Genomic DNA, 55,485 nt, shown 5'->3' with positions numbered 1-55,485 from the left:
CGGCACCCGTCTGGCCGAATGCGAAAAGGCCGCCGACGAACTGGCGGCGCTCGGCCTCTCCACCACGATCGCCGATGCCCGCTTCATGAAGCCGCTCGATCTCGACATGATCCTGAAACTGGCGCGCGAGCACGAAGTGCTGCTCACCATCGAGGAAGGTTCGATCGGCGGATTCGGCTCCCATGTGATGCAGACGCTATCGGACCACGGCATGCTCGATGGCGGCCTGCGGATGCGCTCGATGGTGCTGCCCGACGAGTTCATGGACCACGATTCGCCTGCTGCGATGTACGCCCGCGCTGGCCTCGACGCCAAGGGCATCGTCGCCAAGGTGTTCGAAGCGCTCGGCAAGGATTTCAAGGCTGAAACGGTCAAGCTGGCCTGAGGCCCGTTCAAGCGAATACGGACCTCATCCTGAGGAGCCGCGCGCTTGCGCGGCGTCTCGAAGGATGGGCAGCGAGCACCGGTTCCTCTCATCCTTCGAGACGCGCGCAAGAGCGCGCTGCTCCAGCGACAACGGCGAGGCCGTTGCGCGGGGATGAGGTCGGAGATACTGTTCTCATGAAAATCTACCTGGCAGGCCCTGATGTGTTCCTGCCAGACGCCCTCGAGATCGGCTGGCGCAAGGCCGAAATCTGCGCGCGGCACGGCCTGATCGGACTCTTTCCGCTCGATAACGTCATCGACCTCTCCGCCCGCGATGCCTCGCTCGACATCTTTGGGGGCAACGAGGCCATGATGATCGAGGCAGACGCCATCATCGCCAATCTCACGCCGTTTCGTGGGTCAAGCGCGGATGCCGGCACCGTCTACGAACTCGGCTACATGGCGGGACGCGGAAAACTTTGCCTGGGCTATTGCAACGATCCGACGCTCTATGCCGACCGCGTGCGCAAATTCACCACAGTAGAACGGCAGGGTGGCCGTCTGGCCGATGCTGATGGCCTGACCGTCGAGGATTTCGGATTGAGCGATAATCTGATGATGATTCATGCGCTCGACCTGCACGGCTGCACGCTGGTGACGCCGCGGCAGGCGCCCGCGGATCTCTGGCATGACCTGACCGCCTTCGAGACTTGCGTAGGCATGGCTGCCGGCCGGCTCGGCGCCACGCTGGCGCGGGCATCGAGTTGACCTTGGCCAAACAGAGCACGCCCCCTCCCCGCAAGCGCGCGGATATGCTGCTGGTCGAGCGCGGCCTGTTCGAAAGCCGGGCGCGGGCGCAGGCGGCGATCGAAGCCGGCCTCGTCACCGCCAACGACAAGCAGGTCCTGAAGCCATCCGAAGGCGTTGCGGCCGACGCGGTGATCCAGGCGCAACCCGCGCACCCCTATGTCTCGCGCGGCGGCGTCAAGCTGGCGGGCGCGCTGGAACTGTATCCGATTGAAGTCGAGGATCACGTCTGCCTCGACGTCGGCGCCTCGACCGGCGGCTTTACCGAAGTGTTGCTGGCGAACGGCGCCAGCCTGGTGTTTGCGATCGACGTCGGCCGCGAGCAATTGCATCCCTCGCTGCGCGGCCATCCCAAAATCGTCTCGATGGAAGAAACAGACATCAGGACATTCGAAGGCAAGCGCCTGCCGGCGCGGCCGGATGTGGTGGTGATCGACGTCAGCTTCATCTCGCTGAAAGCCGTATTGCCGGTGGCGCTGTCGCTGGCCGCGGCGCCGATGCATCTGCTGGCACTGATCAAACCGCAATTCGAGGCGGCGCGAAAACATTCCAAGCGCGGCATCATCCGCAACGCCATGGTGCACCAGGAGGTCTGCGACGACATCACCGCGTTTGCCGCTTCGCTCGGCTGTACCGACATCCAGGTGTTTCCTTCGTCGATCGCAGGCGGCGACGGCAACGTCGAGTTCTTCCTTGGCGCGCGCCGTGGTTGAGCATCTCACCATCGATCACGTCGGCCACCACGGCGACGGCGTCGCCCTTGCCGGCGGAATGGCGGTCTATGTGCCGTATGCGCTGCCGGGCGAGACCATCGAGGTGGCGCCGGTGCCGGGTCACCCCGACCGCCGCCGCCTGCTGCAGGTCGACACGGCAAGCCCGCAGCGGATCGCACCGTTCTGTCCGCATTTCGGCGTCTGCGGCGGGTGCGCGATCCAGCATTGGGAAAGCGAACATTATCGCGCCTGGAAGCGCGACATCGTGGTCGAGACGCTGGCGCGGGCGAAGATCGATTGCGACGTGGATGCGCTGGTCGATGCCCATGGCCTCGGCCGCCGCCGGATCACGCTGCATGCCAGGATGGGCACCCACGCGGTGCTCAAGGTCGGCTTCAGCGCGGCGGGTGCGCACGACATCATTCCGGTCGACCGCTGTCCGATCCTCGATCCCGGCCTGAGCGGCGCGCTGGATGCGGCCTGGGCCCTGGCCGAGCCATTGATCGTGATCGGAAAGCCGCTCGACATCCAGCTCACCACCACCGATGTCGGCCTCGACGTCGATGTGCGCGGCTCCGGCCCGCTGCCGTCGGCACTGATCGCAACGCTGTCGCGCTTGGCCGAGCAACATCGGCTGGCCCGGCTGACGCGGCATGGCGAGCTGGTGCTGATGCGAACGCCGCCGACCATCGCGATGGGCGCGGCACAGGTGACCTTGCCGCCGGGTTCATTCCTGCAGGCCACCGTCGCCGGCGAGGAGGCGCTGGCGGCGCTGGTGTCGGAACATTGCAGGCGCTCGAAACACATCGCCGACCTGTTCTGCGGCGTCGGACCCTTTGCCTTGAGACTGGCGGCGAAGTCGCGGGTGACGGCTTTCGACAGCGACGCCGGCGCGGTGACGGCGCTGCAGAAGGCGGCGACCTCGACATCCGGATTGAAGCCGGTCAAGGCCGAGGCGCGCGACCTGTTCCGGCGTCCGCTGGTGCCGCAGGAACTGCGCGACTACGACACCGTGGTATTCGATCCGCCACGGCAGGGCGCCGAGGCGCAAGCCAAACAACTCGCCGCCAGCAAGATATCCGTCTTGGTCGCCGTATCATGCAACGTCGCGACCTTCGCGCGCGACGCCCGAATTCTGATCCATGGCGGCTACAAGATCGAGGGCGTGACGCCGGTGGACCAGTTCCGCCACACGCCGCATGTCGAACTGGTGGCGCGGTTCAGGAAATAAGCAAATCTATTGTCTCAACCAATGAGACGTATCCTTCTACCTTCCCCACCGCTCCTGCCAGATCTTCTCGCCGACCAGGCAGTTCACGCGCGGCTCCCTGGTCGCCACCGTGACGATCGGGCGCTCGGGCGTGCGGCCGGCGATCTCGAGCACCAGCTTGGTGCGGATCGCTTCCTTGAATTTATCACGCTCCTTGATGGTCACCACGAAGGAGCCGGGGCCGCCGATCACGCAGTCCTCGTAGTAGAAATCGAGGTTGCCGATGTCCATGGTCGAATAGGACAGCTCCTTCACCATGATCGGCAGGCCGTTGATGATGACGCCCTTCTCCACCGCGGCATCGCGCGCGATCGTGACCGGCGAGCCGTTGTTGTTGGGGCCGTCGCCGGAAATATCGATCACGCGCCGGATCCCCCGGTGCGGATCCTCGTCGAGCAGCGCCATTGCGAAATTGATCGCCCCCGAGATCGAGGTGCGCGACGCGCGACGGATCGGCGTTTTCAGGATCTCGCTGGCGACCGCATCGGCGGTTTCCGGGCCGTCGATCACCCGCCAGGGAATGATGATCTTCTGGTCGCTCGATGCGGCCCATTCGAAATAGGTCACCGAAATCTTGCCGTTCGGGCCACTCTTCAGCGCCTGCAGAAATTCCTTGGAGACGATGGCCTGCGCGTAACCCTCGCGCTGAAGCGCGAGTTCGTCCATATCCATCGAATAGGAAACATCGACGGCGAGCACCAGTTCGACATCGACGGACGGGTGGGTCTCCCTGGCGGCCAGCTGAAGGCCAAGCTGGGTGGCGGGGTTCGGCGCCGCGACACCCGCGACGTCACCTCCGGCCATGGCGCCTGCGACAAGCACCGCCCCGATCGAGACACACCAGCGCATCAGCGGTCCTCCCGTCGTCTGATCGCGATGGTGACACGCAAACTGCGTCGCGAAAAGCAGGAACATGGATTGTCCCTACACTTTCAGGTTAGCCGCATGGCTGCCTTATTCTGCCCGTGACTTCCGGTCCGCACCGTCGCCGCGATACCCGATTTGAACGATTCCGGCGGTAACGCGACAGATGTAGCGCACAGCGATTGGGCAATACGATACAAGCGAACACGGCTTCGGCATGGTTACACCCCCGGCGATTTCCGCAAGCGACGGCCGGCCGTCCCGGACGCGCGCGATCGCGGCATGGATCGGTCTGTTCGCACTGATCTCGGCCGTGATTGCGATGCTGCTGACGTGGTCGCAGGAGCCGGAGGAACCCGCGGTCGTGGAAACAAGCCCGCCGCTGACGGCCGCCGAGGCGGGCGAGACCTGCCTGCGCCTTTCCGAAAATCCGCCGGAGTATCTCTCCAGCGAAGCGATGCGGCGGCGCCAGGAATTGCGGCGCGCCAGTTGCGACATGGCGTTCGCTGCGGAGCCTGATAACCTGCAGTTCAAGGTGGCGGCAGCGCGCGCCCTGCCGTATGCCCAAAGAGCGGAGAAGCTCGCTTTGCTCCGCGAGGCGGCCGCGCAGGGCAGCGCCGAGGCCAATTACGAGATTTATGAATCGCACAAATCCTGGGACCGCGGCGATCCCGACAAGGCGCCGATGGTGCCGCGCGCCGAAGCCGATCGCGCCTTGCGCAAGGCCGCCGAACTCGGTCACCCGTTTTCCACCCAGATGCTGGCGACCCTGCTCGACCGCGGCACCACCGTGAAGCGCGACCGCGTCGTCGCGCGGTACTGGGCGGAACGTGCGCTCGAAAACCCTGTCAAGGACTCGGACCGGGGAGGTCTGCAGGTTTTCATCGGGCGGCTGCTGACGGAATCGGACAAGCCGGAGGACCGCGCCCGCGGTCTGGAGATACTCGAGCGATATGGTCAGCCCGGCTACTACCAGTACGGTGCCAGGACCGCACTCGCGAAGGCGATCCGCAAACAGGATCCGGTGCGCGCGCGAAAACTGCTGGAGGAGGCCCGGCGTCCCGATCCCGGCGGCGCGACACCCGTGCTGGCGGAAATGCTGATCGCGGGTGAAGGCGGCCCGGCCGATCCGAAGCGCGCGCTGTCGCTGCTGAGGGCCCCGACGGACACCGTGGGGGTGAAGGGCGTGCTCGGGCAAGTCTATCTCGAAGGCAAACTGGTGCCGCGCGATGTCCAGGAAGCGGTGCGCCTGATCGACATGGCGAGCGTATGGAGCCTCGACGCACGCCTGCAGGTCTTGCAGTTGCTCGCGGCCCATCCGGAGGTGCAGGTCACCAGTCCCAAGGGGGTGCTCTACTACGCGCTCGAGGCCGTTGAACTCGACGAACCCGGGGCCATGACCGCGCTGATCGAGCTGAAACTGTCCGACAATGCCCAGTTCCAGGACCGCCCAGGAGCCTGTAAACTGATCGAGACGGCCGCGGGGCGCGGCGACCCATCGATGGCACCGTGGCTTTCGGAGTGCCGCGCCAACTGATCGAGCGCGGCCGGTTGAAGAGGTCCCGCAGGAATGATCGACGCCGTTACCAAGCCGAAGACAAAAGTCAAAACGAAGACCGAGCGGCCGCGGCTGCACAAGGTCATCCTGGTCAACGACGATTTTACGCCGCGCGAGTTCGTCGTCACGGTGCTGAAATCAGAGTTTCGCATGACCGAGGACCAGGCGCACAAGGTCATGATCACGGCGCACCGGCGCGGCGTCTGCGTGGTCGCGGTCTTCACCAGGGATGTCGCCGAGACCAAGGCGACGCGCGCCACCGACGCCGGCCGCGCCAAGGGCTACCCGCTGCTGTTCACCACCGAGCCGGAGGAGTAGCGAGCCTCATCCTGAGGAGCATCGCGAAGCGATGCGTCGCGATGGATGGATGCAAGCTCCGCACTCGCGGCCATCCTTCGAGACGCGCGCAAGGGCGCGCTCCTCAGGATGAGGTCGGAGCGCGGAGCCCGGCAGGCTCTCCAGTTTAGCCCGCCGGTGTCTCGTCCAGCAGGCCGAAGACCCGCTCGGCCTTCGAAAACCCCGCGATCGGAAACTCGCCGAGGTCGTCCCAGCCGCCGGCGCAGATCCCGGCGAACCCTTCCGACGCCACCACGGTGCGATTGAGCTTGCCCGCGATCTTTTCCAGCCTTGCCGCCAGATTGACGGCCGGGCCGATGCAGGTGAAATCCAGCCGGTTGCCGCCGCCGATATTGCCGTACAGAATTCGCCCGACATGCAGTGCGACGCCGAAGCGGAAACGCTCGACGGTCTCCCCGATAGGATAGTGCATTGCCTCGACGCTGGCGCGGGATTCGCGCGCGGCGTCCAGCGCGTGGCTGCAGACCTGCCTGACATCGCCGACATATTCGTCGATCGGAAACACCGCGAGCAGCCCGTCACCCATGAATTTCAGGACTTCGCCGCCATGGTCCCTGATCGCCGCCACCTGACAGTCGAAATAGCCGTTCAGGATATCGACCACGGTCTCGGCCGGCAGCCGGTCCGACAGCGCCGTGAAACCGCGCAGGTCCGACAGCCAGATCGCGGCGTCCATGGTGTCGGTATGGCCGCGCCTGATCTGGCCTTTCAGGATCCGCTCGCCGGCGCGGTTGCCGACATAGGTGTCGAGCAGCAGCGACGAGGTGCGGCGCCACTGGATGATCTCGATGACCCGCGCCAGCGCCGGCACCAGCGCGCGCAGCGCGGCCAGTTGCTGGTCGGTGAAGCCGCCGGGCTGTTTGGTGGTCCAGCTCGATGCGTGACTCAAGCCGTCGGTAAAATGCAGCGGCAGCGCGATGTAATCGGTGACACCCTCGGCGCGCAAATCATCGAAAATCGAAAAGCGGCTGTCCTGCAGGTCTTCCAGCCGGCCGCGGACCTCCTTGCCTTCCGTGAACACGATCATCAGCGGGCTGTTGGTGAATCCCGGCGATTCCAGAATATTGAAATCCACCGTGCCCATCTCGACCTCGGCGCCGGGCCGCCAGATGAAATTGCGGCCGTAGATATCGGGATGCAGCGTGCGAACGAAGACGCCGACCCGGTACAGCGGCAGGCCCGCAGCCACCAGCCGTTCGCAGGTCTCCGACATCAGCCGGGTCGGGCTGGTCGCCGAGCGCGCGCCGTCGATCAGCCAGTCGGTAATCTTCTGCAGTTCGGGTTGGTTCATGACCTCACCATGTGGGAGGAAGTTCGTCGGACGTCAAGCCGAGCCAGGCGTATCGGGCTGATGGCGCGAGCCGGCGTGACCCGGCGACGAAGGTGCGCTAGCCTGATTCCAACAAAACAAAAAGAGGAAGCGTCACAGTGTACGACACCATCATCGTCGGCGGCGGTTCGGCGGGCTCGGTCATGGCCCACCGGCTTTCGGCCAGAAGCGCCAACAAGGTCCTGCTCTGCGAAGCCGGCCAGGACACGCCGCCAGGCAACGAGCCGCCGGAAATCCGCGACAGCTATTCCGGGCAGGCCTATTTCGATCCGCGCTTCCACTGGACCGAGCTCAAGGTCACCACGCAAGTCGTCAGCCATAACAATCCCGAGGCGAACCGCCCGCCCTTGCGCAAATACGAGCAGGCGCGCGTGCTGGGCGGCGGCTCCTCGATCAACGGCCAGATGGCCAATCGCGGCGCGCCGACCGACTACGCCGAGTGGGAAGCCCGCGGCGCCGCGGGCTGGAACTGGAACGACGTGCTGCCCTACTTCAAGAAGGTCGAGCGCGATCTCGATTGCGACGGGCCGCTGCACGGCAAGGACGGCCGCATCCCGGTGCGCCGCATTCCAAGGGAGCACTGGACCAAACATAGCCAGGCGATGGGTGAGGCCTGCAGGCTCGCCGGCTACGCCTATCTGCCCGACCAGAACGGCGAATTCACCGAGGGCTACTTTCCGGTGACGCATTCCAACCAGGACGAACAGCGCGTCTCGGCCGCAATGGGCTATCTCGATCGCGAGACCCGCAAGCGCGCCAATTTGACGATCTCGACCAACACCGTGGTCAAGGAATTGCTGTTCGAGGGCACGCGCTGCGTCGGCGTCAAGGCGCTGGTCGATGGCCGCGAACAGGAGTTTCGCGGCCGCGAGATCATCCTCTCCTGCGGCGCGATCCATTCGCCGGCGCATCTGCTGCGCGCCGGCATCGGCCCGGTCGGACACCTCCGCGAAATGGGCATTCCCGTGCTGATGGGCCTCGCCGGTGTCGGCCAGGGGCTGATGGATCATCCCTCAATCGCGCTGTCGTCCTATGTCCGCCGCGGCGCGCGCATGAACGAACACACCCGCCGCCACATCCAGATGGGGCTGCGCTACTCCTCGGGCTTGGCCGGCACGCCCGCCGGCGACATGTTCGTCGCCGTGCTCAGCAAGTCGGCCTGGCATGCGGTCGGCGAGCAGATCGCCTCGCTGCTCACCTTCGTCAACAAGACCTATTCGGAGACCGGCCAGGTCAAACTCGCTTCGCGCAACCCGCAGGCGGAGCCGATCGTCGAGTTCAATCTGTTGTCCGACCGGCGCGACCTCGACCGCCTGATGAGCGGTTTTCGCAAGATGGCAGGCTTGCAGATGAGCGCGCCGCTCCAGGCGGTCACCGACAAGCCGTTCCCGGCCTCCTACACCGACCGCGTCCGCAAGATCGGCGTGGTCAACGCCAGGAACAAGGTCCTCACCTCTATCGCCGCGCTCCTGATGGACGGCCCGGCGGCGCTGCGCCACGCCATGATCGACAATTTCATCGTCGAGGGCTTCACCTTCGAGCAGGTTATGACCGACGACGAGGCGCTGGAAGCCTTCGTGCGCAAGGCGGCGATCGGCGTCTGGCACGCCTCCTGCTCGCTTCGGATGGGCCGCGCCGAAGATCCGATGGCGGTGGTGGACACACAGAGTCGCGTCAAGGGGATGCAGGGCCTGCGCGTCGTCGACGCCTCGATCTTTCCGGTGGTTCCCTGCGCGAATACCAATTTTCCGGTGCTGATGGCGGCGGAGAAGATCGCGGATGGGATGGTGTGAGGGATTGCGGGGCTACTTGGGCATCGCCCGGCTTCTGGACCGGAGCAGCCGCTGGCGGAGGATGCGGAAAGCAAAATATCGAAAACAACCCCATGCACAGATACGCAGTGCCGGTGGCAAGGACCTTTTTGAACGCGAAAACATTTGACACGTCGGGCAAATCACCGGCGAGGATTCCATCCTCGCGCATTCTAGAATTCGCACAAACCGTAGCTGTTTGAAGAAGGCTTAGACGCGACTGGATCCGGCAGTATGAGTAGAGCGTAACGATACCCACCTTCCGCAAATCACGCGCGCGAAGTCAGCGTTGCCTTGCGGGCACGATGCCATGCGGCGAAGGCCGCTATCACCTGATTGAAAAAACGCGGCGGCAGAAAACCGTAGTCATATCGATCGCTGCGTCCGATCTTCCTGAGATCATAGCCGGGCCAATCGAATTCGTTGCCCTCCGCAACGACAATCCAGGACCGCGCGTCATCCAGTCCGAGATGACGTTTGACCGCAGCCGGGATTTCCACGGCGCCGGCGGGATCGCCGGGAGGGGTATGCGTGATCGGCAGGACCACGACGATCGTCGTGTCATTCGCCGGGCGCCCAACCGCGAGCACGATCACGCTCGGGCGATCCTTGCGGCCTTCTTCCCGACCCGCTTCATGCTCGTGGTGCCACAGATAGGCGTAAGATATCACAAGGCCCGGTTCAGGTGTCGGGATCGGCATACGCCCGCTATTTCGGCTCAAGCAAAGCGTCGAGATGTGCGTGTCGCTCGTCCATGCGCGAAGCGCCGATTGCCTGCGCTCGCTCGTCCGACAATTCGGCCGTCGCGAAACTGCGGCGGTGCTGCTGGAAGCGGCGGAATTCCTCGAATTCGTCGGGACCGACAAAATAGCCGGTGATAGATCCGTGACTCGATACCGCCACCGCCTCGCGCTGGGCGAGCATCCGATAGCGGCCGAAATTGCGGGTAAACTCGGAAGCGGGGACGGGGTCAGCCATGTTGCGGTATCCCTAGCATGAAGCTTAATATAGGTAAATTACGCAAAATGCGCAAGTTGTGAGATTTAGCAATTTTTGGTTGGATATTGTCGCGGAATGCTTCGTGTGCGGCGGGGCCGGCCAAACGATTGATGCCGATCGGGCATCTTTGCGCATTCAGAAACTCCATCAGCCGGCCGACAGAAGCCGACACCGGCCGGCAACGCAGCAAGACGTTTCATTCGGTCATTGCGAGCGAAGCGAAGCAATCCAGCTTGCTGTGAAAACGAAAGAATCTGGATTGCTTCGCTTCGCTCGCAATGACGCAAGAATCCGACAACCCACTCGGCGTATCGGCGAAGTAAGCCAACGCCAATGCGCCCCACAGACTCGGCTACCCCACCTGCCCGCGGTGCCTGAGGAAATGATCCGCCAGCACGCAAGCCATCATGGCTTCGCCGACCGGCACCGCGCGGATGCCGACGCAGGGGTCGTGGCGGCCCTTGGTCATGATGTCGGTGTCGTGGCCGCTGCGGTCGACGGTCTGGCGCGGCGACAGGATCGACGAGGTCGGCTTCACGGCAAAACGCACCACCACCGGCTGACCGGTGGAGATGCCGCCGAGCACGCCGCCGGCGTGGTTCGAAAGAAAACGCGTGCCGTTGTTGCCGGTGCGCATCTCGTCGGCGTTTTCCTCGCCGGTGAGTTCGGCGGCGCCGAAACCGGCGCCGATCTCGACGCCCTTGACGGCGTTGATGCTCATCAGGGCTGCGGCCAGTTCAGCATCGAGCTTGGCATATATCGGCGCGCCGAGGCCGGCCGGCACGCCTTCGGCGACGATCTCGATCACCGCGCCGATCGACGAGCCGCTCTTGCGGATGCCGTCGAGATAGCCCTCGAAGAACGCGGCCTTGTCCTTGTCGGGGCAGTTGAACGGATTGCGCGCGATCTCGTCCCAGTCCCATTTGGCGCGGTCGATCTTGTGCGGACCCATCTGCACCAGCGCGCCGCGCACGGTGACGCCGGGCAGGATTTTTCGCGCGATGGCGCCGGCGGCGACGCGGGTCGCTGTTTCGCGCGCGGAAGAGCGGCCGCCGCCGCGGTAGTCGCGCAGGCCGTATTTCGCCTCATAGGTGAAGTCGGCATGGCCGGGGCGAAACTTGTCCTTGATCTCGGAATAGTCTTTCGAGCGCTGGTCGGTGTTCTCGATCAACAGCGCGATCGGAGTGCCCGTGGTGACCTGCATGCCGGTCTCCGGATGCGCCATCACGCCCGAGAGAATTTTGACCGCGTCTGGCTCCTGGCGCTGGGTGGTGAAGCGCGACTGGCCGGGCCGGCGGCGGTCGAGATCGAGCTGGATATCCTCGTTGGTGAGCGGCAGCAGCGGCGGGCAGCCATCGACCACGCAGCCGATCGCGATCCCGTGGCTCTCGCCGAAGGTCGTGACCCGGAACAGGTGGCCGAAGGTGTTGAAGGACATTTTGATATTTCCGCGGCTGTGCGGAATGTCGTAACGCGCGAGGTTCGAGGGGTCAAATGACGAGAATTAACCACGCCGGCGCGGCATCCACGGTCCGCCCCCTCTCCCGCGCTTGCGGGGGAGGGTTGGGGTGGGGCTGCCTCAGCGGTGGCACTCGTGGAGAGAGCCCCCACCCGCCTCGCGTTGCTCGGCACCCTCCCCCGCAAGCGGGAGAGGGAAAAGAAGGTCACCCATGCTTCGTCAGCTTGCCCTCGCTGAACACGTACACCACGCCCTGCCCGATCGGGATGTCCGAGGCCTCCAGTGGCGTGGCGATGCCGAGCGCTACCATCAGCGCCCGCATGGTGCCGCCATGGGCGACGGTGACGGTGTCGCCTTGCAGGGAATCGACCCATTCGCGCATCCGCAAGGTGACGCTGGCGTAGCTCTCGCCGGAGGGGGCGGCGACGCCCCATTTGTCCGCCAGGCGCGACGCAAAAGTGGCGGCGTCGTGCCGCTCCATCTCGGGCAGGGTCAGGCCCTCCCACTGGCCAAAGGCGATCTCGCGCAGCCGGTCGTCGAGGGCGTAATCGTGATGCGGCAGTTGCAAGGCGCCGCGCACCAGTTCCATCGTCATCCGGGCGCGGCCGAGCGGGCTGGCGACGTAGGGCAGCGCGGACGCCTCGTGACCATGGCGCGCGATCAGGTCCGCGAGGATGCCGCCCGCTGTCACGGCCTGGGTACGGCCGAGATCGTTCAGCGGAATATCCTGCGTACCCTGGAAGCGCCCGGCGGCATTCCACGCGGTTTCGCCATGGCGGATGTAGTAGATGACGGGCGCGGGCATGGTACGCTCGAACTAATCCTTCGCCAGCGAAATATCCGGCGCGTCCGGGCGCTTCATGCCGACGACGTGATAGCCGGCATCGACGTGATGCACTTCGCCGGTAACGCCGCGCGACATGTCCGAGAGCAGATAGAGCGCGCTGTCGCCGACTTCCTCGATCGAGACGGTGCGGCGCAGCGGCGAATTGTATTCGTTCCATTTCAGGATATAGCGGAAATCGCCGATGCCGGACGCCGCCAGCGTCTTGATCGGTCCCGCTGAAATCGCGTTGACGCGAATGTTCTTCTCGCCGAGGTCGGCGGCGAGATAGCGCACGCTGGCCTCCAGCGCCGCCTTGGCAACGCCCATCACGTTGTAATGCGGCATCCACTTCTCGGCGCCGTAATAGGTCAGCGTCAGGATCGAACCTCCATCGGTCAACAGCTTCTCGGCACGCTGTGTGATCGCGGTCAGCGAGTAGCAGCTGATCAGCATGGTCTTCGAGAAATTATCGGCGGTGGTTTCGAGATAGCGGCCCTCGAGCCCGTCCTTGTCGGAAAACGCGATGGCGTGCACGACGAAATCGATCTTGCCCCATTTCTCCGCGAGCACGGCGAACACCGCGTCGATGGTGGCGGGATCGGTGACGTCGCAATGCCCGAGCGTGATACCGTCGAGCTCTTTGGCCAGCGGTTCGACCCGCTTCTTCAGCGCGTCGCCCTGCCAGGTCAACGCGATCTCGGCGCCCGCCGCGCGGCAGGCCTTGGCGATGCCCCAGGCGATCGAGCGGTTGTTGGCGACGCCGAGGATCACTCCGCGCTTGCCCTGCATAATTTGCGACATTTAGGTTTCCAATCGACCTTTAGATCAGGTCTGGAGGTACACCAGCGCTTCCGGGCGGTACAGCCCAAATTCATCTCCGTTAAGGCTGTTGTCCCGCAACCTTGACGGCTGGAATAGTTCCGGCATTCGGGTGTTATGATGGGACAGGCGTTGGCGCGAGGTTGGGCGCCGCCGCGGCAACCCGAGATCTCTGTCAATGACCGCTTTCCGTCAGAGTGTCGAAGCCATGATCCCGGCGCTGCGCCGCTATGCGCGCGCGCTGGCGCGCGACGCCGACATCGCCGACGATCTGGTGCAGGACACGCTGGTGCGGGCGCTGCGTTCGGAACGGCTGTTTCTCGGCGGCGATATCAGGAGCTGGCTCTACACCATCCTGACCAACCTCAACAAGAACCGGCGGCGATCGCTGGCGCGGCGGCCGCAATTCATGCCGCTGCTGGATAACAATCCCGACGCCAGCGGCACCGAGGCCGAAGGCCGCGACATCGCCCGCGCGCTCGCCACCCTGGTCGAAGAGCAACGCTCGGTGCTGCTGCTGGTGATGCTGGAAGGGTTGAGCTACCGCGAGGTCGCCGACATTCAGGCCGTGCCGATCGGCACCGTGATGTCGCGCCTCGCCCGTGCCCGCGCCCATGTCAAAGCCGCCCTCGAGGGCGAGCGGCCGTCGCTGCGGCGGGTGAAGTGATGGCAAGCCCTATGCGTGAAATTCCAGGAGAGACTCCGAGGGAACTTCCGAGAGAAGCCGAGAACATTTCGACCGAGAAGAGACAACGACAATGACCGATCCAAAAATTCCCGTCACCGAAGACGAATTGCACGCCTATATCGACAATGAGCTGCCGCCGGAGCGGCGTGGCGATGTCGAGGCATGGCTCGCGGCGCATCCCGACGATGCCGAGCGGGTGCAATCCTGGCGCGCGATGGCGGAAGCGCTGCATGCGCGCTACGATTCCGTCGCCGACGAACCGGTGCCGAAGCGGCTGGAAATCGAACGGCTGGTGCGAGAGCCGCGCCGCTGGATGGTTGGCGCGATCGCCGCGACCCTGGTGGCGTTCATTGCCGGCGGCGGCGCCGGCTGGCTGGCGCATGGCGTGGCGGCTTCGCCGTCGGCGTTCCAGAGTTTTACGAGCGAGGCGCTGGTCGCGCACCGGCTTTACGTGGTCGAGGTTCGTCATCCGGTCGAGGTGCCCGGCAGCGAACGCGCGCATCTGCAGACATGGCTGACCAAACGCTGCGGCTGGGTGGTGTTCGCACCGGAGCTCGATGCCACCGGGTTGAAGCTTGTCGGCGGCAGGCTGCTGCCCGGTCCGAACGGACCCGCCTCGTTCCTGATGTATGAGAGCGCATCGGGCGAACGCTTTACGGTCTACGCCGCCAAGGCGGACGGCGAGGCGACGCAGATGCGTTATACGGCGCAGGACAAGGATGGCGCGCTGTTCTGGGCCGATCGCGGCGTGGCCTTCGTGGTCAGCGGCAGCAGCGACCGCGACCGCCTGACCCAGGTGGCGCGACTGGTCTACGACGCGACGGAAAAGAACGGCGGGTGACGGCGTGAGCCGTCATTGCGAGGAGCTCTTGCGACGAAGCAATCCATGTCGCAGTACGAAAAAAGAATGGATTGTTTCGCTTCGCTCGCAATAACGTTGTGAGTACGTCACCAGGCTCTTTGTCCCAATTCCGACACCGAAAATCTGGAATCAAGTCATCGGTGCGTCTCAAAATCGCACCGGGTGATCACGCGAAGGTGAGGTGCGTTCGATCCGCCGATCGACGCGAAGCGGCCTCGACTGGGGTTTTCGTACCGCGCTGGTCCCCCGGTCGAGGCCGCACCTTTTCGGTGTGGTTTATCAGTTACGTCAAATCGCTGCGCGGATTGTACTTGTGCCCGTCGCGCCACTTTTGCATCAACGCCTCGAGTTCGGAATCGTTCCCGTCCGGCAGCACGATGCGGGTGGTGACGAACAGGTCGCCGGTGCCGCCGCCCGGCTTCGGCAAGCCCTTGCCCTTCAGGCGAAAGGTGCGGCCGCTCGAGGTGTTTTTCGGAATCGACAGTTCGACCGCGCCGCCCAGCGTCGGCACCCGAACCTTGTCGCCGAGCACGGCCTCATACAGCGTGACCGGCAGGTCGACGCGCAGGTCGCTGCCGTCGACCCTGAAGAAGGCGTGCGGTGCGATTGCGACCGTGATCAGGAGATCGCCGGGCCGGTGGCCGGGCGCGCTCTCGCCCTGCCCCTTCAGCCGGATCTGCTGGCCGGCCATCACGCCGGCGGGAATCTTGACATTGAGCTCCTTGCCGCTCGGCAGCCGGACGCGCTTCTCGACGCCGTTCACGGCCTCTTCCAGCGACACCGTCATGGCGACGGACAGATCGAGATCGAGCCCGATGCCGCCGGTCTCGAACTCGAAGGCGCCACCGGGGCCGGGGCGCGCGCCACGGCCGGCACCGCCGAACATGCTGTTGAGGATATCCTCGAAGCCGCCGCCGCCGGGACCGCCGCCGCCGCGGAAGGTGTGGCTCTCGAAGCCGCCTGGTGAGGCGCCGCGGCTGCGCGGGTCGCCGCCGGGAAAGCCCTGAAAGCGCGGCTTGCCCTCGGCGTCGATTTCGCCGCGATCGAACTGCTTGCGCTTAGCCTCGTCGCCGAGGATCTCGTTGGCCGAATTCAGCTCGGAAAAACGCGCCTGCGATTTCGGATCGTTCTTGTTGGCGTCGGGGTGATGCTTCTTGGCGAGCTTGCGATAGGCGCTCTTGATCGCCGCAGCACTGGCGCCCCGCTGCACCCCCAAGACCTCATAGGGGTCGCGCATCCGTCACGTCTCCTCTAAGCAAAAGACCAGAGCCCGGTTCAGATACAATCAGAACCGAAAGGCTCCAGGGAAATCAGATCATAGCTTACGGGCCGCTGGCCCGTTTCAGGCTTCATCTGGGGTGCCCGTGGTATTTTTGCAACGGGGGTTAGCCCCGCCGCCACGGCTTTAGCGTATGAATTTCCCAACGGCCATGGCCGGCCTTGCAGGCGGCGCCCTGCAGCCAGCTCTCGGAGCGGCCGTTGACGTAGCTGGCCAGAAAATCCCGGCAGGTCCGGCCATCTTCGGACGAATAGGCCTGGGCCAGCGGCGTCACCGAACCGCGGGCGCCGGTCTCGGGGTTTTCCCAGGGCTGGCTGGAATCCTTGCTGCCCTTGGTCAGCACGTCGGAAGCGGCGGTGCGGGCAAAGGCCAGATCGGTCTCGGTGGGCACCGGCGGCTGCGCCGACCCGATCGATCCCGTTATTTCCTTGTCCTTGTCTTCCATTTTGGCAAAGGCCGCGTCGCCGCGGGAAAAGCTGCAGCCCCCGGAGCCGAGGCCGATCAGAATCAACGTCACCACCGCGCCCGCCGGCCTGATCGCCGGTAGGCCAATGCGTTCCCATGTCTTATATAGGGCGAGCCTACATGGGGACTGCAACGCGCTCTGGGACGCGGGCGGACGCAACTCGGAACTCCTGACATGAATGATACAACCTCCATCAAACACCCGACACCGTTAACATCAGGTGATTTCACCGCAGCCGAAGAACCGTTTGCGCTGTTCGGCGAATGGTTTGCCGAGGCGGTGAAGGCCGAGCCGAACGATCCCAACGCGATGGCGCTGGCGACCGTCGACGCCGACGGGCTGCCCGACGTGCGCATGGTGCTGATGAAGGGCTATGATGCCGACGGTTTTGTCTTCTACAGCCACATCGCCAGTCAAAAAGGCCGCGAACTCGCCACAAATCCTAAGGCGGCTTTACTGTTTCACTGGAAATCGCTGCGCCGGCAGGTCCGCATCCGCGGCAACGTGTCGCCGGTGACCGACGCCGAAGCGGACGCCTATTTCGCCACCCGCCCGAAGCAGGCGCAGATCGGCGCCTGGGCCTCGAAGCAGTCGCAGCCGCTGGAAAGCCGCTTTGCCTTCGAGCAGGCGATCGCCAAGGTGGCGGCGAAACACATCATCGGCGAGGTGCCGCGCCCGCCGGGCTGGAGCGGCTGGCGCATTGCGCCGGCGCGCTTCGAGTTCTGGCACGACCGCCCGTTCCGCCTGCACGACCGCATCGAATTCGCGCGCGCGACGCCGGACCAGCCATGGTCGAAGACACGGCTTTATCCGTAGAGTAAGCCGTCATGGCCGGGCTCGTCCCGGCCATCCACGTTTTTACTCGTTAACGACCAAGGGAAGACGTGGATGCCCGGGACGAGCCCGGGCATGACGAGAAACAAGAGAACCGTTCATGCCTAGTCCAACCAACCACGGCCCGCGGCGCACGATGCTTCTGACCGGAGCCAGCCGGGGCATCGGGCACGCCACGGTGATCCGCTTTTCCTCGGCGGGCTGGCGCGTGCTGACCTGTTCGCGGCATCCCTTTCCCGAGGAGTGCCCGTGGGGTGCCGGACCCGAGGACCACATCCAGGTCGACCTCGCCGACCATGACGACACCACGCGGGCGATCTCGGAAATCCGCCAGCGGCTGGAGGGTGGCGAGCTGCACGCGCTGGTCAACAACGCCGCGATTTCGCCGAAGGCCGAAGGCGGCGCGCGGCTGGGGTCGATCGATACCGACATCGAGACCTGGAGCCATGTATTCCGGGTCAACTTCTTCGCGCCGATCATGATGGCACGCGGGCTGATCGAGGAATTGAAGGCCGCCAGGGGCTCGGTGGTGAACGTCACCTCGATCGCGGGCTCGCGCGTGCATCCGTTCGCGGGGGCTGCCTACGCCACCTCGAAGGCGGCGCTGGCCTCCCTGACCCGCGAGATGGCGTCCGATTTCGGCCGCATCGGCGTCCGCGTCAATTCGATCGCGCCGGGCGAAATCGACACCTCGATCCTGTCGCCGGGCACCGAGAAGATCGTCGAGCAGCAGATCCCGCTGCGCCGGCTCGGCACGCCCGATGAAGTCGCAAAGATCATCTATGTGCTGTGCACGGAGACCAGCTCCTACGTGAACGGCGCCGAGATCCACATCAACGGCGGGCAGCACGTGTAGCTGAGACGAAGCGTCGTGCTTCACCTTCCCCTGGAGGGGGAGGGTCGGCTCACATTGAGCGGAGCGAAATGTGAGACGGGGTGGGGTGATCTCTCAACGCGGGCACTGTTCGAGGTGAGAGACCGTCACCCCACCCCGCCGAGCGTTACACGCGCGTCGACCCAAGAGCGAGCTTCGCTCGTCTCGACCCCTCCAGGGGAGGGTGAATACAACGCGGCCCGCTCAGGTCAATCCGCGCAGGATTTGAGCGGCCTGCCAGCGCAGGCTGTCGGCCTCGACGTTGAAGGTGCTGGAGCATTCTTCCTCGCGCTCGCCTTCCAGCAGCGCCGCGCCGCAATGCCGGCACATCCGCGCCGACATCGCCCGCGCCCTGCCCGCGGCGCTGCGGTCGGCTTGATAGCGCGCGAAATCGACGACGTTGCGGGGTGACGTTATGAGTTTCTCAACCATGGCTGTCCTCGCGGCTTGTGACAGCGTTATCGCAGAAAGCCGTCGCGCAAACGTTGTGCGCAACGCTCAAATTTTATCCGTAGAAATGTGGCGGGTTCCCTGGTTTTTCGCAGGTGTATGAAAGCCCCGCAGGACGGCTGTACCGTTTAACGCCTCAGTGACTACAGCCACTTCTTCCATCTGAAAAAGAAGTACGGCCCCGCCGCTGCCAGCAGCATCATCAGCAGCGCCATCGGATAGCCGTGGGTCCATTCCAGCTCCGGCATCATCTTGAAATTCATGCCGTAGATCGAGGCGATCAGGGTCGGCGGCATCAGCACCACGGCCATCACCGAGAACAGCTTGATGATGTTGTTCTGCTCGAGATTGACGACGCCGAGCATGGCGTCGAGCACGAAGGTGATCTTGTTGGAGAGGTAGCTGGCGTGGTCGGTCAGCGAGGTGACGTCGCGCTGCATGGTCTTCAGCTGCTCGCGCATGTCCTTGGACCATTTGACGCCTTCGGTGCCGGCGGCGACGAAGGTCACCACCCGGCCGATCGAGACCAGGCTTTCCCGCACCTTCGAGGTGATATCGCCCTTGCGTCCGATCGCGATCAGGATGTCGGAATAGCGCTTGGCCTGGCCGGTGCGCGCGGCTCCGGCGGGCTCGAAAATATCGTGGCTGATGGTGTCCATGTCGCCGCCGGCGCGCTCCAGAATGTCGGCATTGCGGTCGATCACCGCATCCAGCAGCTCCATCAGCACCATTTCACCGGTGATCCCCGGCGCGCAGCCGCGCGCCAGCTTGTTCTCCACCAGCAGGAACGGCTTGGGTTCGTCGTAGCGCACGGTCACCAGCCGGTGGCCGGCGAGGATGAAGGTCACCGCCGTGGTGCGCGGGTTCTCGGTGTCGGCGGCACACATCAGTGTCGCCGTCATGAAGCGGGCGCCGTTTTCGATATAGAGCCGACTGGAAATCTCGATTTCCTGCATGTCCTCCCGGGTCGGAACCGCGATCCCGGCCAGCCGCTCCACCGCCTTGTCCTCGCCCCCGGTCGGCTTGACGAGGTCGAGCCAGACCGCGCTCTCCGGCAGTTCGGCAAAATCGGCGTCGACGATCTTCTTCAGGTTGAATTCGGCAGGGACGTACACTGAGAGCATGGAGGACTCCGGGACCGAGCGCGCTGCTTTTTGTTCGGACGCGTTTCGAGGCGCAAACCGGTGCCCGCCCCCGGTCAAGCCCGAGGGCAGGCTTCGCTCGAAACGCTGTGGCTACCAACAGGACTTAGATCGATTCTGGCAAGCGCTTGATGACTGGCGCATTAACCCCCGATCCATATTTGCGGCGGCGGAATGGCAGCTCCGTGGCGACGATTCGGCGAGAGCGCTGCAACTGCCCAAAAATCAGCCCAAAACGGCAACAGCTGCGGTAAAAAGGTCACAGCCAACCTGCTGCGACGCGGGACGGGCATCTAAGCTCTGGAATTATTGGCGATTTCAACGATAATGCGATTAATGGAATCGTGGCGTTTCGGGCGCAGGGTTGGTGCGCGACCGCGAAGACTTTCGATTGGAACTGAACCATGTCGTCGCTGAAGGCAATGTTGGGAATGCTGGCCGCCGGCCTGATGCTGTCGGGCTGCATGCAGGCCACGACCTACCAGTCCGCCCCCGAGGCCACGCTCAAGCCGGCCGACAAGGCCCAGCTTGCCAAGGCGCGTTACGCCAAGGTGGCCGTGGCCGAACCGTTCCGCCGCGCCATCGTCGACTATCACCGCAAGGAAATGCCCGGCACCATCGTGGTCGATTCCGACAATCATTATCTCTATCTGGTGCAGGATGGCGGCAAGGCGATCCGCTACGGCGTCACCGTCGGCGAGGAAGCACTGGCGTTTTCCGGCATCGCGCGCATCGGCAACATGGCGGAATGGCCGAAATGGACGCCGACCGCCGACATCCACAAGCGCATCGAAGGCTTGCCCGCCTCGGTACCCGGCGGCGTCGACAATCCGCTCGGCGCTCGCGCGCTGTACCTTTACCAGGGCAACCGCGATACCCTGTTCCGGATCCACGGCACCAACCAGCCGGAATATATCGGCGCCTCGATTTCGTCAGGCTGCATCCGCATGACCAACGAGGACGTCATCGATCTCTACACCCGCGTCAAGCAGGGCACCGTCGTGGTCGTGCTCGACCCCAAGCAGGGCGACTCGCCGTACAATTCCAAGATGGCGCTGCAGGGCGGCGGCAACGCGATCATGCAATAGCCGGTCAGACCGGCTTCGCATCATCCGACAATCCAATCAAAAGCGCCGGTCTTGCCGGCGCTTTTTCGTTGGTTGCGCGGCGGCCGCTGCTTCCGGCTTCGCCGGTTTGGCCGCATCAAATTTACCCTGCCCCGACTTGCCTTGCCCGGACTTGGCCTGTTCGGATTTGGCCAGCTCGGACTTATCTTGCTCGGACTTATCTTGCTCTGACTTGCCTTGCTCTGACTTGCCTTGCTCAGATTTGCCTTGCTCAGATTTGCCTTGCTCGGCCGTGGCGGCGACTTCGCGCGGCGGGGCCTCCTCCGGCCGCTCGGCCGGCAGCAACGGGGCGATTTGCGGCAGCGGATCCCACACGTTCCACTGGCAGATCTTGTAGTTGTTTCGCCGCTCCACCAGATCGAGATGGATGTGGTCCTCGTGATACCAGTCCGAGCCCGGCCCCAGCACCGTCGGAAACCGCGCACACATCGAATGCAGCACGCTCTCGCGGGTCTCGCGCGGCACCGCGCGGTCGGTGAACGAGATCGAGCGGCCGTTGGCGAGCTTGATGCCGCGAATATCGAGCGCGTTGGCGCGGCCGTGCTCGGACAGCCTGGCGCCGACCACGCGGTTACGGCCGCGGCACTCGAAGGAATTGAAATTGTCGAGGTCGCTGATGGCGCTGCCGAGGCTCAAAGCCAGCGGCGCCATGTCGGTGCGGATCCAGTCGGCGATTGCGGTGGCCATGGCGCAGCGCAGGACGGCCGCCGGCTTCACCGAAACCCGTCGCTTGTCCGGCAGCACCACAGCCTCCAGCCGCACCAGGTCCTCGCCGCCGCAGCCGCCGGCGCCCTTGATGTCGGGGATGCTGGGGGCGATCGCGACCGCTTCCGTCAGCGTCAGCCGGCAGGCCGAGGGCGGCGGTGGCGCGGGAGGCGCCTGCTCGGCTGCCTTGTCGGTGCCGGCGGGGGCCGGCTTTTCCGGCTCGGGTCTGTCGGATTCCGCCCGATTGGGTTCTGGCCTGGACTCAGGCCTGGACCCGGGCCTGGACACGGCATTGGACTCAGCTTTGGGCGCCTCGGCCGGGCGCGGCTTCGGCAGCGGCACCGCCAGCACCGCCCGGTGCGGCTTCTTCGGCCGGCTCTCCCCGAACAAGTCGCTCCAGGGTCCCGGGGGCCATGCCCCCGCTTTCGCCGCTGCGGCGGGCCTTGATTGGGCGCAAAGACTCAGCAGGGCCACGGCGGTAACCATTGCCGCCGCGGTGCGGCGAAAGCCCCCACAAGCCCATTTCCGGCTTGCTTTCTCCGCGCTAAAGTTCATGGCAATTCCGAATAAGAGCGGCAGACGACAACACATTCTGGAGGAACGACCGTATGCTTGGATTGATGCAAGACTGGCCTTTGCTTTGTCACCGGATTATCGAGCACGCCGCGGAAGTCCATGGCACCCAGGAGGTCGTAACGCGATCGGTCGAAGGCCCCATCCACCGCACCAATTACCGGCAAATTCGCGACCGCGCGCTGAAAGTATCGCAGCGGCTCGACCGCGACGGCATCAAGCTCGGCGACCGCGTCGCCACCATCGCCTGGAACACCTGGCGCCATCTCGAAGCCTGGTACGGCATCATGGGCATCGGCGCGATCTGCCATACCGTCAATCCGAGACTGTTCCCCGAGCAGATCGCCTGGATCATCAATCATGCCGAAGACCGCGTGGTGATGACCGACCTCACCTTTATTCCGATTCTGGAGAAGATCGCCGACAAGCTTCCCACCGTGGAACGCTACATCGTCTTCACCGACAAGGCGCATATGCCGCAGACGACGCTGAAGAACGCGGTCGCCTATGAAGACTGGATCGCGGAAGTCGACGGCAATTTCAAGTGGAAGACCTTCGACGAAAACACCGCCGCCGCAATGTGCTACACCTCCGGCACCACGGGCGATCCCAAAGGCGTGTTGTATTCGCATCGCTCCAACGTGTTGCACGCGCTGATGGCCAACAACGGCGATTCGCTCGGCGCCAACGCTGCGGATACAATGCTGCCGGTAGTTCCATTGTTCCATGCCAACAGCTGGGGCATCGCCTTCTCGGCGCCCTCGATGGGCACCAAGCTGGTATTTCCCGGCGCCAAACTCGACGGCGCCTCGGTTTATGAGCTGCTCGACACCGAGAAAGTAACGCATACTGCCGGCGTGCCGACGGTATGGCTGATGCTGCTCAACCACATGGCCGCCAACAAACTGACACTGCCGCATCTGCGCATGGTGGTGTGCGGCGGCTCGGCGATGCCGCGCTCGATGATCCAGTCGTTCCTCGATCTGGGCGTCGCGGTTCGCCACGCCTGGGGCATGACCGAGATGAGCCCGATCGGCACGCTGGCCGCGCTGAAGCCGCCGTTCGCCGAACTGAAAGGCGAGGCCCGGCTCGATATCCTGCAGACCCAGGGCTATCCGCCGTTCGGCGTGCAGATGAAGATCACCGACGACGCCGGCAAGGACCTGCCGTGGGACGGCAAGACCTTCGGGCGCCTGAAAGTCAGCGGGCCCGCGGTGTCAAAGGCCTATTTCCGCCTCGATGCCGAGATCCTCGACGAGGACGGTTATTTCGACACCGGCGACGTCGCCACCATCGACGCCCACGGCTACATGCGGATCACCGACCGCTCCAAGGACGTGATCAAGTCCGGCGGCGAGTGGATTTCGTCGATCGACCTGGAAAACCTAGCGGTCGGGCATCCCGCGGTGGCGGAAGCCGCCGTGATCGGCGTCTATCACCCGAAATGGGACGAGCGTCCGCTCCTGATCATCCAGCTCAAGCAGGGCCAGAGCGCGACGCGCGAGGACATCCTGAAGTTCATGGACGGCAAGATTGCAAAGTGGTGGATGCCTGACGACGTCGCCTTCGTCGACGGCATTCCGCACACCGCAACCGGCAAGATCCTGAAAACCGCGCTGCGCGACCAGTTCAAGGCCTACAGTTTTCCAAACGCCGCAGCGTAAAGATCTTCACCTCTCCCCGCCCCGAACACCTGCGCGGGGAGAGGTGATTGGCTCATCTCGCAATATGCGCGTGATGCTTTCCCGAAGCCGGCGCGAGCCTTGCCCGGACGGCCGACCCCATCTCGCGCACCATGCGAACGGCTTCTCTGGCCGAGGCAGCAATGGCCGCCGCGCGTTCGCGGTGCGCCAGCTTTGCGTAAGCGGCGATATCGAAGCTGCCGTCCGGATGGCGCAAGCCGCCCTTAATGTCCTGCGCCCGCGGCGCGTGGCCGTTCGGATTTACCTGCCGGTTCATAGCGATTCTCCTTCATTGCGAAGGGAAACTATATTATGTACTTTCAACGCTATAATTAGCAATAATACACATTCATACGTGAATTGAATTCATGAGTGTCAACGCCGCCTCCGCCGAAATGAACGCGTTTGTGCGCGTGATCGAGCGCGGCAGCTTTGCCGCCGCGGCTGAAGATCTCGGGATCACGCCTTCCGCGCTGTCCAAGCTGGTGACCCGCATCGAGGACCGGCTGGGCGTCAGTCTGCTGACGCGGACGACGCGCCGGCTGGCTCTCACCGCTGAAGGCGAAGTTTTTGTCGCCCGGAGCCGGGACATCCTCGCATCCATCGAGGCTGCGGAGGCCGAGGTCACCGCGGCAAGCCGGCTGCCCCGCGGTCACCTCAGGGTCAGCGTCGGAACCGCCATCGCCAAACTCATCCTCTGTCCGGCCCTTCCGGTTTTTCTCAGCCGTTATCCCGACATCACCGTCGAACTGCATGTTTCCGACCACCAGGTCGATCTGGTTGCCGAACAGGTGGATGTCGCTATCCGCTCCGGCGCGCTCGGTGACTCCACCCTCGTGGCGCGCAAGATCACCGAAGCGAAACGTCTTATCTGCGCCAGTCCGCTCTACCTGCAGAAACACGGATCGCCGCGCGTGCCCGCCGATCTGCTGCAGCACAATTGCCTGACGCTGCCGGGACCCAGCTGGTCGCAATGGCCCTTCCACACCCATGAAGGCATCAACCGGCTCGCCGTATCCGGCTCATTCACCAGCGACAATGCCGACCTGCTGCTCGACATGGCGGTGGCCGGGCTCGGCATCGCGCGCCTGGCGGATTTCATGGTGGCACGCCCTTTGCGGGAGGGCACGCTGGTTCCGCTGCTGCTGGAAACCAGCATGCCGGAGTCGTTTGCGGTCCATACACTGACCGTCCCGGGCCGCCACCGCGCACCGCGCATCAAGGCCTTTGTCGACTTCGTGGCCGCGCAGTTCGACCATGCGCCATGACGAGGTTTTCACGGCTGTTTCGACTGTTTTTCGGGGACGGAACGCTTCCCACCCGGCCCAAAAATGCGCTAGGTCACCAGCGCGGGCGATCTGCCCGAACCAGGAACCGGCGCCCAAATCCATGATGGAAACTTAAGGATGGCCCGCAGGTTTTCCGCTCCCTATCAGTCGGAGCCCGTGTCCAGCCTCGCCACATGGGCGCGCAATCTCGCGGTGTTTTCGGTGGTCGCGGTGGTGGTTTCGATTGCCATCGTCCGCTTCGGGTTCCTCGAAGTCAAACCGGCGCTGGCGACGTTTTTCGGGGCGCTGGCCTGCGCGGTGCTTTCCATCCTGACGGGATTGGCCGCCTTCGTCGCGATCTGGCAGAACGGATCGCGCGGCATGGGCCGCATCCTGCTGGCGTTCATGATCAGCGCGGTCGTGCTGGCCTATCCCGCCTATCTCGGCCTGCAATACCGCAAGCTGCCGAAGATCCACGACATCACCACCGACCCGATCGATCCGCCGCGCTTCGAGGCGCTGGCACGCTTGCGCAGCGGCGACGGCGCCAACCCCGCGGTCTATGCCGGGCTCTATTCCGCCGAACAGCAGCGGCTGGCCTATCCCGATGTCGAAACCGTCGAACTCGAGGTCCCGGCGCTTCGGGCCTATGAGGTGACGCTCGCGTTGGTCAACAAGCGCAAATGGCGCGTGGTCGACGAGCGCCCGCCGCAGCCGCGCCGGGACGGCCGCATCGAGGCGATCGCGCAAACGCCGATCATGGGATTTCGCGAAGACGTCTCGATTCGCATCAAGCCGGACAGCGAAGGCTCGCGCGTCGATATCCGCTCCTCGTCGCGCTATTTCGAAAGCGACCTCGGCAGTAACGCCGCGCGCGTGACCAAACTGATCGAGGACATCAACACGGCCGCCGACCAGGCCAAGCCGGCGGTGAAAAAGCCGCAGGCGCCGGCCAAGGCGCAGGCGAAGACGGTGAAGAAGGAACGCTGACGTCGTTAACCGTCATTCCGGGGCATCGCGCAGCGATGAACCCGGAATCTCGTGCAACGATCTCGGGATTCCGGGTTCGTGCTTCGCACGCCCCGGAATGACAGCTACACCAACCTGTAATTTCCGCCGATCACGGGATCGCCATCGGTCGCGACCACGCCGCGGCCGGCCAGATCTTCCAGATGCGCCAGCACGGAATAGCCGGCGGCATTGGTCAGTCGCGGATCGATGCCGATATAGACCGCGCGCACGATGGTCGGGATATCCGCCTCGCCCTTGGCGAGCCGATGCAGGATCGAGGCTTCGCGCGCGTGGCGGTGCCTGGTCAGGAAACGCACATAGCGCTGGGCATCCGGGATTTCCGGGCCGTGACCGGAAAAATACAAATCCTCGTCGCGCGCCGCCAGGGTTTCCAGCGACGCCATGTAGTCGACCATCGATCCGTCCGGCGGCGCCACGATCGAGGTCGACCAGCCCATCACGTGATCGCCGACGAAATTGATCTTTCGCTCTCGCCAGGCAAACGCCAGATGATTGGCGGTGTGGCCCGGGGTCGCCACCGCTTCCAGCGCCCAGCCGGCGCCCTCGACGACGTCGCCGTGCTTTACTTCGATATCCGGCTTGAAGTCGCGGTCGGCGCCGGATTCCGGATTGTGCTTCTCGCTTTCGTGGCGCGGCCGCGAGGCGCGGTGCGGACCCTCGGCATAGACGGTGGCGCCGGTGGCGGCCTTGATCCTGGTGGTGTTGGGCGAGTGGTCGCGGTGGGTGTGGGTGACCAGGATATGCGTCACGGTCTCATTGCGCACCGCGTCGAGCAGCGCCGCCGCATGAGCTTCATCGTCCGGACCGGGGTCGATGATCGCGACCTTGCCGGTGCCCACGATGTAACTCACCGTGCCGGTAAAGGTGAACGGGCTCGGATTATTGCAGAGCACGCGCCTCACGCCGGGGCGGACTTCCTCGACCACCCCGGGTTTCAGGGGAAAGTCGCGGTTGAACGGGATGTCGTCGTTGTCGGCCATGGGGAGTGCCTGAGTGGTGCGCCGTGCTTCCCACCGAACCCTCATGCTGAGGAGGCCCGCAGGGCCGTCTCGAAGCATCGGGCAAGATCTGTCGCGCGGCCATCCTTCGAGACGCCCGCGAAGGCGCGGGCTCCTCAGGATGAGGTCCGAGTACTTACGAAAACGCCTGAATGCCGGTAATGGCGCGGCCCAAAATCAACGCGTGGACGTCGTGGGTGCCTTCATAGGTGTTGACGGTTTCCAGGTTCTGCGCGTGGCGCATCACGTGATACTCGATCTGGATGCCGTTGCCGCCGTGCATGTCACGGGCCATGCGCGCGATGTCGAGCGCCTTGCCGCAATTGTTGCGCTTGACGATCGAGATCATCTCCGGCGCCATCTTGCCTTCGTCCATCAACCGTCCCACCCGCAACGAGGCCTGCAGGCCGAGCGCGATGTCGGTCTGCATGTCTGCGAGCTTCTTCTGCACCAGCTGCGTCGCCGCCAGCGGGCGGTTGAACTGCTTGCGGTCGAGCGTGTATTGCCGCGCGCGCGCCATGCAGTCTTCCGCGGCGCCCATCGCGCCCCAGGAAATGCCGTAGCGGGCGCGATTGAGACAGCCGAACGGCCCTTTCAGGCCGGAGACGTTGGGCAGCAGGGCGCTCTCGGGAACTTCCACGCCTTCCATCACGATCTCGCCGGTCACCGAGGCGCGCAGGCTGAGCTTGCCGCCGATCTTCGGAGCCGACAGCCCCTTCATGCCCTTCTCGAGAATGAAGCCGCGGATCTGGTTGTTGTGTTCGGCCGACTTGGCCCACACCACGAACACGTCGGCGATCGGGGCGTTGGAAATCCACATCTTGGTACCGGTGAGCCGGTAGCCGTCCGAGGTCTTCTCGGCGCGGGTCTTCATGCCGCCGGGATCGGAGCCGGCATCCGGCTCGGTCAGGCCGAAGCAGCCGACCCACTCGCCGGTGGCGAGCTTGGGCAGGTATTTCTTGCGCTGGTTCTCGTCGCCATAGGCGTAGATCGGGTGCATCACCAGCGACGATTGCACCGAATTCATCGAGCGGTAGCCGGAGTCGACCCGCTCGATCTCGCGCGCCACCAGGCCGTAGGCGACGTAGCTCGCATTGGCGCAGCCATATTCCTCCGGCAGGGTAATGCCGATCAGGCCGAGCTCGCCCATCTCGTTGAAGATCTCGCGGTCGGTCTTCTCTTCGAGATAGGCCTTGGTGACGCGCGGCAACAGCTTGTCCTGCGCATAGGCGCGCGCGGTGTCGCGGATCATGCGCTCGTCTTCGGTGAGCTGCTCGTCGAGCATGAACGGATCGTCCCACTGGAACTCGACCGAAGCCGGCTTGTCCTTGGTCTGAGGGCGCACGCTCATGAGAATTCCTTTCGGTCCTTACGCATTTGGCGGACAAAATAGAGCGCTATGAGGCCAAGCGCAATTGGATTGGGTATCTACGTTGCGTCATTCCGGGGCACGCACAACCGATCCCGGAATCACAACCTTAGCCTTCAAGCTGCTCGTTGGAGAGAATCTCGATGCCGAAACCGGACAGTCCCTTGTAGTCGTGCACCGACGACGTCAGATGACGGATCGAGGTGACGCCGAGATCGCGCAGGATCTGCGCGCCGACGCCGACCTCGCGCCATTGCTTGTTGCGGTCGGCCTCGGCGGATTTGTCCTCCGGCAAGGGTGCTACCGGAACGCCGGCCGCGCCGTCGCGCAGGTAGATCAGCACGCCGCTGCCGTTCTTTTTGAAGTGCTCCAGCACCGCCTGCATGCGCTTGGGGCCCGTAAAAATGTCCTTGACGATATTGGGCTTGTGAAAGCGCGTCAGCACGTTCCTGCCGTCGCCGATGCCGTTGTAGACGAACGCGACATGCGCGATGGAATCGAACGGCGAGCGATAGGCGTAGCCCTGCAGCAGGCCGATCGGGCTTTCGGTGGTGAAGGTCGAGACCCGCTCGATCAGTTTCTCGCGCGCCTGGCGGTAGGCGATCATGTCTGCGATGGTGACGTGCTTGAGCTTGTGGGTGGCGGCGAATTTGGCCACCTGCTCGCCCTTCATCACGGTGCCGTCGTCGTTCATTAATTCCGAGATGACGCCGACCGGCGGCAGGCCGGAGAGCTTGCAGAGGTCGACCGCGGCCTCGGTATGGCCGGAGCGCAGCAGCACGCCGCCGTCGCGCGCGATCAGCGGGAAAATATGGCCGGGCCGGGCGAAATCATTGGCGCCGGCGTTGGGATTGGCCAGCGCGCGACAGCAGGAGGCGCGTTCCTCGGCCGAAATCCCGGTGCCGTTGTCCGGCTTGTAGTCGATCGACACCGTGAAGGCGGTGGTGTGGTTGGACTCGTTGTGCGCCACCATCGGATCGAGCCGCAGCCGGCGGGCGTCTTCGGTGGTGATCGGCGCGCAGACGATGCCGGAGGTGTGGCGGATGATGAACGCCATCTTTTCGGAGGTGCACAGCGACGCCGCCACGATCAGGTCGCCCTCGCCTTCGCGGTCGTCGTCGTCGGTGACGACGACGAGTTCGCCATTGGCAAAAGCCTGCAGAACTTCCTGGATCGGATCGGCCATTTTCACGCGTCTCGCTTTGGTGCCGGGCAGCATTAGCCGGACTTGATCAGCGGGACTTGATTAGCGGGACTTGGGACCCCGCGCCAGTATCATTACGCAGGGCAGAACGGCGCCGGAGGGGCAGCGCGGACCATCCTCCGGCGGCGCACCGGGCCGCGATGGCGCAGGAAAGCTGGTCGTAAGCGCCGGATTTCTTACCCTCCCCTGGAGGGGGAAAAAGATTGCGGCTCGTTCAAACCGCGTCTTTGGCAACCTTCAGCGGCGACGCCTTGACGGACTTGCTGGCGGGCTTGGCGGCGAATTGCATCGGCTCTTTGGTGAAGGGATTGATGCCGCTGCGGGCCTCGGTCGCGGGCTTGTTCACGACCGACATCTTGGCGAAACCGGGAATCACGAACTCACCGGATTCATTCAGCTCCTTGTAGCCGACGACGGCCATCTGCTCGATGACGGCCTTGACGTCTCCCTTGGAAACCTGCGTGCCCCCCGCAATTGCATCGATCAACTGATTCTTGGTCATCTTGGCCATTGTAGATTCCTTTGTGTGGAGGGGGGCGGAACGGATTTGAAGCGCGCGGGCTACGCTTGGGTAACTCGGTCCGGAACGCGGTAAAAACCACGCAGCGCGCTTCTCGTTCATGCCTGCGGTGATGAAGTTGTCAGGCTTAAAACCCATCGACGCCCAAAACGCAAGGTGCAACTGGGCATAAGTTCCGCATCCCATATCCCGGGCCACGGCGTCAGCGTGGCACTCCCGCAGGCGGAGAGAGGGATTACGGCAACACTTCCTTGCGTTCGGCGAGTAGCGCGTCCAGCTCGGCGCGCTTGTCGTCCAACAGGCCGGCGGCGACGGCCTCGATCACGGTGTAGAGTTCCTGGGCGTCGCTGATCCGGGGCACCGTGACATAATCCGCGCCGGCCGCGTACAGATCGGCGACGTCGGCCAACAGGTCGGCGGTGGCGACGATCTTGGCGGTCGGATTGAGCGTGCGGACGTGGCGGACCAGCTTTTCGTTATCGGCGCCTTTCAATAGCGAATCCGGCACACTCAGGATGATGAGCTCGGCCTTGCCGACGCCGGCATGCACCAGCGTGTCGACGTTGCTGATATCGCCATAGATCACGTGCAGGCCACGATCCGCCAGGGTGCGGAACACATTCGGATTGAAATCGATCACGGTGAGCTGATCGAGAAACACCGGATTGCGCCGCTCGATCGCGCTCAGCAGTGCGCTGGCCGCACGGAAGAAACCGAGGATCACCACTCGCCGCGCCTCGCCGTGGCCTTCCTCGTGGCCGGCATCATGCGCATGGCCGTGATCGAGATCGCGGATCCCGATCCGCTTCAGGGGACTGATCGCTGCCCGCGTAATCTGGTCGCTGCGCATGATCGCGAACGTGCTCAGCACCGCCAGGATCACGAAGGCGAACGACACCGCGCTGGCAGTCTGGGTATGGATGTGCCCGGCGACGACGCCTGTCTGAATCACGACCAGCGAGAATTCGCTGATCTGGGCGAGATTGATCGCCGGCAGCAGGCTGGCGCGCAGACCCTGCTTCATCAAGTAAAGCGGCGTGAACGTCGTCGCCACGCGGCTGATTACCGTGAAGGCTGCGATGACCAGCGCGAGCCAGATCACCCCCATGCTCGGGATCGGGATCGTCATGCCGAGTGCGACAAAGAACAGCGTGATGAAGAAATCGCGCAGCGTGGTGACCTTGGCGGTGACATCGAGCGCATAGGGGAATGTCGACAGCGACACCCCGGCCACCAGCGATCCCATCTCGCGCGACAAATGCAGCCGCTCGGCGATCTCGCCGATCAGGAAGCACCACGCCAACGCGCCGAGCAGGATCAGTTCGGGACGGCGCGCGATCTGGTGAAACAGTCTTGGCAGGACGTAGCGGCTCAGCACCATCGCGGTCGCCACCAGCACGCCGACCCGGCCGACCGAGAGCAGGATCACGCTGACCTGGAGGTTGGCGAGGCTCGGCTGCACCGCCAGAAACAGGATGGCGAAGATGTCCTGCAGCACCAGCACGCCGAGCGTGATGCGGCCGGGCAGCGTGTCGAGCTCGCGCTTCTCGTACAACACCTTGACGATGATGACGGTGGAGGAGAGCGCGCAGGCGATGGTGAGATATACCGTGTCGAAGCCGCCGAGGCCGATGCCCATGAAAAACACGACGCCGAGCACACAGGCGCCGACCAGCTGGCCGCCGGCGGCAAACAGGATCACCCGGCCGGCCCGCACGATCTTCTTCAGGTCGATTTCCAGCCCGATCATGAACAGCATGAAGATCAGGCCGAGCTCGGAAATGACGCTGATCGATTCCTGCGACTTGACCCAGCCCATGCCGAATGGACCAATGACGAACCCGGCGATAAGGTAGGCGAGGATCAGCGGCTGGCGGAAAAAATGGGCCAGAAGGCCGATGCCCCAGGCGAACAGGATGCAAAAAGTGATATCGCGAATAAGTTCGTGCATAAATCCGGCCTTCTCCTCGCCGCAACCTAAAGGCCGGGGCGTCAACGTCAAACAAACAATGTGTCGCATCCGGGCAGGCCGGTTCTTTCCCCCGATTCTGGCCGATATGTCGACCACCTCCCGCGGCGCGGACCCGGCCAGCCGCCATCGAGCCAGCTTTCGCCGGTTTCCGGCCGGAGAAAGCCTCGGTGTGCCAGGGTCTTTACGGCCCCGCGCCGGCCTGTGATGGTAACCGGCAAGAACTAGCCATTTTACCGGGGTGCCTCCGGCTCCCTCAAACAAGAAAATCCAACGGGGATGACGTCCATGACCTCAGCGCAATTCGACTTCGCACCCTTGCTTCCGGCCGGATTACCGGCGCCGGCCGCGAGGTGGACAGGGCTGGCCAAATACAGTTTCGTCGGCGGCAATAACGATCCGGACCAGGTCCCGGTCGATGAGCTGGCCGATGCCGTCAATGCCGTGCTGCGGCGCGAGGGCAGGACGCTCGCCACCTACGGGCTCGCCAGCGGACCGCAGGGTTATCGTCCGCTGCGCGAATTCCTCACGACAAAACTCAAGCGCGACGCCGGCATCGACTGCGCCGCCGACGACATCCTGATCGTCTCCGGCTCGCTGCAGGCGCTCGATCTCGTCAACGCGACGCTGCTGGCGCGCGGCGACACCATCATCACCGAGCAGGACACCTATCAGGGCGCGCTGAACCGGCTGACCCGGCTCGGCGTCAACATGGTCGGCATCCCGCTCGACGAAAACGGCATGCGGATGGATGCGCTGGCGGAGGCGCTGTCCGCCCTCAAGGCCAAAGGCGTCACGCCGAAATATATCTACACCATTCCGACCATACAAAATCCAACCGGCACCATCATGCCGGAGTCGCGCCGCGCCGAGCTGCTACAACTGTCACAGCAATATGGCGTGCCGATCTTCGAGGACGATTGCTACGCCGACCTGATCTGGGACGGCAAGCGTCCGCCCGCGATCTATGCCATGGACAAGACCGCCGGCGTGATCCACGTCGGCTCGTTCTCGAAATCGATCGCGCCGGCGCTGCGGGTCGGTTACATCGTGGCGCCCTGGGCCATGCTGTCGCGGATGCTGGCGCTGAAGACCGACGCCGGCTCCGGCGCGCTGGAGCAGATGGTGCTGGCGGAATACTGCGCGCCGCATTTTGCCAGCCATGTACCGAAACTCAACCGTGGCCTTCGCGCCAAGCTCGGGACGCTGATGGAAGCGCTCAACGAACAATTCGGCACCTCGGCGGAATTCGAGGACCCCAAGGGCGGCATCTTCCTGTGGGTGAAACTTCCCGACAATGTCGATACGCTGAAACTCTACCAGGCAGCGCTTGCGGCCGGGGTCGCCATCAATCCGGGGCCGGAATGGTCCACCGACAAGGCCTATGCCGGCAGCCGGCTGCGGCTGTGTTTCGCCAGCCCCTCGCACGAGCAGATCCGCGAGGGCGTCGCGCTGCTGGCCGAAGTGTGCCGGAAGGAGTTCGGCGTGCCGGAGCGTATCGCGAATGTGGGGAAGCGGGCTGGCACTTCGAGTTGAACTGGTTCTGAGGAAGTCGCTCCGTCAGGCCTCATTCGCTCTTGATGCCGGCGTCGGCGATCAGCTTGCCCCATTTGGCGCTTTCGCTCTGGATGAACTGCGCGAAGGCTTCGGCCGAAGACGGCGCGGGCTCGGCGCCGAGAAGGCGGATTTTCTCGATCGCCGCGGGATCCTTCAGGGCTTTCACGAAGGCCGCATTCAGCCTCTTGACGATATCAGGCGGAGTAGCGGCGGGTGCGACGATGCCAAACCAGCCGACGGATTCAAATCCGCCCAGGCCCCGCTCCGAAAGCGGGGGAACGTCAGGCAGGAAGACCACCGGTTTGGCGGCGGACACGCCCAGCGCCTTCAACTTTCCATCTCGGATCAATTGCCGTGACGCCGGGATATCCAGCACGGCCAGCGGGATGTGACCGGCGAGAACGTCGACCGTGGCCGGTGCGGTGCCACGATAGGCGACGAGCTGAACGCGCACGCCGGCCTTCTGGTTGAACAGCGCCGATGTCAGATGCATGGCGGTGCCGTTACCGCCATGGCCGATCGACAGTTCGGCCGGACGTGCCTTGGCCGCCGCGACGACGTCCGCCACCGAGGCGAAGCCTGATTGTTGCGACGCCACCAGCACGAACGGAATTTCGGCAAGCATCGTGACCGGTGCCAGATCCTTCACCGGATCGAACGACATCGCCGCGCGATTGAGATGCGGGTTGACCGTCAGCACGCCGGCGGCGGCGACACCGAGCGTATATCCGTCCGGGGCGGCCTGGGCGACGGCGCCGATTCCAATGTTGCCGCCGGCCCCCGCCCGGTTCTCGACCACGATCGACTGACGCAAATCTTCCGCGAGCACCGGCTGCAGCGCGCGGATCACGATATCGGCGCTGCCACCGGGCGGGAAAGTGACGATGATCTTGATCGGCTGATCGGGGTATGCGAATGCCAAACCGGGCGCAAGCAACGGCAGGCTCAACAACGAAGCAAGACTCCAAAGGGCTATTTGCCGGACCGCCTGAAACATCTATCCTCTTTCCGCCGGTCTCTGGAATATTTCACAGGCGAGCATCGATTATGCACGATCATCCCGCAGCGACAAGCCAGTCGGTCAAGGCGCGCGTCCTGATCGTCGGGGCGGGTCCGGTCGGCCTCACCCTGGCGATGGATCTGGCGCACCGCGGCATTGCCGCTGTCGTCGTCGAAGTCAGGAGCGCCGGGGAGCCGCCAAGCGTGAAATGCAATCACGTTTCGTCGCGCTCGATGGAAGTATTCCGCCGGCTCGGCGTGGCCGCGACGCTGCGCGACTCCGGCCTGCCGGCGGATTACCCGAACGACTGCGCCTATCGCACCACGACAACCGGCATCGAACTGTCGCGCATCCCCATCCCCTGCCGCCGCGATCGCTATACCGCCACAGATGGACCGGATACCGATTGGCCAACCGCGGAACCTCCGCACCGGATCAACCAGATTTACATGGAGCCGGTCTTGTTCGCGCATGCGAGCGGCATCGAGGGCCTGACCATCCTGAACCGGACGGCCTTCGAGGATTTCCATGAAACCGCCGACGGCATTGTGGCGACGGTGCGCGATCTCGACACCGACACGACCTTTCGGATCGACGCCGAATTCATCGTCGGTTGCGATGGCGCCCGCTCCATCGTCCGCAAGATGATCGATGCGACGCTGCAGGGCACGCCCGTCATCCAGCGCGTGCAGTCGACCTACATCCGCGCTCCCACCCTGATCGGACTGATGGACGAGCCCGCCTGGATGACGCTCTCGCTCAATCCGCGGCGTTGCGGAACCGTGGTGGCGATTGACGGTCGTGAAACCTGGCTGATTCACAATCACCTCAACCGCGAAGACGAGACCTTCGAGTCGGTCGACCGCGACGGGTCGATCCGCGCCATCCTCGGCGTCGGACCCGATTTCGAATACGAGATCCTGAGCAAGGAAGACTGGGTCGGACGCCGGCTCGTCGCCGATCGGTTTCGCAGGGGACGCGCCTTCATTTGCGGCGATGCGGCGCATCTGTGGATGCCCTACGCCGGATACGGAATGAATGCAGGGATCGCCGACGCGACAAACCTGGCATGGCTGCTGGCCGCTTGCCTGCAGGGCTGGGCGGATCCGGCCATCCTGAACGCGTATGAGGCCGAAAGACTGCCCATCACCGAGCAGGTGTCCCGCTTCGCCATGGACATGGCCGGGAAGGTGCTGGGCCAGCGCCGGGCCGTGCCCGAGGAAATCGAGCAGCCGGGCGCTGCGGGCGATGCGGTTCGCAGCCAGGTGGGACAGGCAGCCTACGATTTGAACGTACAGCAGTACTGCTGCGGCGGTCTCAATTTCGGCTATTTCTACGATCGGTCACCGATCATCGCCTATGATGGCGCCGAGCCGCCGGCCTATACGATGGCCGACTTCACGCCATCGACCGTCCCCGGTTGCCGGGTGCCGTTCTCGACCTTGCCGGACGGCCGCCCGGTCTACGACGCGCTCGGGCCGGGCTACACCTTGCTGCGGCTCGATTCAGACATCGTGATCGCACCTCTAGTCGACGCGATGCGCGACGGCGGGATTCCGGTCGAAGTGGTCGATGTACAAAGCGGTGATTCAAGGCATCTCTACGATCGCAAGCTGGTGCTTGTCCGAACCGACCAGCACGTGGCGTGGCGCGGCGATAGCATTCCCGACGGGCTGCAAGACCTCGTCGATACCTGGCGCGGCAGAACGGACCCTGGTTCGGCAGTCACGGGATAGACGGAGCTGAAAGCCGGAGCACGGCGCGCGCCCGATCCGGATCATGCGCCGACGTGAAACTCGACGTTGACCTGGCCGCTGCCGCTGGACGGAAAATAGTCGCACAGCTGCTCGGCGGCGCCGTCGAAGCCGTCCCAGCCGAGCGCCGCGAACAGCATGATGGTGTCGGCCATGCCGCCCTCGCCGTTGCACTTGACGGCGTAGTCCGGGAGCATGTCGGTAAATTCGCGATAGCGGCGCTGCTGCCACAGTTCGAGCACGCGCAGGTCGACCTGACGGTTGAATTCGCTTGCCACCGTCGTCCAGGCCTCCGGTCCGAGTTTCCTGTTGGGCCACAGCCGGTGCGACAGCGATCCGCTGGCGAGCACGGCCACCCGCTCGCCGGACCGGTCGATGGCGCGCCGCGTCGCCTCGCCGAGAATGCGGCTCTCCTGCAGCGAGGTGAACAGCGGCGTGGCGACCGAGACCACCTTGGCCCAGCCGTCGGGGTTCATGTAGTGCATCGGCACGATGGTGCCGTATTCCAGCCCGAGGCTCGCGACCTTGTGCGCGATCACGCCAAGCCCGGCCTCGCCGGCCTGCTTCGCGATCGCTTCGGCGAGCGCGGTGTCACCCGGCAGGTCGTAGCGCAGATCCTGGATCATCTGCGGAGCTTCGTGACTGGTGAACGAGCCATGATGCCGCGGATTGGCGTTGATATGGTAGCCGAAGTTGGAGAGCCAGTGCGTATCGAACACCACGAAGGTCGAGACGCTACGCTCTCGCGCGCGGCGGCCAAGCTCGCGCAACGCCCGCACTGCGCTTTCGCGCGCCGACCTGAGCGGGCTGCCCTCGGCCTCCGACAGCATCAGCGACGGAACGTGGCTGACCTTGGCGGCAAGAACGAGCTGTCCCATCGGTGTCTTCTCCTGTTGGCGGCTGGGGCTCGCTAGCTCACACGGATCGCATGGGCGATCCGCAACAGCAGCACGATCGACACGTTGCCCTTGCCCGCCTCGATCTGGGCCAGGTAACGCTCGGAGATGCGGGAACGGCGGGCAAGCTCCCGACGCGACATGTTGCGGAGCATGCGCGTGTCGCGGACACGATCGCCGAGTTGGGCGAGAAATTCGCTTTCCGAATAGCCGAACGCTTCGCCCGACGCCGTCGCCTCAGCAGCAAAGCCGGCGGGTGTATCCGCCGCCATCCGGGTTGCGCAGTTTGCCACGATTCCAAGCCCTCGTAGCTGGCATGGTCGCCAGCCGCCACGGCGCTTGCATTGATACAAATCAAATCGCCCGCCGGCCGGCCCCGCCCGCCCCCCGGGGAAGCGGCCGGCTCTTTCGCGCCTTACCGCACCGCGAATGGCGCCTGATAGGGCCTGCCGAACGGCACGCCGTTGATCACGGTCTGCACCGGCTTGAACAGCGCCTTGCCGTCGCGTTTGTTGTTGCGGGTATCGACGAACGACGCCGGCCCCTCCACCAGTTCCATGACCGCGACGTCGGCGGGCGCGCCGATCTGCAGCGTGCCGAGCTTGGGCACGCGATTGATGATTTTCGCGGGCGTCGAGGTCGCCATCGCCACCACCTGCTCCAGCGAAAAGCCGAGCGCCATGAACTTGCTCATGACATTCGGAAGGTACGGCATACCCGGCGAATTGGCGGAATAGACGTGGATGTCGGAGGAGATGACGTCAGGCCCGGCGCCGCCGGGTATCGCCACTTCGGCGACGGTGAAATCAAAACTGCCGCCGCCATGGCCGACATCGAACATCACGCCGCGCTGCTTGGCGGCAAGCGCCGCCGGCAGCAGCCTGCCGTCCTGCACGATGTTGGTGAAGACGCCGGCGATGTTGGGTGCGCCGGAATATGCGTGGGTCAGCACGTCGCCGGGCCGCAGCAAATCGAGTATCGCCGACATCAACTCCCTGGTCTCGACGCCACCGATATGCACCATCATCCTGGCCGGCCAGCCGCACATCTCGCAGGCCTTGATCGCCCGCTTCAGCGGCTCCAGGCCGTGCTTGGCGATCACATTCTCCGACATCCGCACCTTGACGCCGAGCAGGAAATCCTGGTTTTCCGCCAGCGCCATGGCGCAGGCTTCCATCTGGGCGTGATCGATGTTGTAGAGTTCGGCGACCGGGAATCCCGACAGCCCGTGATTGGCGATGTGGACGAATGCGTAGATCCGCGTCCGCGACTGCGCCACGATGTAGCGGCGCAACGCCGCGAGGTTGTTGACGCCGGCGTCGCCGGCCGAAACCGTGGTGGTCGTGCACTGAAACTGCGCCAGTTCGTCGGCAGGAATGCCGATCGCCGAGCCATAGGGATAAACGTGGCTGTGCAGGTCGATCAGGCCCGGCGTCACCAGTTTTCCCGATGCGTCCAGGGTCCTCGACGCGCGCGCGGCCGGAATGTCCGTCTCGATCGCCTCGATCATGCCCCAGCGAATGCCGATATCGCGCTTTCCCCGCAGCGACTGGCTGGGATCGAGCACGTCGCCGCCCTTGATGACGAGGTCGAACTTGTCGTTCGGACCCATCGCGGCACTGGCCGATGTGGTGAAGCGCGGAGAAAGCGTGGCGGCGGTGGCCCCCGTCAGCGCAAGGAAATTCCGGCGTGACAATGCGGTCATGGCAAACCTCCCCCTGATATTGTTCTTATCGGCGAATGATGCTCCGGACACAGGCGTTGCGCAAGCCACACCGGCAATGGGCATTCGCCCACGCCAGACTCCTGCGATCGTCAGTGGCCACTCTGCACATAGACCGAGGGCCGCTGCGCGCGAACCGATTCCGCAGGTGCTGTCGCGAGAAGATCGACGCCCGTCGCAACGGATGCGCGCAACGTGCGTTAATCGTGGCTGAATGGCTGTTCAGAATTCTCTTCAGGTTCCCGCGGAACATCCGCCGTAATGCGATGTTTTATCCCCGCTCAACCGGAGGAAAGCATGAAGAAATTTGCATTATTGATCGCGGCGCTCGCCACGATCTTCATGGCGGCACCGTCGTCGAATGCCGACGCGCATACCGTCGTCATCAAGCGCGGCGGCCATCATCACGGCGTTCACCACAGGCACGGCGCCCGCGCCCAGATGCACCGCAACCATCGCGGCTATCATCGCGGCCGTGGCCATGGCAGCAAGGTCATCGTGATCAAGAAGCGCCATCATCACTATTGAGACGAGACGACAATGGCCCCGAAAGGGGCCATTTTTCGTTTGTATCCGCGCACACCCACTCATCCACGCGTAACGGCTGTGTCGTTGTCGCTGGAGGAGCCGCACCACCTTGCGCAGCGTCTCGAAGGATGGGCGTGGACTCACGGTCAGCGGATCGATCTGGCGGCGAGGCATTTGCGCCGTGTTCGCCGCCTCACGGCTTCGTCGACGTCTCTCCGAAACTTATGTCATCAACCTCTTCCGTGAACTTCGGCTTGCCGGCCGTTTTCGGCCTGGCTTTCTTCGCGGCACGGCGCACGCCTGCCGCGGATCCGCTCTCCAGGTCCAGGTCGCTGAATTCTTCCGTGAACTTCGGCTTGCGGGCTTTTTTCGCCTTCGCTTTCTTCGCGGCCCGGCGAACGCCTGCCGCAGATCGGCTCTCCAGGTCCAGGTCGCCGACTTCTTCCGTGAACTTTGGCTTGCGGGCCTTTTTCGCCTTCGCTTTCTTCGCGGCCCGGCGCACGCCTGCCGCGGATCGGCTCTCCAAGTCCAGGTCGCCGACCTCTTCCGTGAACTTTGGCTTGCGGCGCTTCGACTTCTTTGCGGCGCGGCCTTGCTTCGGAGCGGCTTTTTTCTTGCCCGCACGACGGGACTTCGATGCCGTTTTTCGGGTGGAAGGTTTTTTCGTGGAAGACTTTTTGGCCATGACAATCCCTTCCCGTCTTATGGACGAACGACGATGGTTCTGCCGCTCAACGCCTGTCTGGTGAGTTCCTGGTCGACGGCTTCTGCCGCGGTCTTTCGCGTACCACCGCCCCTGGATGTCAAAAGTCGGCCGAACAATTGCCGGCCGCCCGAGACCGCCGCTGCCGTGCCCGGAGGAGGAGGAGCAAGGACGGAGAGGCCCATTGTGAGCGTATGAATATCCCTGCGGCTGGCTGCCGCCGTGAAGGATGCATCCGCGAGTTGGAAGGCTCTTCCGACCGGTGAAAATACGACCTTTGGAGTGACCGATCCCGAGACGTAGGTATTGAATAGCAAGGTATCCACCATCGTCGGAGCACCGCCATAGTCACTGTTGTCCTTCAGGTTCGTGAACAACGCGACCCTGACAAATTCGCGGACAAACAACTCGACGCCAATCCTCCCGGTTATGGGGTAGATCGGATTCTCGCCGGTGGCGAGGTGCCCATCGCAATAGGTCCTGGGCTTGAGATTCAGCAGACCCTTGAAATCATCCGTCACCGTGAACGTGCGCTTGTTCTCTCGCAGCCGGTCTACCGCGCCACCGAGCCCAAGCGTGGTCGTTGATCCCGTCAGATTCTGGACGAAGTTGATGTTCGCACCGAAGTCGTTGACTTCGGTCATATCCAGAGAGAAATTGTAGGCGATACCGGTGTTCCAGAAGAAATCGACGAACTCTCTTGCGTTGCCCGTAAAGAGCGCCGGCTTGAACTCATGCATCAGCTCGGGTCGATCTCGGAAGCCCTCGGCAATTGTCCGCGCCGGCTCCCCGAACACAGTGGGGTTGTTGGCAAGGCCACTGACCAGAACGTTAAAGGCCGCTTCGCGGGTTTCACACCGGATTTGCTTTACGATGTTGAAAGTGGTGATGCCCGTGACGTGTTCGGGAAGCGGACGGATTGCGCAGCCGGCAACGAGAAAAGCGCACGACAAAGACAAAATGAGTTTCACAACTATGCCCCCACAATGGTTGTAAAACCTAAACAAAACACATATAAGGCGAGTGCGCGAGTCAAATTTGCGGGCTCGAAGGCGAGTGCTTTCTTCATGCCTGGCTCTCTTCCGCAGCGGTCCGGATCAAAGGTAGCGAATTGCCGGACGCGGCCGGCCAAAACTTCCGAATTTCGGAAATCGCCTGTTGCCCGAGAAGCACAGCCCTCGTTAGAAGAGTTTGCCAGGCTGCAAGCGGTCATCCGGCCTGGCGAAGCGACCACACGTCCTCATGTGTCGTCGCTTTTTTCATGAGCAATTCCTGGAGCCTCACCCTCTCCTCACAAGGGGAGACGGTGAGAAACATCAATCCCACGCCGGCGCGAAGCCGGGATTGACGCAGCGCCTGTCTTTCGGCAGCGCGGCGATGGCCTTCATGTCCTCGTCATCGAGCCCGATATTCTGCGCGACGAGATTGGCCTGCTGGCTTTCCGCGCGCGACGCTTTCGGGATCGCGGCGACGCCGTCCTGATCGAGCAGCCATTTCAGCGCCACCTGCGCCGCGCTGGCGCCATGCTTGCGGCCGATCGCCATAAGCGTCGGGTCCGACGTCACCCGGCCCTGCGCCAGCGGGCAATAGGCCACCAGCGGGATGGATCTGGCAGCAAGATATTGGCGCAGCGGCGTCTGGTCGAGCATCACATGATATTCGACCTGGTTGCAGGCGATCGGCGCCTTGATGTCCTCGACCACGGTCCTGAGCAGCGCGAGGTTGAAATTGGCGACGCCGATGGCGCGGGTGAATCCCTCCTGTTTCAGCATGGCCAGGGTTTCGAACATCGCCGGCAGGTTCATGCGCTTCGACGGCCAGTGCACGAGATAAAGATCGACATGGTCGAGCTTCAGCTTTTTCAGGCTGGCGTCGAAGGCGTGCCGGATGCCATCCGGCGCGAGATTTTCATGCCAGACCTTGGTGGTGACGTGCAGATCTTCCCGCGCCACACCGGATGCGGCGATGGCATCGCCAATGGCTTCCTCGTTGCCGTACATTTCCGCGGTGTCGATATGCCGGTAACCGAGGCCGAGCGCGCCTTCGACCGCCACGCGGCAGGCATCGCCCTGCAGGCGAAAGGTGCCGAGGCCAAGCCGCGGCAGGCTGATGCCCTGGGTTTGCAGATATTCCATGGAGTGCTCCTGACGACCTGAAACCGCCGATCGGCAAGCCGCGATGCCGCTCGATGGAAGGGCGGTTGAGGGAAAGTGGTTGAAGGATAATCTAGGACACCGGGCGCTCTGTTTGATAGCCTGCCCGCCAGCCAAACTGCAAATCGGGATCGGGTCGCAAAGCAATGAGAATGGGCAACGCACTACAACGATGGCTGGATTCCCACGGACTGCTTGCGATCGCCGCCGCCGTACTCGGCGTCATCACGGTGCTGTCCGTGCTGCTCGTGCTCGCCGGCTATCTGTTCGTGGCGCCCTGATAAGCGTGCGCCTGACTGCGGCGATGCATCACTTCCAGTTGCAGATGGCGCCTGACCGGCACGGCCACACCTGAATCCGCGTATCGGATGCCTGCGCATCGAGCGGATTGCCGTGCCGCCGGGCCAATTTCGTGCGCGAGGCCCCGCGCGGTTTGTCCACGTTCTGATGCGCGATATGGGTTTTCGCCGGGATGCCGCGTGCGACACGGGCTGACGGCGCCGGGTTGGCGCGTTCGGCGCGCGCCTCGATCCGGACCGGCGCGAATTGCGTGGCGGGTCCCAGTGGTTTTGGCGAAAGCACCGCCTTGGTGAGGTCGAGCGTGAGAAGCTCGCCCGGACGGTATTCGTCCGCGGCCGACAGGCCGCTCCACACCACCAGCGTGGCGCCGAGAATAGCAGCGAAAATCTTGCTCAGGCCCATGCGAGCCTCCTGAATACCCGAAAAGAACCCTACACCCCATTTAGGAAGTGCGACGGGTAAGTCCAGCCGTTATTGACCGGCAAGGTTACCGGGCTGGTCTTATTTTCGGGGAGCAATTCGCGCGCTAGCGGACCGAGAACTGGATCGGCACGCTGAAACTCATCGAGGCCTGCTTCATATCGGGCGGGAACGCCGGGAACGGCTGAGCGCGACGCACCATCGCCAGCGTCTCGGCATCGAGCGCCGCGTGGCCGGACGATCCCCCGAGCCCGCTCGACAATACCTGGCCGCTCCGACTGAGGCTGAATCGCAGGCGCGAGACACCCTGCTGGCCGGCGGCCCTGGCAGCAGGCGGATACTGCTTGAAGCGCCGCAGATGCGCCGCGACCATCTGGTTATAGGAGGCTACCGCGGCCGCGCTGGCCCCCGCACTGATGGCGGATGCCGCCGGCGCCCGCCGTTCGGCCCGGGGCGCCGCGGTGGTGCGCGGCGCCGGCGGGGCCTCCGTCGGCTTTCTGGCTTCCTTGCGAACCGGCTTCGGTTTCTCCGGCACCGGGACCGGCTTCACAGGTTCCGGGACGATTTTGGCCGGGTCGGGCTTCGGCGGCATCAGGTCCGGCTTCGGTTCGGGCGGCGCTACCACTTCGGGTGTCGGTTGCGGCGGGGTCGCTTCAAGTTGCTCCTGCACCGTCTCCGGCTTCGCCTGCTCGACCGGCGGCGAGGCGTCGGCCTCCTGCATCTCGGGCCCCGGCGCGATATCCATCGGCGTTGGCTGCGGCGACGCCGTCGCCGGTGCCATGTCCACCATGATGGTCGGTATCGACACCCCCGGCGGCGGCCGCTGCGTGTACCAGGCCATGCCGAGCCCGATCAGCACCGCATGCGCGGCCACGATCAGGGTCGCGGAGGTGCCCCAGCGCAGGGTCGCGGTCGCGTCGGATGTATCGTGCAGAACGAAAGCGTTCATGTCAGTCAGTTCATGACCGTCAGCTTCGGCCGTCGAGGCCGACCAGCGCGATCTTGAGATAGCCGGCATTGCGCAGGAGGTTCATCACCTCCATCAGGTCGCCATAGCTGACGGCCTTGTCGGCGCGGAGAAAAATCCGTTCGTCCTTTTTGTTGTTGGTGGCGGTATCGAGCGTGCCGGTCAGGGCATCGCGGGCGATGATGTCCTCGCCGACGGCCACCGTGAGATCCGGCTTGACGGTGACGAACACCGGCTTGTCCGGCCGCGGCGCCGGTTCGATGGCACTGGCCGGCAGGTCGACGCCGAGATCGACGGTGGCGAGCGGCGCCGCCACCATGAAGATGATCAGCAGCACCAGCATGACGTCGATGAACGGCGTGACGTTGATCTCGTGGACCTCGGCCAGATCGTCGTCGCCGCCGCGCCGACGTCCGCCGAATCCGCCCGATGGGGTGCCAAATCTCGCGCCCATGATCTACTCCGCCGCCCGCGACAGGCGAAAGCCGCGGCGGTCGCCTTCCCTCGATATCAGCAGCATCACCTGCGTCGAGGCGTCGCCGAGCAGCGCGCGATAGGCCCCGATCGACCGCCCGAGATGGTTGTAGATCACGACCGCCGGGATCGCCGCGACCAGGCCGAGCGCGGTCGCCAGCAGCGCTTCGGCGATGCCGGGCGCGACCACCGCGAGGTTGGTGGTGTGCGCCTCGGAGATGCCAATGAAGGCATTCATGATGCCCCACACCGTGCCGAACAGACCGACGAAGGGTGCGGTGGCGCCGATGGTGGCGAGCACGCCGGTACCGCGCGCGATCCGGCGCGCCATCGCGGCCTCGACCCGCTCCAGCCGCAGCACGATGCGTTCCTTGAAGCCGTCGTCGGTCCCGCCGTCCGACAGGCTGGCCTCGCGCGCCGCGGACTGGATGATCTGCGCGACGGCGTCGCTTCCGTCGCGGCTGTCATGCCCGACATCGGCCAGCAGGCACTCGCTCTCGAGCTGGGCCAGCCTTCGCCTCGCGATCGATGTCGCCCGGCTGATCTCGATGGTCTTGGCCAGCCATACCGTCCAGGTGATCAGCGACGCCACCGCCAGCCCGACCATGACCGCCTGCACTACGATATCAGCGTTCACGAACATGCCCCACGGCGACAGGTTGCGCGGCAGCAGCACGTTATCGGTGGCAGCGAAGGCCGCACCGGGCAGTGAGGCTGTGCCGAACGCGATCAGGGCGACGGCTTTCCGGATCCGGCCGAGGGTGGTGTCGATCATGGTTGGCTGCATGGGGCTGCTCCGCGAATGAGGCCGGCGGCCTGGTTCGGCCTTCAGGCGATGGCGGGCGCGGCGATCTGCCCGGCCAGCGCCCTGAACCGTGCGAGCTGGTCCTGCCGCAACGCCCGGGTCTCGTCGCGGCCGACGAACACCTTGAACATGACGCCGCCATCGACATTGAGGAACGCGATGAACGCCGAGGATTTGCCCATGAACGGCCGCTCGACGAAGGCGACGGCGCCGCAGCGCTCGTGCCGCAGGTGGCCGTGCAGGCCTTTCGGCTGCATCAGGTTGAAGTAGCCGCGGCCGATTTCGCCGGCAGGTATCGCGCCGGTGAATTCGAAGATCGCGTCGTCAGTGTGCACGATCAGCGTCACCTCGCCCCACTGCGCGATGTCCTGCATCGCGGTGACGAACGCATCGCCGCGGCCGATCCGCACCATTTCAGCGGGCAGCGCCTCGATCACGGCGCGGGGCGCGATTTTACGCTCCCGCGCCACGTCCTCGATGACCGCACCCGGATTTTGCGCCATATGGGCCCTGAGGTCGGCGAGGTCCGTGCTCAACATGGTCAACTCCTTGTGCTGGTCTCTGGATCGACGCGTGGCTTCAGGCCGCCGCGCTCGACTTGTCTAGGCCGCTGCGCTCGACTTGCGCTCGCTCTGGATCACCTCGAACCCCTCGAATTTGGGGTGGCCGAGATAGACGCTTTCGCCGGTCTTGTTGTCGGCGCGGGCATGGGCGCGGCGGAATTCATCCGACCTGGTCCAGGCTTCGAACGCGGCCTTGTCGATCCAGGTCGTATGCGTCGAATACAGCGTGTGGTCGTCGGCCACCGGGCCCTTCAGCAGATGAAACTCGACGAAGCCGGCCATGCTGCCGAGATAGGATTCGCGGGTCGCCCAGATCGTCTCGAAGGCCTTTTCAGAGCCGATCTTCACCTGGAAACGGTTCATTGCGATAAACATCAAGACTCTCCTGCTGTGGGGCATCATCGCCCGATGGAACGAATGGGGCTGGTCGGCGATAACCAGAACGCGCCGAGGCCGCGCTGGGGACATCAGCGCGGCGCCGGAGCGATCAGTTCTGAAATTTCAGTCCGTCCGAGTCATGCTCCGCCAAAATGAACTTTCAGTCCGGCCTTGTAGACCGTGCCGGGACCGGGGCTCGAGAACAGCACGTCGTTCTGCGTGGTGCCGTCGGTCGAGGATCCCGGGATCGCATAGGGCCGGTAGTACTGGTTCAACAGATTGTCGACCGACGCCGTGAAGACGATGTCCTTGGTCGCCTGCCAGCTCAGGTACAGGTTGACCAGTTCGTAACCCGTCGACGGCAGATAGCCTGTCGGCAGATCGTTGTTGGCGCCGAACGACGACCATTGCGCCGACAGCACCAGCCTGCGGTCGAGCAGCCTGACACCGCCCGTGGTCGTCACCTTGCGCGGCGTAATGGTGGCCAGGCCAACATTGGTCCGTGTGTTCTTGCCGCGGATCAGGTGGCCGGCGACGCCGACGAACCAGGTGCCCGCATCGTACATCGCCTCGGCTTCGAAGCCCTCGATCCTGGCATGGGCGATGTTCTGGTACTGGTAGAACTGGATGAATGAACCGAACGGCGGCACTGGAACTGGCGCCGACCCGACCAGGTCGATGTAACCCTCGACGTCGTTGCGGAACACGTTGAACTTGCCGCGGAAGCTGTCGTTGGCGGTGAAGATTCCGTCACGCTTGAGATTGAGACCGGCTTCCTTGTTCTTGCCGACCTCCGGCCGCAGGTTCGGATTCGGGAGGAAGCAGAACAATCCGGTGGTGCCGCCGGGACAGACGAACAACGCGGGACCCCCACCGGTGGCGTGCGCGCCAGCGATCAGCGTCTCCGTGATCGAGGGGGCGCGATAACCTTCGGCATAGCTGACATAGGGTGTGAAGCCTGCCACCGGCGTCACGCCGACGGTGATCTTCGGCGAGAAACGATCGCCGCCCGTCGATACGGTTGCCGAATCCAGGTCGTAACGGTCGTAGCGAATCGCGCTGACGACCTCGAGCCAGGTCGAATAATTGTTCTTCAACTGGACAAAGCCGCCGGAAACCGTCCGCAAGCCGCCCGGCGTGGTGATGTTCGAATTGCCGCGGCTGTCGCTGGTCTTGACGTTGTCCTGAAACGCATCGACGCCGTATGTCAGGGCATTGCGCCAATCGCCGACATTGAAGCGGGTGGTATTGTTGACGTCGATCCCGATGGTGTCGAGCACGTAGCCACGCCTGTCGCCGACGCAACCGGAGATATTGTTGCCGAAATTTCCCGCCCCGCACAGCGCGGCGCCGGCGGTGCTGTTGTGATAGGTCTTGACCTGGTCGTTCTCGGTGCGATTGCCGTACAGCGTGGCGTTCCAGTCGAACCACATGTCGTCGGGTTTGGAGTATTTCCAGGTCAGCGTGCCGGTATAGTTCCTGGTATCGGACGCATAGACCGAGGAGCCCTGGTACAGCGCGCGCTGTGCCGCCGTCAGCACGGGGCCGCGGTTGAACTGCCCGATGTCGTACTGGTAGTCCTGAAACACCGTGCCGAGCTTGATCTCATGGCCTTCGGCGGGGCGCACCGTCAGCTTCATCAGGCCGCCGGCGATTTCGTTGCCGGTGTTGCCGATTTCAGCGCCGCTGCCATCCTTGTAGTTGGACTGTTTGCGATAGACCGCGCCGCCGAATATATCGACGTTCGGATCGGCGCGAACGCCTGCGAATACCGAGCCCAGCCAGCGATCCTTGTTGGTGCCATAGGAGCCGGTCATATCCACGCCCCAGCGCTCGCCGGGGCGAACCACGTCGTTGATATCCTTGGTGCGGAACGAGACCACGCCGCCGATCGCGCCGGAGCCGTAGATGTTGGCGGTCGGGCCGCGCACGATGTCGACGCCGCCGACCAGTTCCGGATCGAGGAAGAACGAGCCGTTGGCGTTGTGTCCGGAGCGCTGATAGTTCTGCCGTGCGCCGTCGACCACCACGGCAACGCGGCCGAAATCCTGCAGACCGCGAATGTTGATCGCGGTCGCCGGATCGTCGCCGCGATCCTGGAACGACACGCCGGGCACGTTGTAGAAAATATCCGCCAGCCGCTTCGGCTGCAGCCCCTGGATCTGCTCGAGCGTCACGACGCTGACCGGAGCCAGCGCATCGATGGCCCGCTCTTCGGTCTTCGAGGCCGCGACCGTGATGGTGTCGAGCGACTGCACCGGCGTCCCGCCGATCTGGGCACGCGCGTTCAGGACCGGCGCGGGCGTGGCCTCCACATTCTGCGGCTTCGGCTGGCGCCTGGATTGTTTCTGCGCTTGTTTTTGCCGGTCCGGCGAACGGCCGACGCCATCCGCGGCTGCGGTCTGCGCGAATCCGGCATCTGCAAAACCCAATGACAATGAAAATATCGACGCGCCCAAAATCAAGGCGCGCGAACGCCCAGCCCCGTCAGCCATCATAACCCCAACCCTGTTTATCTGTTGTGGGCTCGGCTGGCGGGCGCTGCATCCGAATGCAGCTGCTTGCTGGCTACCAATTCGAGGCGCGGGCACCCCGCCCGCATCTCGCCATCATTGGTTACGAGCCGGCGTCTGCACGGTCAAGAAAAAGACTGCGCAGTTTATATCGATTGTAAATTGCAACTCTTGGATTGCGGTTCGATCGACCTGTAAGACTGCAGCTCCCATCGGCCAGTGCAAAGGTGCAAGCAACGAAATGTCCGCAGCTTCTCGAGACGACCTGGAGCGCGGGGGCCAACATGCCGTCACCACCTCTCCCGCCACGCGATCCCTGACCGTCACCGGCAATCGACTGGACAGCCGCGATCTGTTTTCGGGCGAGCGCGAGATCATCATTGCGCATGGCGAGGACGCCTATCGTCTGCGGCTGACGTCCCAAAACAAACTGATCCTGACCAAGTGAGACCGGCAATGAGCTTTTGTCGCAATCATATGCTTCCGGTGATCCGGTCCGTGGTCGTGGCCGGTTGCCTCGCGAGCGGCGGCGCCGCACTCGCCGCCGGTGTTACGGTGCACGACGCGCGCGACCGCGACGTGACCATCGAGAATCCGGCGCGCATCGTTTCGATCGGTGGCGCCATCACCGAAATTCTCTACGCGCTCGGCCTCGAAGACCGCCTCGCCGGCGTCGACGCGACCAGCCTGTTTCCGGCCGCGGCGCTGCGCGACAAGCCCAATGTCGGCTACATGCGACAGCTTTCGGCGGAAGGGGTGCTCGGACTCAATCCCTCGCTGGTGCTGGCGATGCAGGGGTCCGGTCCGAAGGAAACCATGGATGTGCTGGAGGCGGCGAAAGTGCCGCTGGTGCTGGTGCCGGAAATCATTTCGGAACAAGGGCTGCTCGACAAGATCAGGCTGATCGGCCACGCCATGGGCGCGGACGCGCGCGCGGCCTGCCTCACCGCCGTGGTCGGAGGCGATCTGGAGCAATTGCGCGAGCTTCGCGCCAAGGTGACAAAACCGGTGCGGGTGATGTTCGTGATATCGCTGCTGAGCGGCCGCGCGATGGTCGCCGGGCGCAAGAGCGCCGCCGACGAGATCATCAGGCTGTCCGGCGGCGTCAACGCGATCGACGGCTATGACGGCTACAAGATGATCAACGACGAGGCGATCGTCGCGGCCAGGCCCGACGTCGTGCTGTCGATCCAGCGCGGAAAGGATTCGCTGGAGGACGAAGCCGTCTACGCCCACCCGGCCTTCGCGATGACCCCGGTCGTGGCCAACAAGGCCTTCATCTCGATGGACGGTCTCTACCTGCTCGGCTTCGGGCCGCGCACCGCTGCAGCGGCGCGCGATTTGTCGGTAAAGCTCTATCCGGCGCTGGCGCCGCAGGCCGAAACCTTCGCGCCTGCCGTACTCACGGCCAATTGCCGGCAATGACCGCGCTTGCGGCAGCCAACCGCGCGACGGCGCCCGCGCGACGGTCGCTGCGCCCTCCCGCTTTGCTGACACTTGTTTGTCTGCTCGCCGCGCTGACGGGCGCCGCCCTCGTCGCGCTGACGGTGGGTGCCGCGGGCATTCCGCTCAGCCGCCTCCCCGCCGCCCTCGGCTTCTGGCCGGAGCACCCGGTTGATCCGCTGACGTCGCGCGACCAGCTGGTGCTGTGGTCGATCCGGATTCCCCGGATAGCTGCGGCCGCCATGGTCGGCGCCTTGCTCGCGGTGTCGGGCGCCATCATGCAGGGCCTGTTTCGCAATCCGCTGGCCGATCCGGCGCTGGTCGGCGTATCCTCCGGCGGCGCGTTCTTTGCCGCCGCCGCCATCGTGTTCACCGACAGCCGGCTCGGCGAAAGCCTTCGCTTCATGCAGAACGAATTGCTGCCACTGGCGGCGTTCGCGGGCTCGCTGGCGACCACCGTGATCCTCTATGCCATCGCCAGCCGCGCCGGCCGTACCTCGATCGCGATCTTCCTGCTCGCGGGCCTTGCGATCGCCGCCATCGCCAATGCCGGCATCGGGCTATTGGTGTTCGTCGCCGACGATCGCCAGTTGCGCGATATCACGTTCTGGCTGCTGGGGTCGTTAAGCGGCGCGACCTGGGCCAAGACTGCCACCATCGCACCGGTGCTGGTGCTCGGCTTGGCGGCGTGCCTGTGGATCGCGCGCGGGCTCGATGTGCTGGTGCTCGGCGAAGCCGAGGCCTTTCACAGCGGCGTCGACGTCGAGCGGCTGAAACGAATCTCGATCGTGCTGGTGTCGGCGATGACCGGCGTCGCGGTCTCGATCTGCGGTGTGGTCGGGTTTGTCGGCATCGTGGTGCCGCATCTGCTGCGGCTGGTGATCGGACCGGCGCACCGGCTGCTGCTGCCGGCCTCCGCTCTGCTCGGCGCCATCCTGCTGGTCGGCGCCGACACGCTGGCCCGCACCATCGTGGCGCCCGCCGAAATGCCGATCGGGATTCTGACCGCGGCGATCGGCGCGCCGTTCTTTCTCTACATGCTGCTGCGCCAGCGCGGGCTGGTGGCGCTGTGACCGCCCTGCTCGAAGCCCGCGCGGTTTCGATTGACATCGGCGGCGCCACGCTGGTCGATCATGTCGATTTGCGCGTCGAGGCCGGCGAGACGGTCGCCATCGTCGGGCCGAACGGCGCGGGCAAGTCGACGCTGCTGCGGCTGATCTCCGGCGACCTGCGCGCCAGCAGCGGCGCAGTGCGGCTGAAACAGCGCGATTTGCAGGGATATTCGTCGCATCAGCTTGCCCTGCATCGCGCCATGCTGTCGCAGCATGTCAGCGTCAGCTTTCCCTTTACGGTGGAAGAGATCGTTCACATGGGCGCCGGCGACGCCGGCAGCGCGTTCGCCCGGCCGCTGGTCGACGCCGCCTTGCACGAAGTCGGCCTTGAAGAATTCCGCCATCGCAAGCTGCCGACACTTTCGGGCGGCGAGCAGCAGCGCGCGCATTTCGCCCGCGTGCTGGTCCAGCTCGCCTGCGGCGAGGCCGTGCACGGACCCGGCCTGCTGCTGTAGGACGAACCGACCTCGAGCCTCGATTTGCGGCACCAGATCGACCTGGTGGAGACCGCGCGCCGCCGCGCGGCTGATGGCACCGCCGTCGTCGCGATCCTGCACGATCTCAATCTGGCGGTGCGCTTCGCCGACCGCATCGTCGTGCTGCACCGGGGCGTCAAGGTGGCCGACGACATCCCCGAGCGAACCGTGACCGATGACCTGATCCGAACGGTGTTCGAGATCGACGTCAGGGTGCAGCGGCATTCCGACGGCACGCCGCTTCTGCTGCCACAGCTGATGACGGCGATCGCCTCGCGCGCGGGCTGAAATCCTTCAACGCCAGGCTTCCGCTTCCGTCCGGCCGTCGCATCGGACCGGCACGACATCAGCCGGCTTTGCGGCACGGTTGCCGGATCGCCTCGAAGGCATCCCTTAGAATAGATATCCTACATATCACTTATTGACACTTTAACATCATTAGTTATGATGCAGTGGTGATGTTTGATATCGGCTGAAGTCCCGGCAGCGAGGCAAGGGGATGATCACTGCGGCGCAATTGCGGGCTGCCAGGGTGTTGCTCGGCATCGATCAACGCCAGCTCGCAGAGCTGTCCGGGCTTTCCGCGCCGACCATTCAGCGCATGGAGGCCAGCGAATCGATGGTCCGGGGCAATGTCGATTCGCTGGTGAAGCTGATCACGGCGCTCGAAGGCGCCGGCATCGAGTTGATCGACGAAGGCGCGGTCAGCGGCGCCGGGGGACGCGGAGTGCGGCTGAAGGTCAATTCCGGATCGTCACGGACCTATCTGGACCATCAGATCGAGACCAAGGCATCGAGCGGAACGAGGGCGCGCAGATGATGTCGGCGGTCGCCCTGCAAATGGTTTGTGTTGCCGGATTGCTTGGGCTGGCGGTTCTGGCGATCGCACTGAGCCGCAGCAAGATCGCGACCGCGGTTGTCTACACCGCCACTCTGATCGTTTGCCTCGCCGCGCTGGCCGGGTCGTTGCGCGCGCTGCTCGGCGGCCCGGCCGATGCCGCCGGCCTGATCCTGCCGGTCGGATTGCCGTGGCTCGGCGCGCATTTCCGCATGGACGCGCTGGCCGCGTTTTTCCTCGTCGTCGTCAATCTCGGCGGCGCGGCGGCCAGCCTTTACGGCCTCGGCTACGGACACCATGAATCGTCGCCGCACCGGGTGCTGCCGTTCTTCCCCGCCTTCCTCGCCGGCATGAACCTGGTGGTGCTGGCGGATGACGCGTTTTCCTATCTGCTGTGCTGGGAATTCATGTCGCTGGCTTCCTGGGCGCTTGTCATGGCGCACCACCGCGAGGCCGGCAACGCCAGGGCGGGGTACATCTATCTTGTCATGGCGAGCTTCGGCACACTGGCGCTGCTGCTGGCGTTCGGCCTGCTCGCAGGCCCTGCGGGAGACTACGGCTTCGCCGCCATCCGCAACACGCCGCATACGCCGTACGTCGCAGCCTTGGTGCTGATCCTGATGCTGATCGGCGCCGGCTCGAAGGCCGGCCTGGTCCCGCTGCACGTCTGGCTGCCGCTGGCGCATCCGGCGGCGCCGAGCCACGTCTCGGCGCTGATGAGCGGCGTCATGACCAAGGTCGCGATCTACGGTTTCATCCGCGTCGTGTTCGATCTCTTGGGCCCGCCGACCTGGCCGGCCAGCGTGATCGTGCTCGGCCTCGGCAGCATCACCGCCGTGATGGGCATCCTCTATGCCATGATGGAAACCGACCTGAAGCGCCTCCTGGCCTACAGCACCATCGAAAACGTCGGCATCATCTTCGTCAGCCTCGGGCTTGCGCTGGCGTTTCAGGCCAACGGCCAGAAGCTGCCAGCGGCGCTCGCCTTCACCGCCGCACTCTTTCACGTGCTCAACCACTCGTTCTTCAAGAGCCTGCTGTTCTTCGGCGCCGGCGCCGTGCTGACCTCGACCGGCGAGCGCGACATGGACAAGCTCGGCGGCCTGATCCACCGCATGCCGCTGACCAGCTTCGTCGTGCTGATCGGCTGCGTCGCGATCTCGGCGCTGCCGCCGTTCAACGGCTTCGTCTCGGAATGGCTGATCTTCCAGGCCGTGCTGCAAAGTCCGGAGCTGCCGCAATGGGCGCTGAAGATCATGGTGCCCGCGGTCGGCGCGATGCTGGCGCTGGCGGCAGCGCTGGCCGCGGCATGCTTCGTCAAGGTGTTCGGCGTGACCTTCCTCGGCCGGCCGCGCAGCCCTGCGGCGGAAACCGCCGTCGAGGTCGACCGCATTTCGCTGGCGGCGATGTTCATCCTCGCAGCGCTTTGCCTGCTGGCCGGAATCCTGCCGGGACCGGTGATGGACGCGCTCTCACCTGTTGCCGTCGAAATCCTCGGCAGCCGCCTGCCGGTGCAGGCCCATGTGCCCTGGCTGTCGATCGTGCCGGTCAGCGAAAGCCGCGGCTCCTATAACGGATTGCTGGTGATGGTGTTCATCGCGATCTCGGCTTCGCTGGCGGTCTATTTCATCCACCGCTTCGCCTCGCATGCGCTGCGCCGCGCGCCGGCCTGGGGCTGCGGCTTTCCCGATGCCGTCCCCGCCGCGCAGTATTCCGGCGGCAGCTTCGCGCAGCCGATCCGCCGGGTGTTCGGCACGAACTTGTTCCACGCCCGCGACCATGTCGACATGCCGGCTCCCGGCGATACCAGGCCGGCGCGGCTTCGGATCGAATTGCACGATCTGGTCTGGGAGAAGCTGTATCAGCCGGTCAGCAGCGCGGTCGGGTTCTCCGCCGACCGGCTCAATGCTCTGCAGTTCCTGACCATCCGGCGCTACCTCAGCCTGGTGTTCGCCACCCTCGTCACCCTGCTTCTGGTGCTCGCGATATGGTCGTGATCTCGGACATCATCGTGCAGGGACTGCAGATGCTGCTGGTGCTGCTGATGGCGCCGCTGCTGACCGGCTTCGTGCGCAAGATCAAGGCGCGGCTGGTCCGCCGCCAGGGCGCGTCGATGGTTCAGCCCTATCGCGACCTGTTGCGGCTGCTCCGCAAGGAGGTGGTGCTGGCCGACAACGCCTCATGGCTGTTCCGCGTCACGCCCTATGTGACCTTCGCGGCGATCTGGGTCGCCGCAGCCCTGGTGCCGACATTCGCCACCGGCCTTCTCTTCAACTGGACCGCCGACCTGATTGCGATCGTGGCGCTGCTGGGAAGCGCACGCTTCTTTCTGGCGCTGGCGGGGATGGACGTCGGCACCAGTTTCGGTGGCATCGGCTCCAGCCGCGAGGTCATGATCGCGGCACTGGCGGAGCCGGCGATGCTGCTGATCGTGTTTTGCATGGCGCTGGTCGCCGGCTCGACGCAGTTGTCGACCGTCGCCAACTTCATGGGCTCGTCCTACGTCGGGCTGCGGGTATCGCTGGGCATGGCGATTATCGCGCTGTTCATGGTGGCGCTGGCCGAGAATGCGCGTATCCCGGTCGACAATCCGGCCACGCACCTCGAACTCACCATGGTGCATGAGGCGATGGTGCTGGAATATTCCGGACGCCATCTCGC

General features: G+C 64.4%; 57 protein-coding genes and 1 pseudogene (1 of these 58 only partly in view). 26 read left to right on the top strand and 32 right to left on the bottom strand.

Annotated features, from left to right (window positions below; all coding sequences use genetic code 11):
* The 4 genes from dxs to Q7U29_RS07865 all read left to right on the top strand — a co-directional run.
* On the top strand, nt 1-385 hold the 3' end of the coding sequence (gene dxs / locus Q7U29_RS07880) for a 1-deoxy-D-xylulose-5-phosphate synthase (protein WP_304740165.1). Its footprint begins 1,541 nt before the window's first position; only the last 385 of its 1,926 coding nucleotides appear in the window; its start codon lies beyond the left edge, outside the window; the stop codon is at nt 383-385.
* 176 nt (nt 386-561) lie between these two features.
* Nucleotides 562-1,134 carry a nucleoside 2-deoxyribosyltransferase gene (locus Q7U29_RS07875; protein WP_304740164.1) on the top strand — a complete coding sequence of 191 codons (573 nt, stop codon included), beginning with the start codon at nt 562-564 and terminating at the stop codon, nt 1,132-1,134.
* A gap of 44 nt (nt 1,135-1,178) precedes the next feature.
* A complete protein-coding gene (locus Q7U29_RS07870) occupies nt 1,179-1,886 on the top strand; it encodes a TlyA family RNA methyltransferase (RefSeq protein WP_304740182.1) in 708 nt (235 codons plus the stop codon).
* Nucleotides 1,879-3,117, top strand: coding sequence for a class I SAM-dependent RNA methyltransferase (locus Q7U29_RS07865; RefSeq protein ID WP_304740162.1), 1,239 nt, complete (start codon nt 1,879-1,881; stop codon nt 3,115-3,117). The genes Q7U29_RS07870 and Q7U29_RS07865 overlap by 8 nt, the downstream gene beginning before the upstream one ends.
* Nucleotides 3,118-3,153: 36 nt before the next feature.
* Here Q7U29_RS07865 and Q7U29_RS07860 read toward each other — a convergent pair whose 3' ends face one another.
* Entirely contained in the window at nt 3,154-4,005 is an 852-nt protein-coding gene (locus Q7U29_RS07860) for a DUF1194 domain-containing protein (RefSeq protein ID WP_304740181.1), read from the bottom strand.
* Between the two features lie 232 nt (nt 4,006-4,237).
* Here Q7U29_RS07860 and Q7U29_RS07855 point away from each other — a divergent pair, with 232 nt between their 5' ends.
* Nucleotides 4,238-5,557, top strand: coding sequence for a hypothetical protein (locus tag Q7U29_RS07855; RefSeq protein ID WP_304740160.1), 1,320 nt, complete (start codon nt 4,238-4,240; stop codon nt 5,555-5,557).
* A 33-nt stretch (nt 5,558-5,590) separates the two neighbouring features.
* The gene (gene clpS / locus Q7U29_RS07850) at nt 5,591-5,896 is read left to right on the top strand and encodes an ATP-dependent Clp protease adapter ClpS (protein WP_304740158.1); all 306 of its coding nucleotides are present in this window, start codon (nt 5,591-5,593) and stop codon (nt 5,894-5,896) included.
* Between the two features lie 145 nt (nt 5,897-6,041).
* Here clpS and Q7U29_RS07845 read toward each other — a convergent pair whose 3' ends face one another.
* On the bottom strand, nt 6,042-7,226 hold the full coding sequence (locus Q7U29_RS07845) for an adenylate/guanylate cyclase domain-containing protein (protein ID WP_304740156.1): 1,185 nt from the start codon (nt 7,224-7,226) through the stop codon (nt 6,042-6,044).
* A gap of 137 nt (nt 7,227-7,363) precedes the next feature.
* Between Q7U29_RS07845 and Q7U29_RS07840 the strand changes: the two genes are divergently transcribed.
* Entirely contained in the window at nt 7,364-9,058 is a 1,695-nt protein-coding gene (locus Q7U29_RS07840; RefSeq protein ID WP_304740154.1) for a GMC family oxidoreductase, read from the top strand.
* A gap of 287 nt (nt 9,059-9,345) precedes the next feature.
* Here the strand turns inward: Q7U29_RS07840 and Q7U29_RS07835 are convergent, their stop codons facing one another.
* The 5 genes from Q7U29_RS07835 to fabI all read right to left on the bottom strand — a co-directional run bounded on the left by Q7U29_RS07835 (nt 9,346) and on the right by fabI (nt 13,161).
* Nucleotides 9,346-9,672, bottom strand: a complete 327-nt coding sequence (locus Q7U29_RS07835) for a hypothetical protein (protein WP_304740152.1) — start codon at nt 9,670-9,672, stop codon at nt 9,346-9,348.
* 112 nt (nt 9,673-9,784) lie between these two features.
* On the bottom strand, nt 9,785-10,054 hold the full coding sequence (locus tag Q7U29_RS07830; RefSeq protein WP_304740150.1) for a type II toxin-antitoxin system Phd/YefM family antitoxin: 270 nt from the start codon (nt 10,052-10,054) through the stop codon (nt 9,785-9,787).
* Nucleotides 10,055-10,427: 373 nt separating this feature from the next.
* Nucleotides 10,428-11,513, bottom strand: coding sequence for a chorismate synthase (gene aroC, locus Q7U29_RS07825; RefSeq protein WP_304740148.1), 1,086 nt, complete (start codon nt 11,511-11,513; stop codon nt 10,428-10,430).
* Between the two features lie 226 nt (nt 11,514-11,739).
* Entirely contained in the window at nt 11,740-12,339 is a 600-nt protein-coding gene (locus tag Q7U29_RS07820) for a histidine phosphatase family protein (protein WP_304740146.1), read from the bottom strand.
* Between the two features lie 12 nt (nt 12,340-12,351).
* Nucleotides 12,352-13,161 (bottom strand): enoyl-ACP reductase FabI, encoded by an 810-nt coding sequence (gene fabI, locus Q7U29_RS07815; RefSeq protein WP_304740144.1) that lies wholly within the window; start codon nt 13,159-13,161, stop codon nt 12,352-12,354.
* Between the two features lie 196 nt (nt 13,162-13,357).
* Between fabI and Q7U29_RS07810 the strand changes: the two genes are divergently transcribed.
* Nucleotides 13,358-13,846: an RNA polymerase sigma factor gene (locus tag Q7U29_RS07810; RefSeq protein ID WP_304740142.1), complete on the top strand. Its 489-nt coding sequence runs from the start codon at nt 13,358-13,360 to the stop codon at nt 13,844-13,846.
* Nucleotides 13,847-13,937: 91 nt separating this feature from the next.
* Entirely contained in the window at nt 13,938-14,708 is a 771-nt protein-coding gene (locus Q7U29_RS07805; RefSeq protein ID WP_304740141.1) for an anti-sigma factor, read from the top strand.
* 304 nt (nt 14,709-15,012) lie between these two features.
* Here Q7U29_RS07805 and Q7U29_RS07800 read toward each other — a convergent pair whose 3' ends face one another.
* Nucleotides 15,013-15,966 carry a DnaJ C-terminal domain-containing protein gene (locus Q7U29_RS07800; RefSeq protein ID WP_304740139.1) on the bottom strand — a complete coding sequence of 318 codons (954 nt, stop codon included), beginning with the start codon at nt 15,964-15,966 and terminating at the stop codon, nt 15,013-15,015.
* Between the two features lie 148 nt (nt 15,967-16,114).
* A complete protein-coding gene (locus Q7U29_RS07795) occupies nt 16,115-16,525 on the bottom strand; it encodes an RT0821/Lpp0805 family surface protein (protein ID WP_370691715.1) in 411 nt (136 codons plus the stop codon).
* Between the two features lie 123 nt (nt 16,526-16,648).
* Between Q7U29_RS07795 and pdxH the strand changes: the two genes are divergently transcribed.
* On the top strand, nt 16,649-17,290 hold the full coding sequence (pdxH, locus tag Q7U29_RS07790; RefSeq protein ID WP_304740135.1) for a pyridoxamine 5'-phosphate oxidase: 642 nt from the start codon (nt 16,649-16,651) through the stop codon (nt 17,288-17,290).
* Between the two features lie 118 nt (nt 17,291-17,408).
* A complete protein-coding gene (locus Q7U29_RS07785) occupies nt 17,409-18,164 on the top strand; it encodes an SDR family NAD(P)-dependent oxidoreductase (RefSeq protein ID WP_304740133.1) in 756 nt (251 codons plus the stop codon).
* Between the two features lie 222 nt (nt 18,165-18,386).
* Here Q7U29_RS07785 and Q7U29_RS07780 read toward each other — a convergent pair whose 3' ends face one another.
* Nucleotides 18,387-18,614 carry a hypothetical protein gene (locus tag Q7U29_RS07780; RefSeq protein ID WP_304740131.1) on the bottom strand — a complete coding sequence of 76 codons (228 nt, stop codon included), beginning with the start codon at nt 18,612-18,614 and terminating at the stop codon, nt 18,387-18,389.
* 161 nt (nt 18,615-18,775) lie between these two features.
* Nucleotides 18,776-19,756: a magnesium transporter CorA family protein gene (locus Q7U29_RS07775; protein WP_304740129.1), complete on the bottom strand. Its 981-nt coding sequence runs from the start codon at nt 19,754-19,756 to the stop codon at nt 18,776-18,778.
* Nucleotides 19,757-20,178: 422 nt separating this feature from the next.
* Here Q7U29_RS07775 and Q7U29_RS07770 point away from each other — a divergent pair, with 422 nt between their 5' ends.
* A complete protein-coding gene (locus Q7U29_RS07770) occupies nt 20,179-20,862 on the top strand; it encodes a L,D-transpeptidase (RefSeq protein WP_304740127.1) in 684 nt (227 codons plus the stop codon).
* Nucleotides 20,863-20,898: 36 nt separating this feature from the next.
* Here the strand turns inward: Q7U29_RS07770 and Q7U29_RS07765 are convergent, their stop codons facing one another.
* Entirely contained in the window at nt 20,899-22,161 is a 1,263-nt protein-coding gene (locus Q7U29_RS07765; RefSeq protein ID WP_304740125.1) for an extensin family protein, read from the bottom strand.
* Nucleotides 22,162-22,214: 53 nt separating this feature from the next.
* Here Q7U29_RS07765 and Q7U29_RS07760 point away from each other — a divergent pair, with 53 nt between their 5' ends.
* Entirely contained in the window at nt 22,215-23,843 is a 1,629-nt protein-coding gene (locus Q7U29_RS07760) for a fatty-acid--CoA ligase (RefSeq protein ID WP_304740123.1), read from the top strand.
* A 52-nt stretch (nt 23,844-23,895) separates the two neighbouring features.
* Here the strand turns inward: Q7U29_RS07760 and Q7U29_RS07755 are convergent, their stop codons facing one another.
* On the bottom strand, nt 23,896-24,138 hold the full coding sequence (locus Q7U29_RS07755) for a hypothetical protein (RefSeq protein WP_304740121.1): 243 nt from the start codon (nt 24,136-24,138) through the stop codon (nt 23,896-23,898).
* 91 nt (nt 24,139-24,229) lie between these two features.
* Between Q7U29_RS07755 and Q7U29_RS07750 the strand changes: the two genes are divergently transcribed.
* Nucleotides 24,230-25,129, top strand: a complete 900-nt coding sequence (locus Q7U29_RS07750; RefSeq protein ID WP_304740119.1) for a LysR family transcriptional regulator — start codon at nt 24,230-24,232, stop codon at nt 25,127-25,129.
* Nucleotides 25,130-25,267: 138 nt separating this feature from the next.
* On the top strand, nt 25,268-26,119 hold the full coding sequence (locus Q7U29_RS07745) for a DUF1499 domain-containing protein (protein ID WP_304740117.1): 852 nt from the start codon (nt 25,268-25,270) through the stop codon (nt 26,117-26,119).
* A 104-nt stretch (nt 26,120-26,223) separates the two neighbouring features.
* On the opposite strand, the gene Q7U29_RS07740 is transcribed toward Q7U29_RS07745, so the two are convergent.
* The 5 genes from Q7U29_RS07740 to Q7U29_RS07720 all read right to left on the bottom strand — a co-directional run bounded on the left by Q7U29_RS07740 (nt 26,224) and on the right by Q7U29_RS07720 (nt 32,203).
* Nucleotides 26,224-27,141: an MBL fold metallo-hydrolase gene (locus tag Q7U29_RS07740; protein ID WP_304740115.1), complete on the bottom strand. Its 918-nt coding sequence runs from the start codon at nt 27,139-27,141 to the stop codon at nt 26,224-26,226.
* 154 nt (nt 27,142-27,295) lie between these two features.
* A complete protein-coding gene (locus Q7U29_RS07735; RefSeq protein WP_304740114.1) occupies nt 27,296-28,510 on the bottom strand; it encodes an acyl-CoA dehydrogenase in 1,215 nt (404 codons plus the stop codon).
* A 127-nt stretch (nt 28,511-28,637) separates the two neighbouring features.
* Entirely contained in the window at nt 28,638-29,714 is a 1,077-nt protein-coding gene (ribB, locus tag Q7U29_RS07730; RefSeq protein ID WP_304740112.1) for a 3,4-dihydroxy-2-butanone-4-phosphate synthase, read from the bottom strand.
* A 232-nt stretch (nt 29,715-29,946) separates the two neighbouring features.
* A complete protein-coding gene (locus tag Q7U29_RS27695; protein WP_370691714.1) occupies nt 29,947-30,450 on the bottom strand; it encodes an HU family DNA-binding protein in 504 nt (167 codons plus the stop codon).
* 37 nt (nt 30,451-30,487) lie between these two features.
* Entirely contained in the window at nt 30,488-32,203 is a 1,716-nt protein-coding gene (locus tag Q7U29_RS07720) for a cation:proton antiporter (RefSeq protein ID WP_304740111.1), read from the bottom strand.
* A 306-nt stretch (nt 32,204-32,509) separates the two neighbouring features.
* Between Q7U29_RS07720 and Q7U29_RS07715 the strand changes: the two genes are divergently transcribed.
* The gene (locus tag Q7U29_RS07715; RefSeq protein ID WP_304740109.1) at nt 32,510-33,757 is read left to right on the top strand and encodes a PLP-dependent aminotransferase family protein; all 1,248 of its coding nucleotides are present in this window, start codon (nt 32,510-32,512) and stop codon (nt 33,755-33,757) included.
* Between the two features lie 31 nt (nt 33,758-33,788).
* On the opposite strand, the gene Q7U29_RS07710 is transcribed toward Q7U29_RS07715, so the two are convergent.
* Complete coding sequence (locus Q7U29_RS07710; protein WP_304740107.1) at nt 33,789-34,700, bottom strand: tripartite tricarboxylate transporter substrate binding protein; 912 nt, start codon at nt 34,698-34,700, stop codon at nt 33,789-33,791.
* A 125-nt stretch (nt 34,701-34,825) separates the two neighbouring features.
* Between Q7U29_RS07710 and Q7U29_RS07705 the strand changes: the two genes are divergently transcribed.
* Nucleotides 34,826-36,514: an FAD-dependent oxidoreductase gene (locus tag Q7U29_RS07705; RefSeq protein WP_304740105.1), complete on the top strand. Its 1,689-nt coding sequence runs from the start codon at nt 34,826-34,828 to the stop codon at nt 36,512-36,514.
* A gap of 41 nt (nt 36,515-36,555) precedes the next feature.
* Here Q7U29_RS07705 and hpaD read toward each other — a convergent pair whose 3' ends face one another.
* From hpaD to Q7U29_RS07690, 3 genes are all read right to left on the bottom strand, one after another.
* On the bottom strand, nt 36,556-37,410 hold the full coding sequence (gene hpaD, locus Q7U29_RS07700) for a 3,4-dihydroxyphenylacetate 2,3-dioxygenase (RefSeq protein ID WP_304740103.1): 855 nt from the start codon (nt 37,408-37,410) through the stop codon (nt 36,556-36,558).
* 32 nt (nt 37,411-37,442) lie between these two features.
* The gene (locus Q7U29_RS07695; protein ID WP_304740101.1) at nt 37,443-37,700 is read right to left on the bottom strand and encodes a helix-turn-helix domain-containing protein; all 258 of its coding nucleotides are present in this window, start codon (nt 37,698-37,700) and stop codon (nt 37,443-37,445) included.
* Between the two features lie 143 nt (nt 37,701-37,843).
* Nucleotides 37,844-39,133: an amidohydrolase/deacetylase family metallohydrolase gene (locus Q7U29_RS07690; protein ID WP_304740099.1), complete on the bottom strand. Its 1,290-nt coding sequence runs from the start codon at nt 39,131-39,133 to the stop codon at nt 37,844-37,846.
* 315 nt (nt 39,134-39,448) lie between these two features.
* Here Q7U29_RS07690 and Q7U29_RS07685 point away from each other — a divergent pair, with 315 nt between their 5' ends.
* Nucleotides 39,449-39,679, top strand: a complete 231-nt coding sequence (locus tag Q7U29_RS07685; protein WP_304740097.1) for a hypothetical protein — start codon at nt 39,449-39,451, stop codon at nt 39,677-39,679.
* Nucleotides 39,680-39,872: 193 nt separating this feature from the next.
* Here the strand turns inward: Q7U29_RS07685 and Q7U29_RS07680 are convergent, their stop codons facing one another.
* From Q7U29_RS07680 to Q7U29_RS07670, 3 genes are all read right to left on the bottom strand, one after another.
* Nucleotides 39,873-40,364, bottom strand: a complete 492-nt coding sequence (locus Q7U29_RS07680; RefSeq protein ID WP_304740095.1) for a hypothetical protein — start codon at nt 40,362-40,364, stop codon at nt 39,873-39,875.
* Nucleotides 40,365-40,381: 17 nt separating this feature from the next.
* Nucleotides 40,382-41,353, bottom strand: coding sequence for a hypothetical protein (locus Q7U29_RS07675; protein WP_304740094.1), 972 nt, complete (start codon nt 41,351-41,353; stop codon nt 40,382-40,384).
* 345 nt (nt 41,354-41,698) lie between these two features.
* A complete protein-coding gene (locus Q7U29_RS07670) occupies nt 41,699-42,517 on the bottom strand; it encodes an aldo/keto reductase (protein WP_304740092.1) in 819 nt (272 codons plus the stop codon).
* A 170-nt stretch (nt 42,518-42,687) separates the two neighbouring features.
* Here Q7U29_RS07670 and Q7U29_RS07665 point away from each other — a divergent pair, with 170 nt between their 5' ends.
* Nucleotides 42,688-42,816 (top strand): hypothetical protein, encoded by a 129-nt coding sequence (locus Q7U29_RS07665; protein WP_304740090.1) that lies wholly within the window; start codon nt 42,688-42,690, stop codon nt 42,814-42,816.
* A 28-nt stretch (nt 42,817-42,844) separates the two neighbouring features.
* Here the strand turns inward: Q7U29_RS07665 and Q7U29_RS07660 are convergent, their stop codons facing one another.
* From Q7U29_RS07660 to Q7U29_RS07630, 7 genes are all read right to left on the bottom strand, one after another.
* Nucleotides 42,845-43,237, bottom strand: a complete 393-nt coding sequence (locus Q7U29_RS07660; protein WP_304740088.1) for a hypothetical protein — start codon at nt 43,235-43,237, stop codon at nt 42,845-42,847.
* 124 nt (nt 43,238-43,361) lie between these two features.
* Nucleotides 43,362-44,204, bottom strand: coding sequence for a TonB family protein (locus tag Q7U29_RS07655; protein ID WP_304740087.1), 843 nt, complete (start codon nt 44,202-44,204; stop codon nt 43,362-43,364).
* 19 nt (nt 44,205-44,223) lie between these two features.
* Nucleotides 44,224-44,676, bottom strand: a complete 453-nt coding sequence (exbD, locus tag Q7U29_RS07650; protein WP_304740085.1) for a TonB system transport protein ExbD — start codon at nt 44,674-44,676, stop codon at nt 44,224-44,226.
* 3 nt (nt 44,677-44,679) lie between these two features.
* Nucleotides 44,680-45,471, bottom strand: a complete 792-nt coding sequence (exbB, locus tag Q7U29_RS07645; protein ID WP_370691716.1) for a tonB-system energizer ExbB — start codon at nt 45,469-45,471, stop codon at nt 44,680-44,682.
* A 53-nt stretch (nt 45,472-45,524) separates the two neighbouring features.
* Nucleotides 45,525-46,040, bottom strand: a complete 516-nt coding sequence (gene hutX, locus Q7U29_RS07640; RefSeq protein WP_304740081.1) for a heme utilization cystosolic carrier protein HutX — start codon at nt 46,038-46,040, stop codon at nt 45,525-45,527.
* A gap of 63 nt (nt 46,041-46,103) precedes the next feature.
* Nucleotides 46,104-46,439: an antibiotic biosynthesis monooxygenase gene (locus Q7U29_RS07635; RefSeq protein WP_304740078.1), complete on the bottom strand. Its 336-nt coding sequence runs from the start codon at nt 46,437-46,439 to the stop codon at nt 46,104-46,106.
* A 140-nt stretch (nt 46,440-46,579) separates the two neighbouring features.
* On the bottom strand, nt 46,580-48,937 hold the full coding sequence (locus Q7U29_RS07630; RefSeq protein ID WP_304740077.1) for a TonB-dependent hemoglobin/transferrin/lactoferrin family receptor: 2,358 nt from the start codon (nt 48,935-48,937) through the stop codon (nt 46,580-46,582).
* Between the two features lie 259 nt (nt 48,938-49,196).
* On the opposite strand from Q7U29_RS07630, the gene hemP reads away from it, so the two are divergent.
* The 7 genes and pseudogenes from hemP to Q7U29_RS07595 form a co-directional block, all read left to right on the top strand.
* Complete coding sequence (gene hemP / locus Q7U29_RS07625) at nt 49,197-49,403, top strand: hemin uptake protein HemP (RefSeq protein ID WP_304740075.1); 207 nt, start codon at nt 49,197-49,199, stop codon at nt 49,401-49,403.
* Nucleotides 49,404-49,411: 8 nt separating this feature from the next.
* Nucleotides 49,412-50,380 carry a hemin ABC transporter substrate-binding protein gene (locus Q7U29_RS07620; protein ID WP_304740073.1) on the top strand — a complete coding sequence of 323 codons (969 nt, stop codon included), beginning with the start codon at nt 49,412-49,414 and terminating at the stop codon, nt 50,378-50,380.
* Nucleotides 50,377-51,471, top strand: coding sequence for an iron ABC transporter permease (locus Q7U29_RS07615; protein ID WP_304740071.1), 1,095 nt, complete (start codon nt 50,377-50,379; stop codon nt 51,469-51,471). The genes Q7U29_RS07620 and Q7U29_RS07615 overlap by 4 nt, the downstream gene beginning before the upstream one ends.
* Nucleotides 51,468-52,274: pseudogene (locus Q7U29_RS07610) on the top strand (heme ABC transporter ATP-binding protein). The gene Q7U29_RS07615 and the pseudogene Q7U29_RS07610 overlap by 4 nt, the downstream one beginning before the upstream one ends.
* A gap of 211 nt (nt 52,275-52,485) precedes the next feature.
* Nucleotides 52,486-52,806 (top strand): helix-turn-helix domain-containing protein, encoded by a 321-nt coding sequence (locus Q7U29_RS07605; protein ID WP_304740069.1) that lies wholly within the window; start codon nt 52,486-52,488, stop codon nt 52,804-52,806.
* Nucleotides 52,803-54,821, top strand: a complete 2,019-nt coding sequence (gene hyfB / locus Q7U29_RS07600; RefSeq protein WP_370691713.1) for a hydrogenase 4 subunit B — start codon at nt 52,803-52,805, stop codon at nt 54,819-54,821. The genes Q7U29_RS07605 and hyfB overlap by 4 nt, the downstream gene beginning before the upstream one ends.
* Nucleotides 54,812-55,485: respiratory chain complex I subunit 1 family protein (locus Q7U29_RS07595; protein WP_304740067.1), on the top strand; the 674-nt coding region annotated here is incomplete at its 3' end. The genes hyfB and Q7U29_RS07595, both read left to right, overlap by 10 nt.

The sequence above is a fragment of the Bradyrhizobium sp. genome, assembly GCF_030654605.1.
Taxonomy (GTDB): domain Bacteria; phylum Pseudomonadota; class Alphaproteobacteria; order Rhizobiales; family Xanthobacteraceae; genus Bradyrhizobium.
This window is presented reverse-complemented; position numbering and strand designations above follow the sequence as displayed.

Excerpts from the sequence above, each read along its gene's own strand:
- Q7U29_RS07615 (WP_304740071.1), top strand. The coding sequence starts at position 50,377 with ATGACCGCGCTTGCGGCAGCCAACCGCGCGACGGCGCCCGCGCGACGG.
- Q7U29_RS07620 (WP_304740073.1), top strand. The coding sequence starts at position 49,412 with ATGAGCTTTTGTCGCAATCATATGCTTCCGGTGATCCGGTCCGTGGTC.
- exbB (WP_370691716.1), bottom strand. The coding sequence starts at position 45,471 with ATGATCGACACCACCCTCGGCCGGATCCGGAAAGCCGTCGCCCTGATC.
- Q7U29_RS07805 (WP_304740141.1), top strand. The coding sequence starts at position 13,938 with ATGACCGATCCAAAAATTCCCGTCACCGAAGACGAATTGCACGCCTAT.
- Q7U29_RS07755 (WP_304740121.1), bottom strand. The coding sequence starts at position 24,138 with ATGAACCGGCAGGTAAATCCGAACGGCCACGCGCCGCGGGCGCAGGAC.
- Q7U29_RS07750 (WP_304740119.1), top strand. The coding sequence starts at position 24,230 with ATGAGTGTCAACGCCGCCTCCGCCGAAATGAACGCGTTTGTGCGCGTG.
- Q7U29_RS07735 (WP_304740114.1), bottom strand. The coding sequence starts at position 28,510 with ATGAGCGTGCGCCCTCAGACCAAGGACAAGCCGGCTTCGGTCGAGTTC.
- Q7U29_RS07630 (WP_304740077.1), bottom strand. The coding sequence starts at position 48,937 with ATGGCTGACGGGGCTGGGCGTTCGCGCGCCTTGATTTTGGGCGCGTCG.
- hutX (WP_304740081.1), bottom strand. The coding sequence starts at position 46,040 with ATGTTGAGCACGGACCTCGCCGACCTCAGGGCCCATATGGCGCAAAAT.
- Q7U29_RS07775 (WP_304740129.1), bottom strand. The coding sequence starts at position 19,756 with ATGCTCTCAGTGTACGTCCCTGCCGAATTCAACCTGAAGAAGATCGTC.
- Q7U29_RS07635 (WP_304740078.1), bottom strand. The coding sequence starts at position 46,439 with ATGTTTATCGCAATGAACCGTTTCCAGGTGAAGATCGGCTCTGAAAAG.
- Q7U29_RS07785 (WP_304740133.1), top strand. The coding sequence starts at position 17,409 with ATGCCTAGTCCAACCAACCACGGCCCGCGGCGCACGATGCTTCTGACC.
- Q7U29_RS07715 (WP_304740109.1), top strand. The coding sequence starts at position 32,510 with ATGACCTCAGCGCAATTCGACTTCGCACCCTTGCTTCCGGCCGGATTA.
- Q7U29_RS07670 (WP_304740092.1), bottom strand. The coding sequence starts at position 42,517 with ATGGAATATCTGCAAACCCAGGGCATCAGCCTGCCGCGGCTTGGCCTC.
- Q7U29_RS07690 (WP_304740099.1), bottom strand. The coding sequence starts at position 39,133 with ATGACCGCATTGTCACGCCGGAATTTCCTTGCGCTGACGGGGGCCACC.
- aroC (WP_304740148.1), bottom strand. The coding sequence starts at position 11,513 with ATGTCCTTCAACACCTTCGGCCACCTGTTCCGGGTCACGACCTTCGGC.
- hpaD (WP_304740103.1), bottom strand. The coding sequence starts at position 37,410 with ATGGGACAGCTCGTTCTTGCCGCCAAGGTCAGCCACGTTCCGTCGCTG.
- Q7U29_RS07685 (WP_304740097.1), top strand. The coding sequence starts at position 39,449 with ATGAAGAAATTTGCATTATTGATCGCGGCGCTCGCCACGATCTTCATG.
- Q7U29_RS07740 (WP_304740115.1), bottom strand. The coding sequence starts at position 27,141 with ATGGCCGACAACGACGACATCCCGTTCAACCGCGACTTTCCCCTGAAA.
- Q7U29_RS07655 (WP_304740087.1), bottom strand. The coding sequence starts at position 44,204 with ATGAACGCTTTCGTTCTGCACGATACATCCGACGCGACCGCGACCCTG.
- Q7U29_RS07745 (WP_304740117.1), top strand. The coding sequence starts at position 25,268 with ATGGCCCGCAGGTTTTCCGCTCCCTATCAGTCGGAGCCCGTGTCCAGC.
- hyfB (WP_370691713.1), top strand. The coding sequence starts at position 52,803 with ATGATGTCGGCGGTCGCCCTGCAAATGGTTTGTGTTGCCGGATTGCTT.
- Q7U29_RS07660 (WP_304740088.1), bottom strand. The coding sequence starts at position 43,237 with ATGGGCCTGAGCAAGATTTTCGCTGCTATTCTCGGCGCCACGCTGGTG.
- Q7U29_RS07820 (WP_304740146.1), bottom strand. The coding sequence starts at position 12,339 with ATGCCCGCGCCCGTCATCTACTACATCCGCCATGGCGAAACCGCGTGG.
- hemP (WP_304740075.1), top strand. The coding sequence starts at position 49,197 with ATGTCCGCAGCTTCTCGAGACGACCTGGAGCGCGGGGGCCAACATGCC.
- Q7U29_RS07800 (WP_304740139.1), bottom strand. The coding sequence starts at position 15,966 with ATGCGCGACCCCTATGAGGTCTTGGGGGTGCAGCGGGGCGCCAGTGCT.
- Q7U29_RS07780 (WP_304740131.1), bottom strand. The coding sequence starts at position 18,614 with ATGGTTGAGAAACTCATAACGTCACCCCGCAACGTCGTCGATTTCGCG.
- Q7U29_RS07810 (WP_304740142.1), top strand. The coding sequence starts at position 13,358 with ATGACCGCTTTCCGTCAGAGTGTCGAAGCCATGATCCCGGCGCTGCGC.
- Q7U29_RS07765 (WP_304740125.1), bottom strand. The coding sequence starts at position 22,161 with ATGAACTTTAGCGCGGAGAAAGCAAGCCGGAAATGGGCTTGTGGGGGC.
- Q7U29_RS07770 (WP_304740127.1), top strand. The coding sequence starts at position 20,179 with ATGTCGTCGCTGAAGGCAATGTTGGGAATGCTGGCCGCCGGCCTGATG.
- Q7U29_RS07845 (WP_304740156.1), bottom strand. The coding sequence starts at position 7,226 with ATGAACCAACCCGAACTGCAGAAGATTACCGACTGGCTGATCGACGGC.
- Q7U29_RS07860 (WP_304740181.1), bottom strand. The coding sequence starts at position 4,005 with ATGCGCTGGTGTGTCTCGATCGGGGCGGTGCTTGTCGCAGGCGCCATG.
- Q7U29_RS07830 (WP_304740150.1), bottom strand. The coding sequence starts at position 10,054 with ATGGCTGACCCCGTCCCCGCTTCCGAGTTTACCCGCAATTTCGGCCGC.
- Q7U29_RS07760 (WP_304740123.1), top strand. The coding sequence starts at position 22,215 with ATGCTTGGATTGATGCAAGACTGGCCTTTGCTTTGTCACCGGATTATC.
- Q7U29_RS07605 (WP_304740069.1), top strand. The coding sequence starts at position 52,486 with ATGATCACTGCGGCGCAATTGCGGGCTGCCAGGGTGTTGCTCGGCATC.
- Q7U29_RS07855 (WP_304740160.1), top strand. The coding sequence starts at position 4,238 with ATGGTTACACCCCCGGCGATTTCCGCAAGCGACGGCCGGCCGTCCCGG.
- Q7U29_RS07870 (WP_304740182.1), top strand. The coding sequence starts at position 1,179 with ATGCTGCTGGTCGAGCGCGGCCTGTTCGAAAGCCGGGCGCGGGCGCAG.
- pdxH (WP_304740135.1), top strand. The coding sequence starts at position 16,649 with ATGAATGATACAACCTCCATCAAACACCCGACACCGTTAACATCAGGT.
- Q7U29_RS07705 (WP_304740105.1), top strand. The coding sequence starts at position 34,826 with ATGCACGATCATCCCGCAGCGACAAGCCAGTCGGTCAAGGCGCGCGTC.
- Q7U29_RS07720 (WP_304740111.1), bottom strand. The coding sequence starts at position 32,203 with ATGCACGAACTTATTCGCGATATCACTTTTTGCATCCTGTTCGCCTGG.
- Q7U29_RS07680 (WP_304740095.1), bottom strand. The coding sequence starts at position 40,364 with ATGGCCAAAAAGTCTTCCACGAAAAAACCTTCCACCCGAAAAACGGCA.
- ribB (WP_304740112.1), bottom strand. The coding sequence starts at position 29,714 with ATGGCCGATCCGATCCAGGAAGTTCTGCAGGCTTTTGCCAATGGCGAA.
- Q7U29_RS07695 (WP_304740101.1), bottom strand. The coding sequence starts at position 37,700 with ATGGCGGCGGATACACCCGCCGGCTTTGCTGCTGAGGCGACGGCGTCG.
- exbD (WP_304740085.1), bottom strand. The coding sequence starts at position 44,676 with ATGGGCGCGAGATTTGGCACCCCATCGGGCGGATTCGGCGGACGTCGG.
- clpS (WP_304740158.1), top strand. The coding sequence starts at position 5,591 with ATGATCGACGCCGTTACCAAGCCGAAGACAAAAGTCAAAACGAAGACC.
- Q7U29_RS07665 (WP_304740090.1), top strand. The coding sequence starts at position 42,688 with ATGGGCAACGCACTACAACGATGGCTGGATTCCCACGGACTGCTTGCG.
- fabI (WP_304740144.1), bottom strand. The coding sequence starts at position 13,161 with ATGTCGCAAATTATGCAGGGCAAGCGCGGAGTGATCCTCGGCGTCGCC.
- Q7U29_RS07875 (WP_304740164.1), top strand. The coding sequence starts at position 562 with ATGAAAATCTACCTGGCAGGCCCTGATGTGTTCCTGCCAGACGCCCTC.